The organism is Legionella rowbothamii, assembly GCF_900639985.1.
In the GTDB taxonomy this organism is placed as follows: Bacteria; Pseudomonadota; Gammaproteobacteria; order Legionellales; family Legionellaceae; genus Legionella; species Legionella rowbothamii.
In genome coordinates this window covers 230,686-288,356 of sequence record NZ_CAAAIM010000003.1, presented here as the reverse complement: position 1 = coordinate 288,356, position 57,671 = coordinate 230,686, and the positions used below count along the sequence as shown (strand labels likewise).

Sequence of the window (57,671 nt, the reverse complement as noted above, 5' to 3'; positions counted from 1 at the left end):
TTTTGTTTGGCTGGCTAGTGCCAGAGTATGACTTACTGTCTGATGTACGTATTCAAGCATCGGCTTAGGATACACCCCCATAGCAACAACCATCAGAGCTAATAACACGTATGCACTTAACTCATATATTGATAGGTCTTTTAATGCCGCAACTTTATCATTAGCGACTTTGCCAAAAATAACGCGCTTATACATCCAAAGATTATATGCTGCAGCAGTCATTAACGTGGTTGCTGCCCAGAAAGTGATCCAGAATCCCGCTTTCATCGAGCCAACAATTACCATAAACTCACCAACAAATCCTGAAGTTCCCGGTAAACCTGCATTAGCCATGCAAAACAGCATAAAGAATGAAGCAAATATTGGCATAGTATTCACGATACCGCCAAAGTCGGTTAGGCGACGAGTATGCATGCGATCATAAATAAAGCCTACCCCGGCAAACATTCCGCTAGAAACAAAGGCATGTGAAATCATTACCACAATCGCGCCTTCTAAAATAAGCCCAGCATTACTTAAACCAGTTTGTTTCGCAATGCTAAAAATTGCAAAGCAACCTAAAGTAACAAAACCCATATGTGAAATTGAGGAATATGCAATTAAACGCTTCATATCCTTTTGCACAATTGCAACCAATGCGATGTACACCACTGCAATCAATGATAAGGCCACCATCACACCCGAATATTGATTACAGGCATCGGGAACAATTGGCAATGAAAAACGAATAAATCCATACGCTCCGAGTTTCAGTAGGATTGCTGCTAAAACAATAGACCCCCCCGCTGGTGCTTCCGTATGTGCATCAGGTAACCAAGTGTGAACTGGAAACATGGGAATTTTAATAGCAAAACCGAGGAAAAATGCAATGAAAATCAATGTTTGTGCAGTCATGCTCAGCTTAATTGCATAGAAAGCCTCAATATTGAAGGTACCAGCAATATAGCCCATGTATAAAAAGCTACCGAGCATCAACACTGAACCAAAAAAGGTATACAGGAAGAATTTAATTGCAGCATATACCCGGTTATCTGAGCCCCAAATACCTATGATTAAGTACATCGGAATCAAAGTTGCTTCCCAGAATATATAGAATAGAATTGAATCCAGCGCAGAGAATACCCCAACTAATAAGCCTTGCATGATCAAAAATGCAGCCAAATATTGAGATACTCTACTGGTAATACTTTCCCATGTAGCAAGAATCACCACTAAATTAGTGAAGATACTTAACACTATTAGTAATAATGATAAACCATCAATACCAAGACTGTAGCTAATGCCAAGTGAAGGCATCCAGGGAAACTCTTCTAAGTATTGCATCCCTAAAGCTTTTGTATCAAAACCACCAACTAAAGGCACACAAAGCAGTAGACAGAGCACTACTGTGAATAAAGCCAAATAGCGTGCATTGTTAGGGTTACGATCATCTCCTGCGAGAAGAACAAAAACACCGCCTAATATTGGCAACCAAACTAGCAAATTGAGCAAATAATGCATACCCTCACCTTATATTCAGCCTAGTATCAACCAGCACAAGAATCCGAGTAATCCAAGAACCATAACTGTTGCATAGTGATTTAGATAACCACTTTGTATGGTTCGACCTTTACTGGAAAACCATCTAATCAGTCGACTACTACCATTAACTACCATTCCATCAATTAACCCTTGATCACCAACACTATAAAAAGTATTGCCTAGACCTTTGATACCTTTTACAAAAACCAGATTATTAAAGGCATCAAATCCATACTTATTCATAAGAAGCTTATAAATAAGTTTCAAATGACGAGCCAAATAACCAGGAATAGATGGAACAGCAATATAGCAAATCCAGGCAATAGCAATACCTGTTAATGTAATCCAGAAAGTAAGTGATGAAACTGCATGAATCATACTTTCGAAAGGAGATGTAACTTCATGTGCCAGCTCTGCCATTACATTGTGATCAGGAAGCACAAACAACGATGAACCTAATAAAGTTGGCTTATCAAATAACATGGGCATATACAGCATATAGCCTAAAACTACTGATGGAACCGCCAAAATTACTAAAGGTAACCACACAACCCAGGGTGATTCATGCACGTGATCAAAGGTATGTTGATCCATACGTGGTTTGCCATGGAAGGTCATAAAGAGTGACCTAAAGCTGTAAATTGCTGTAACCATTGCGCCGACAACAACACAGAAATATGCATAACTACTGCCAGGTATCTGTGAAAGTTGTGCCGCTTCAATAATAGTATCTTTAGAATAGAAACCAGCAAACGGAGGTACAGCACAAAGTGCTAAAGTTCCAATTATGAAAGTAATATATGTGATGGGCATTTTATTCCACAAGCCCCCCATTTTACGCATGTCTTGCTCATGATGCATTCCGATAATTACAGAGCCGGCTCCCAGGAACAATAATGCTTTAAAGCAAGCATGTGTAATTAGATGGAACATTCCTGCACTGTATGCAGAAGCACCAATACCTACCATCATATATCCCAACTGGGATAAAGTAGAGTAAGCCACTACGCGCTTAATATCATTCATTACTAAAGCAAGAATACCAGTAAAGAGTGCACCTGTAGCACCAATCACCAACACAACAGATAAAGCAGTGGTTGATAATTCAAGCAATGGTGAAATCCGTGCCAACATAAATACCCCAGCGGTAACCATTGTAGCAGCATGAATTAATGCAGAAATGGGAGTAGGACCTTCCATTGACTCGGGTAACCACACATGCAAAGGTACCTGGGCTGATTTACCCATAGCACCTACATATAAAGCCAAACAAGTAACTGTCATTACTGACCAAGAATGGCCACCGAATAATTCAATATTTTGACTCGCTAAGTAATTTGCACTTTGGAATACTGTTGCGTAATCCAGGCTGCCTGTGTAAGCAAAAACCAAGGAAATGCCGATAAGAAAGCCAAAATCCCCAACTCTGTTAACCAGGAAAGCTTTAAGACTTCCTTCAATTGCCGACTCCTTTTGATACCAGAAGCCGATAAGTAAATAAGAAACCAGGCCTACACCTTCCCAACCGAAGAATAACTGTAAAAAGTTATTTGACGTAACTAGCATCAACATCATGAAAGTAAAGAGCGAAATATAGCTAAAGAAACGTTGATAACCGTCATCATCTGACATATAGCCGATACTATATATATGAACGAGTAGGGATACAAAATTTACCGTTACCAGCATAATTGCCGTTAGAGGATCAATTAAGAATCCTAAATTAAACTCATAAGGAATTAATGCGCCTCCACTCGCCCAATTATAGAGGACGGTATTATCAGAAGGCATCGCTCCCGAAAAAATCTGACAAGCAATGTACAGTGACGCAATCAAAGACACGCTAACACCCAGAATTGTAACTGAGTGCGCTCCAACGCGCCCTATTTGGTTTCGAAAGAAACCAGCGATGAGCGAGCCTGCAAGAGGAGCTAAAACAATTATCAAACAAAGTTGTTGTATACTCACAATGTTAACCTTTTAAATGATTCATCTTATCTACGTCGATGTTGCCTCGATTTCTATACAGCAACATTACTATGGCCAAACCAATCGCCGCTTCAGCAGCAGCAACGGTCAAAATAAAAAAGACAAAAACCTGTCCTCCAATCTCATTAAAATAATGAGAAAACGCAATAAAATTCGTGTTTACTGCAAGTAACATCAGTTCAACACAGATAAGGAGTAAAATGATATTTTTGCGATTTATCATCATTCCAACAAGGCCTAAGCCAAACAAAATCGCACCTAATATCAGGTAATTATTGACCGGTATCATATGGTATTCCCCAATACTTATTTTTCTGCCTTCATAGTAACTAATTCAACTCGATCACTTCTACGAGTCATAATCTGCTGCTTAACATCTTGTCTCTTGGAGTATCTCGCACCACGATGCACTAAGGTAATTGCAGAAACAATCGCAACTAATAAGAGTACCGCTGCAAGCTCAAAAGCCAGGAAATAATCAGTATAAAGAACCATACCTAATGCTTCAGTGTTTGAAGCCCCAACTAAAATTGGCTCAGGCTTTTGCTGAGAGGCTTCACCTGACTGAAGCGTCGAAGACGCAACCACTGGCTTAGTCTCAACATTACTCTTCAGTGAACCTTCTGGAATGGCTTTCATTAAAAGTGCAATAAATAATGCAACGATAATTAAACCAAAAGGAAGATAGCGTTTTAATTGACCTTTTACCGATTCAATATCAATGTTAAGCATCATGACCACAAATAAGAATAAGGTCATTACTGCACCGACATAAACCAGGACTAGAATTAAGGCCAAAAACTCAGCTTCTGCCAATATCCACAGGACTGAACTCGTAAAGAAAGTAAATACGAGAAACAGAACACAACGAACGGGGTTACTTTGTGTAACCGCCAGTAATGCAGAACCAACGGTTAAGGCTGCAAAAACATAAAAAATAGCTTGAATTAATAAGTCATGCATACATTACCCCATTATCGGTACTTTTCATCAGCAGCTCGGTCTGCTGCAAGTTTTGGTTCCATTAAATCACCCAGAGCCAAAAGTTTTTCTTTGGTCATGATATTCTGGCCACGCTCGCTTACATGATAGTGCTGTATTGGGGTAACCACGATGGAATCAACTGGACAAGATTCTTCACACAGACCACAGTTAATACACTTAAATACATCAATGTCATAGCGAGTAGTACGACGTGAACCATCGTCGCGCGGTTCGGACTCAATGGTGATTGCCAATGCAGGACATACCGCTTCACATAATTTACATGCGATGCAACGTTCTTCCCCATTAGGATAGCGACGAAGCGCTAATAAACCCCTAAAGCGAGGAGATGTTGGCGTTTGTTCCTCAGGGAACTGCACGGTTATTTTTTTCTTGAAGAAATACCTTCCAGTCAGCTTTAAACCTGCCAAAAGCTCTACTAAAAGAAAACTTCGTAGGTAATACTTAATATTTTGATATACTTTTTTCATCGGCTTCTCTTTATAACCATCAAAACCAAGGTTTAACCTGAGCAACCACCATTACGGCCGTTACTATAATCCAAACAATGGTAACCGGGATGAGCACTTTCCAACCTAAACGCATAAGTTGGTCATAACGATACCGTGGAAATGTCGCTCTTACCCACAGATAAACAAAGAGGAAAAAGCTGATTTTCGCGAGCAACCATACAAAGCCAGGTACAACGAAGAATATATCTTCTAAAACGGGGATCCCTTCAAACGGAGACATCCACCCACCTAAGAACATAATACTCAACATGACCGAAATCAGGATCATGCTCGCGTATTCTGATAAGAAGAATAATGCGAACCCTATTCCTGAATACTCAACATGGAATCCCGCCACAATTTCTGACTCACCCTCAGCAAGGTCAAAAGGTGCTCTATTCGTTTCGGCAATACCGGCAATCCAAAATACTAAAAATAATGGAAACAAAGGTACAAACCACCAATGGAGAATTCCACCTTTTTGTGAGTTAACAATGTCAGTAAGGTTCATGCTGTTAGCAGCTAATAAGACACCGACTAAAGCAAATCCCATGGCAATTTCGTACGACACTGTCTGTGCGGTACTTCTCAATGCGCCGAACATTGCGTATTTCGAGTTAGACGCCCAACCGGCAATAAGAACCCCATATACTCCAAGTGAGCTCATTGCAAAAACATACAACACTCCTGCATTAATGTTTGCAAGAACCATTCCTTCCTGAAAAGGAACCACTGCCCAACCAGCCAAAGCAGGGACTAAAGCAAAAAGTGGTGCAATAATGAAAAGATACTTATTCGATCTCGTTGGAATAATAATTTCTTTCGTGATCAATTTAATCAAGTCAGCTATAGGCTGCAGTAAGCCTTTTACCCCAACTCGGTTAGGACCAATACGCGACTGAATGTAGCCAATAACCTTGCGCTCAGCATAAATTAAATATGCAACGCATAATAGTAATGGAACTACAATCACGAGTATCTTAAGAACAACCCAAATTAATATGCTAATATCATGCAGCATTTTCTTACCTGCCTAGCGCTTAATAGTTATTGCAGCAAATGAATGACCCAAATCAACTGTCTCAGGCATCGCGTTTGCTACCCACACAACATCTGCCGCAATTCGCTCATCACGTTTCAGCGGCAATGTTATCTCAATATCTCCCTGAGATACAGTAGCAATTTCATCTAATTGCAATCGATCTGCTGTTGTTGGATTCATACGTATACATGCAGTATCAGCAGCGGCGCACAATTGCAGCTCTTTAGCATTTCTTACAATTGAATCAACACGATACAGAGGCCACTCACCAACACGAATCAAAGACTCATTTATTAGTGGTAAACTCTCAGGATAGTAAGGTGTATAGTCTTGCTCTACAGTGATTGCAGCAACTGCTTTAATCTCAGATAAAACATCTTCCGTTGAGGTATATTCAAAATCTTTGCACTGGAACAAATTACCTAAAACGCGCAACACTTTCCACGCGGGTCGAGATTGATCGTGTGGAGGCAATGCTCCTTTAACGCTTTGCCATGTATTATCAATATTAATGTAGGTACCTGAGGTTTCAGCATAAGGTGCAATCGGTAAAATTACATCTGCATAATCATGCATTGACTCATGATTATAAGCAGACATTAAAACTACAAACTCGGCCGCAAGCATTGACTGACGGGCGCCATAAGGATTTGCAAAATCAAAACCTGGCTCAACCCCCATTAATACGTAGGCCTTTAATTTAGCATTCAATGCCGCTTGCACATCCAAACCGACTTTTGAATCAGTCTTACCAGCAACGGTTCTATGAGGAACCATACCCGCCATCCATGCACCAGCTGTATTAGCACCGTGAGTTAATCGAACTACTTTGGCCCCACTTAACTTCTCAATCAAATGAACCATAGTGCGTATCAACGCTGCTTCAGGATGATTTTCACAAAGAGCACCGGTAATTAAACATGACTTTTCTTCTTTCAGTGACTGAGCCACACCTTGTACTGCTGCGTCTGTGTTCAAACCGATTAATAGTTTTTGCACTTCTTCGGGCAATGCTTTGGCGTCATCGGCAAGTGCTTTAACTAGTTTAGCCAGCTGCATTGGCATTTCTAATGGAGAAACAATAAAACGCTCTTGAACGTCAAAATGATAATCATAATCAACGGAATTAATGGCATAAACTTTGGCGCCATTACGGAATGCCTTACGCACACGCACTCCAGCTAGTGGAACTTCACGTTCAATGTTAGAACCGACTAACACGATTGTTTGTTGATTTTCAATCTCAGCATAAGCTAAGGAACTTATGGGAGTCGTTGCTTGGTTTTCTTGATCTTTAAAATCAACTTGCTGTAAACGATGATCTAGATTATGCACATCAAGTTCACGCATTAATTTTTGTAATAAATAGAGCTCTTCTAATGAAGAAGAACTGGATGCGAATGCAGCAACTTGTTCGCCACCATTCTGTTTAATTACTCGACTTAAACCATCAGCAGTAAATTTTAAGGCAGTTTCCCAATCAACCTCTTCCCATTGGCCATTACGCTTGATTTGGGGTTTGCTTGCCCTCTGTTCGCTTTTCAATCCTAAATAACTAAATCGATCGCGGTCAGAAAGCCACGTTTCGTTAATTGATTCGTTTTCTTTAGGAACAACACGCATCAATTCATTTCTGCGGGTATGGATAAATACATTAGAACCTAAACAATCGTGAGGGGCTAAGCTATCGTACTGGGACATTTCCCAAGCTCTTGCAGTAAAACGATAAGGTTTTGACGTTAACGCACCAACAGGGCATAAATCAATAATATTACCGGAAACCTCGGACTTCATGCTGTGTTGCACGTAAGTTCCGATTTGCATCTTTTCACCGCGGCCAGTAGCACCGAGTTCTCGAACACCTGCAATTTCATCACCAAAGCGAACACAACGTGTACAATGAATGCAACGAGTCATTTCTGTTGCAATCAGCGCACCTAAATCATCATCATTAACTGAACGCTTTGTTTCAGTGTAAGTAGATTCATCTGCACCAAATCCCATCGATACATCTTGCAATTCACATTCGCCGCCTTGGTCACATATTGGGCAATCCAAAGGGTGGTTAATCAGTAAAAACTCCATTACCGCTTTTTGGGAATAAAGAGCTTGTTCTGATTTGGTAAATACTTTCATGCCATTGGTAATTGGCGTAGCACAAGCAGGAACTGGCTTTCGGCCATTTTCCACTTCAACTAAGCACATACGGCAGTTTGCGGCAACAGAAAGCTTTTTGTGATAGCAAAAACGGGGAATATGAATACCGGCTTCATCAGCAACTTCGATGATCATTTTACCGTTTTCTGCTTCAAATGTTTTACCGTCGATTTCAATAGTAGTTGTCATGGTTAAAACCTTCTAATTATGCTGCGACGATCGAGCGTTTATGCTTAATGAAGTAATCAAATTCATGATAAAAGTGCTTAACGAAACTTTGCACAGGCCAAGCAGCTGCTTCCCCTAATGCACAAATGGTTCGTCCTTCGATGTTGTCCGCAACATTGACTAATTTCTCTATATCACCTGGCTCTCCATGGCCATCTTTGATTCGATGTAATAAACGTACCAACCAACCAGTACCTTCACGGCAAGGAGTACACTGACCACAAGACTCATCCATATAAAATTCTGAAATTCGATATAAAGCATCTACCATACAGGTTGTTTCATCCATAATAATCACCGCACCTGAACCTAGCCCAGAGCCTGCTTTTTGGATGCTGTCATAATCCATATCAAGCCCCAACATCACATCACCAGGTAAAACGGGCATGGATGTACCACCAGGAATCACTGCTTTGATTTTGCGGTCATGAAGCACCCCTCCAGCTAACTCCAATAGGGTTTTAAATGGAGTGCCTAATGGGATTTCAAAGTTACCAGGTTTATTTACATGGCCACTGACGCTAAAGCACTTAGCACCACCATTATTTGGTTTGCCAAGTTTTAAGAACCATTCCCCTCCCTTTTCCAGAATTACTGGAACAGAAGCAAAGGTTTCTGTATTGTTAATGGTTGTAGGTTTGCCATATAAACCATAATTCGCTGGGAACGGTGGTTTAAAGCGTGGTTGTCCTTTCTTACCTTCTAATGAATTAAGTAAGGCCGTTTCTTCACCACAAATGTATGCCCCAGCACCTAAATGATTGTATAAATCAAAATCAATACCGGAACCTAAAATATTTTTCCCTAATAAGCCAGCAGCATAAGCTTCTTTTAATGCAGCTTCAGTGTGCTCATAAGGTAACCAGAACTCACCGCGAATGTAGTTATAACCAACTGTCGCCCCCATAACATATCCGGCAATAGCCATCCCTTCAATCAGCTGGTGAGGATTTAAAGTTAATATCTCACGATCTTTGCAGGTACCTGGCTCACCCTCATCCGAATTACATACAACATATTTTTGTACGGGAGAATTACGGTTCATAAAACTCCATTTTAATCCGGTAGGGAAACCAGCACCACCACGGCCTCGCAAGGCAGAGGTTTTTAATTCATCAATAATTAATTGGGGAGAAGTTTGCTCTTTTAATATCTTTCTCCAGGCACTGTATCCACCAACACTTTCATAAGCAGATAGAGTCCAAGGCTCTGGTAAATGAACTGTTCGGTAACAAACTTGATTTAATTCGACCACGGCAACCACCTCTATCTTTTATTCGTATTGGCCCAACACTTTATCTATCGATTCAGGAGTTAGATTCTCGTGATAATCTTTGTCTACCTGCATCATTGGCGCATTAACACAAGCACCTAAGCACTCAACAGATCGTAAAGTAAAACGTCCATCATCTGTGGTTTCACCTAACTTAATCCCTAATTTTTTCTCTAGGTGGTCAACTACACCAGCAGAACCACGTAACAAACAAGAGATGTTGGTGCACACATTCAACAAGTGCTTTCCAACAGGCTTATGTTCGTACATGGTATAGAAACTTGCTACTTCATATACAGCAATAGCGGGCATTTCAAGATAATTTGCTACAGCGTCCATCAATTCTGGAGTTAAATGATTATGCTCTTCTTGAACAATTCTTAAAGCACTCATCACTGCAGACTGCCTTTGATCTTGAGGATACTTTGCAATCCACTGATCAATATCTTGCATGCGCTCTTTCGATATCAATTGATTTAATATTTTTGCTGAATTATCAGACATATCTAAACCTTTATCTCACGTGTACAAACAATAAATCCTGGTCGCCGTTCTCTTGCGCCCAGGTTATGTTTAATACATTACACTAGTGTAAATTCGATATAATGTTTTTTATATCGAACTGAATTTATGTTGATCTAACGATCGATTTCACCAAACACAATATCCTGACTTGCCAAAATAGCCACACCATCTGCAAGCATATGCCCTCTTGCCATTTCATCAAAACTTGATAAATGTGCAAATCCGGGAGCACGAATTTTCAATCGGTACGGTTTATTAGCACCATCTGATACCATATAAATACCAAACTCGCCTTTGGGCGCTTCAACAGCACTATATACTTCGCCACGTGGTAAACAAAAGCCTTCAGTGAACAATTTAAAATGATGAATTAAGGCTTCCATGTCGTGCTTCATTTCAACACGTCGTGGTGGTGTAATTTTGTGATCATCTAGACGAACCGGTCCTGGATTTTTTCTTAGCCATTCGACACATTGTCTAATAATTCGATTGGATTGTCTTAACTCTTCAACACGAACCAAATAGCGGTCATAACAGTCTCCAGTTTTACCCACTGGGACATCAAAATCTACTTTATCATAAACAGCATAGCTTTGCTTTTTACGCAGATCCCAGGCAATACCGGAACCCCGAAGCATTGGGCCGGTAAAGCCCCATTGTAATGCTTGCTCTGGAGAAACAACGCCGATATCTACCGTACGTTGTTTCCAAATTCTATTGTCGGTTAATAAAGTTTCATATTCATCAACGCAACGTGGAAAGCGTTCAGTGAAAGCCCAGATGAAATCAAGTAAAGTACCGCTACGATCTTGATTCATTTTTTCTACTTCACGGTCACTGTGCCATCTTGAAGCTTTATATTGGGGCATGGTATCCGGTAAGTCACGAGCAACACCACCGGGTCTATAATAGGTAGCATGCATACGTGCTCCCGACACAGCTTCGTAGCAGTCAAATAAATCTTCACGCTCTCTGAAGCAATACAGGAATACGGTCATTGCTCCAATATCTAGAGCAATCGCACCTAACCATAAAAGGTGATTTAACACGCGGGTAATTTCATCAAACATGGTACGTATGTATTGCGCTCGCAAAGGGGCTTCAATATCTAGAAGCTTTTCTATGGCACGAACGTAGGCATGTTCATTGCACATCATGGATACGTAATCTAAGCGATCCATATATCCGATGTTTTGTATGTATGGTTTTGTTTCTGCCAATTTTTCAGTTGCACGGTGCAATAAGCCAATGTGTGGATCTGCACGAACAATAGTCTCACCCTCTAGCTCAAGAACCAAACGCAAAACCCCATGGGCTGCGGGATGTTGTGGACCAAAATTTAACGTGTAATTCTTTAATTCAATCATTATTCGCCGCCCTTCTCATTAACAATATAACGGTTATCATTACGAATAACCTTAGGCACCAATACTCTGGGCACTATATCGACAGGTGCGTAAATAACTTTTTGTAATTTTGCATCGTAGCGCATTTCAACCTCTCCACTGAGAGGGAAATCTTTACGGAATGGATGTCCAATAAAACCATAATCGGTCAAAATACGTCTTAAATCCGGATGCCCATCAAATAAAACACCATACAAATCGTAGGCTTCACGCTCAAACCAATTAGCACCTTTCCATAAATGATGCACTGAAGGAATAATTAGATGTTTTTCATCAAGGAACACTTTAACGCGTAGACGATGATTTTTTTGTGTTGAAAGCAAGTGATAAACTACGGCAAAACGTGGCTTATTCAGTGCATATGCTTTGGCGTCTTGGCGTTCTACGCCGCGAGAAAAACCTTTTTCTGTCGCAGAATCAGTTTCCCAATCATATTCGCCATAAAGCAGATAATCTACTGCACAAAGATCTATAAGTTGATCAAATGAAAAAGCAGGGACTTCACGCAACTCCATCATTAATGTTTTTACATTTGCCACATCACATTCAACGGTGACTTCGTCAAAAGTAACACTCACATCGTTGATGTGACTCGCTAACTCAGTCTTTAGTCTTTCAACCAAATAATCATTTTTTGTCATCTAATTTGCACCTTTGATGAGCTTAATCTTCTAATATGTTTTTACGTCTGATTTTATTCTGTAATTGAATAATACCGTAAAGCAGTGCTTCGGCAGTGGGCGGACATCCTGGAACATAAACATCAACAGGGACAATCCGATCACATCCACGAACGACTGAATAAGAATAGTGATAATAACCACCACCATTGGCACATGAACCCATGGAAATAACCCAACGTGGTTCAGGCATTTGATCATAAACTTTGCGTAAAGCAGGAGCCATCTTATTGCATAAGGTACCTGCAACAATCATGACGTCTGATTGACGTGGACTTGGACGGAAAATGATACCAAAGCGGTCCAAATCATAACGCGCAGCACCAACATGCATCATCTCGACTGCACAACATGCCAAACCAAAGGTCATAGGCCACATAGAACCACTACGTGCCCATCCAACAAGTTTGTCGACCGAAGTCGTTACAAAGCCACTTTTTTGCAATTCTGCAACCGCCATAGCTAGCCTCTAAGCAGTTAAATATTAATAAAAAACATTCGTAACGTCTCTAGAGTCTTTTGACTTAATAAGTAATCTCAAAAATTAAAACAACTGTTTATGAAACACTTACTTTACTCAAAACAACAAAAGAGACGTTACGATTCGTTAAACTATTTGTCACGCTTCTAAGGTTATTCCCACTCTAACGCGCCACGCTTCCATTCATAAATAAAGCCAATGACTAATAAACCGAGAAATAACATCATTCCGAAAAAACCAAACCATCCAATTTTGCGTAAGGCTAAAGCCCAAGGAAAGAAAAATGCGGTTTCTAAATCAAAAATGATAAATAGTATTGCTACCAGATAAAAACGCACATCAAAAGGCAAATGAGAGTTTTCAAAGGCGCCAAACCCACACTCATATGGTGCATTTTTAGCGGCATCAGGACTATGTTTTGAAAGCAGGGCACCAGCTCCCAACATCACCAGGCCGAGAACCAATCCGATGATTATGAATACAAGAACGGGTAAGTATTGAGATAGCATTATATCACCTTGCTCGATTAAATGGTGCCGAAGGCCGGACTCGAACCGGCACGGCTTACGCCACCGCCCCCTCAAGACGGCGTGTCTACCAATTCCACCACTTCGGCAATTCTTATTATTAGGTTTTGTCTGCCATCCAACTTAATGGATAGTAAACACCCCAAGTGTTTTATTCTTTTTTATCACCTTTACTGTTATCAACAGGTACTGGAATTGAATTCGTAGGTACACTCTGTTGAGGAGCAGCAAGCTGATCTACTTTGTGGTATTGTACAGATACCATATAAGACAGCAATAGACTAGTGACAAAAAATGTTAGCGCTAAACCACCAGTTAATTTAAATAAAAAGCTACCAGTTCCTTGACTACCAAATAAAGTATTTGATGCACCAGAACCAAAAGCTGCGCCAATATCAGCACCTTTACCATGTTGAATGAGGACTAAGCCGATTAAGACTATAGCCACTAATACATGAATAACTAATATCAATTGATACATTTCACAATTTCCACAAACTGTTTCGCATTTAACGACGCTCCACCTACTAAGCCACCATCAATATCTGGCATAGCAAACAAAGCCGCGGCATTATTTTCGTTTACACTACCTCCGTAGAGAATAGATAAACGGTCAGCATCATCACGATTAGTTTCACCAACCAGTTTCCTGATAAACTGGTGCACTTCTTGTGCTTCATCAGGTGATGCAGTTTTTCCTGTGCCTATAGCCCAAACAGGTTCATAAGCTATAACACAGTTCTGAAAGCAATTATTATTATTTTCAATTACAGCCAGGATTTGCCTGGCAATTACTTGCTCTGTGTGTCCATTTTCACGCTCTTCAAGCGTTTCACCGACGCAAAGAACAGGTATCATATCATGTTCTTTAACATGGTGGAATTTTTGTGCCACAAATTTTTCATCTTCTTGAAAAATATGCCTTCTTTCAGAATGTCCGACTAAAACATAATGGCAATTAAACTCTTTTAACATTGGGCCAGACAGCTCGCCAGTGAATGCACCTGAGTCTTTCGGATATACATTCTGAGCGCCAAGTTCAATGCTGCTCATCGCAAGTAATTGGTTGACTTGCGGTATATAAATTGCGGGAGGCATAATTGCTACATGAAGCTTGTCGCGAATGCTCAACATTTCCTTGAGCTGATTCGTTAATTGAATCACTTGCTGCAATTGACCATTCATTTTCCAATTACCAGCAACTATTTTTTTCCTCATGTGCTGCCCTCTCGCGTTCAACTCCGCGACTATACCCAAACTCGCCTAAGATGTGTAGTCCTATTGTTGTTTTTTTTATGAAAAAAGCAGCTTTAAGGGTTATTGGGTGATGGATGTGCACTATATTGAAGAATATTTTACCATCCCTATATTCACTAAGAACATTCATCTCCGGGCTCTTGTAAGCTTTGATGCGTGCTGAACGCTTTTTGCCATTTTAAGAAAAACCTGGTTGCGAGCAACCAGGCTAGATTATTTTAATGGTGGAGACTTTTTTCGATTTGGCTGATGTCATCACATAGCTTTCGTGCTTGTTGCACTACTAAAGACGGATCTTGACCTTCAACCATAACTCGCAATAAAGGCTCAGTGCCTGAAGGGCGTAATAAGACTCGCCCTTCACCTTGCAAGCTAGTTTCTAAGCTTTTTACTACACGAATTACTTCCGAATTACTTGCGAGTAACGAGGCATGGGTAGTTTTTAAATTCACCAAGCTTTGTGGTAGCAAAGAAATGCCGCCAGTTAATTCCTGTAAACTCTTTCCTTGTTTCACCATAATAGATAGGACTTGTAATGCAGCGACAATGCCATCACCGGTTGTGGTCTTATCAAGGCAAACGATATGACCTGATGTTTCTCCACCAATCTTCCAATTATTTTCTCGTAAAGCCTCTAGGACGTAACGGTCCCCTACATTGGAGCGAATAAAAGGAATGCCCAATTCGGTAATAGCCATTTCAAGACCATAATTACTCATGATGGTACCAACAACACCGCCATGTAAGACGCCACGTTCATGGCGATCTTTAGCAATGATATAGAGAATTTGATCACCATCAATCAAATTACCTTTTGCATCGACTAATAATACGCGGTCACCATCGCCATCCAAACCAATACCAATATCAGCGCCCGTGCTAAGCACCTTCTGAATCAGATGTGCAGGTGAAGTTGAACCGCAATCCTGATTGATATTAAAACCATCAGGCTTATTTCCAATAGCAGTAACATTAGCACCTAATTCAGCAAAAACGTTAGGGGCAATGTGATAGGTAGCACCATTAGCACAATCAACCACAATTTTGAGACCGGATAAGCGAGTCATGGAAGGTATGGTTGATTTACAGAACTCAATGTAACGCCCGGTTGCGTCATTAATACGCGTGGCCTTACCTAATTGTTCTGATGGAACCGTTTCCATCTTTTTATCTAGCTCTGCTTCGATAGCAAGCTCTACACTATCAGGAATCTTACCTCCTTCAGCGGAGAAAAATTTGATGCCATTATCCTCAAATAAATTATGTGAGGCACTAATCACGATCCCGGCATTAGCTCGGAGTGTTTGCGTTAAATAAGCAATTGCCGGAGTCGGCATTGGACCCAGCAAGGCCACATCAACACCTGCCGCAGATAAACCTGCTTCTAATGCAGACTCCAGCATATAACCAGACACTCGAGTGTCTTTACCTATAACGACCTTTTTCCGATGGCCATTTGCCAACACACGCCCTACGGCCCAACCTAATTTTAAAACAAATTCAGGATTAATATTTGATAATCCTACATGTCCACGTATACCATCGGTACCAAAATACTTACGTTGACTCATCCTTTCCTACCTTATTATTAGACTATTGCGCTCGTTCCACTAAATCGATCATTTTTAACGCCTGATGTGTTTCATCAACATCATGCGTTCTTATTATTCCTATGCCCTTTAATGCTGCATACACAGCCAGGGTAATACTTCCTATTAAACGACCATCCACCTCTTTGTTGAGCACAGCTCCAATTGAACTCTTGCGTGAAACACCTAACAGAAATGGCATTTCAAATTCAACAAAATGATCCAGCATCTTTATTAAATATAAGTTATCTTGCGTTTGTTTGCCAAAACCAAAACCAAAATCTAAAATTAAATGTTGTTTTTCAATGCCTGCATTCAAACACGCATTAATCCGTTCAATAAAAAACTGCCTCACTGTTTCATAAACCCCATCAGGATAATGAGGGTTTTGTTGCATTGTGCGGGGTTCACCCTGCATGTGCATCAAGCATACTGGCACCGCTAACTGTGCGGCCATTTCCAGTGCACCTTCCGTACGTAATGCATTAATATCATTAATTAAATTAGCCCCAGCCTTAACTGCTGCGGCCATTACTTCCGGTTTAGTTGTATCAATTGAAATACAAACATCGGAATGAGCACGAATTTGTTCGATAACGGGTATCACTCTATTCAGCTCGTCCTCAACTGATACTGGCTCAGCCCCAGGCTTAGTTGACTCACCGCCTATATCAATTAAATCAGCTCCTAAGCCAATTAAGTGAAAGGCATGCTCACAGGCCATATCCAGGGATAAAAACTTACCACCATCAGAAAAAGAATTGGGAGTTACGTTTAAAATTCCCATTATTAATGGTTTTTCAGAATAACACCCCGTGGGAAGCTGGCTGCGACAAGTAAGCCAGCTTAAAAATTGCTCAGAATTCACCTACTGATCTCACTCAAAACTACTAGTGTTCTTCAGCAGGATTAACGCTTACCTCAGTATCACCTGATTTTGCAGGAGCATCATTGACTGCATCAGCTTTGTCCAGAGGCTGGGAGGTTGTTCCCCAATCTTGCGGTGGAGTAGGCTCTTTGCCTGACATAATTTCCTGAATTTGTTTCGTATCAATGGTTTCATACTTAATCAGGCTTTGTGCCATAAGATGTAATTTATCCATATTGGCAACCAGAATTTCTTTTGCTCGTTGATAGTTTCTATCAATAATGGCTCGAACTTCATCATCAATTTGCTGAGCAGTTCTATCAGACATCTCTTTATGCTTATTCATAGAACGTCCTAGGAATACTTCTTCCTCTTCTTCGCCAAAAGTCAGCGGGCCAAGAGAAGATAAACCCCAAGAAGTAACCATTTTACGTGCAATTTCTGTTGAACGCATAATGTCATTCGATGCACCCGTAGTAACACTTTCTAATCCAAAAATCAGCTCTTCCGCTATTCGACCACCAAACAAACTAGATAGTTGACTTTCCAAACGACGTTTACTATGGCTGTAACGATCTTGCTCGGGTAAGAACATCGTAACCCCTAATGCACGTCCGCGTGGAATAATAGACACCTTGTATACTGGATCATGCTCAGGAACAGATAAACCAACAATAGCATGTCCGGCTTCATGATATGCCGTTAGTTTCTTCTCATTATCATCCATCACCATGGAGCGGCGCTCAGCACCCATCATAATCTTGTCTTTAGCTTTCTCTAATTCTACCATGCTGACTTTGCGCTTATTTGAGCGTGCGGCAAACAAGGCCGCTTCATTCACTAGATTTGATAAATCAGCTCCAGAAAAGCCTGGGGTGCCACGTGCAATATCCATTACTTCAATACCACTATCTACAGGTACTTTTTGTAAGTGTACTCTTAAGATTTGCTCACGACCACGAATATCAGGCAACGGTACAACAACCTGGCGGTCAAAGCGGCCAGGACGTAATAATGCAGGGTCTAAAACGTCAGGACGGTTAGTTGCTGCAACAACAATCACCCCTTCGCTTCCTTCAAAACCATCCATTTCTACCAGTAATTGGTTCAATGTTTGTTCACGCTCATCATGACCGCCACCAAGACCAGCTCCGCGGTGTCTGCCCACAGCATCGATTTCATCAATAAAAATAATGCATGGAGCGTGTTTCTTCGCTTGCTCAAACATATCGCGTACACGAGATGCGCCTACACCAACAAACATTTCAACGAAATCAGAGCCAGAAATCGTGAAAAAAGGTACTTTTGCTTCACCAGCAACCGCTCTAGCCAATAAGGTTTTACCAGTTCCAGGAGAACCAACAAGTAAAACGCCGCGAGGAATACGGCCACCGAGATTTTGGAATTTGGTTGGGTCACGTAAGAAGTCAACTAACTCCTTCACTTCATCTTTAGCTTCATCAACCCCGGCCACATCAGCAAAAGTTACTTTAACTTGATCTTCGCCTAATAGACGGGCACGTGAACGACCAAAAGACATAGCTCCACGACCGCCCCCACCTTGCATTTGGCGCATAAAGAATACCCAAACACCAATCAATAAGAGCATAGGGAACCAATTTACAAACAAGTGTAATAAAAAGCTCTCTTGCTGCTTTTCTTGTCCGCTAACATCTACCTTGCTTTTTAATAGCTCACCAAGCAATGCATTATCTTGCATCGGCATATAGGTAACAAAGCGTTTGTTATTTTTAGTTATCCCTTTGATGATTTTATCGTCTTCAATGGTTACCGTATTGACCATACCCTGATCGACTTCTTTCAGAAATTGGCTGTAGGAAATTTTCTCGGCAGCAGAGTTTCGAGGCCCGAAATTACTGAAAACAGAGACCAGTACGATCGCTATGATCAGCCATAAAAACAAATTCTTAACCATGTCGTTCAAAGTATTAACCTCGTTAGTGCGTAAAGCTTTATATTTTTAAGAGGACAAAATTCTTAATATATAAAGTTACTATAAATTGTATCCCTTTGCCAGCAAATAGGTTTCTTTTGAACGCGCTCGTGAAGCAGCCGGTTTACGAATGACCACTTTATCAAAAGAAGCTTTGGCCTGTTTTACTAAATCATCAAAACCTGAACCATGAAATATCTTAACTAGCATAGAGCCGCCAGGCTTTAACATTTTATCTGCGAAATCAAAAGCTAACTCCACTAAATACATCGCTCGTGGAATATCAATTGCAGTCGTACCACTCATATTTGGGGCCATATCCGATAAAACCAAGTCCACGCTGCGCTCAGGGATTAAATCCATGAGTTGTTGCAAAACCTCATCTTCACGAAAATCGCCAAGAATAATATCTACATCCGGCAAAGAATCCATGGGCAAAATATCTAAGGCCACAATCCGCCCCCGTCCTTGTAGACGTTCAGAAACATATTGAGTCCAGCCTCCTGGAGCGGCCCCTAAATCAACCACCGTCATGCCTGGCTTTAGCAAAGACTCTTTTTCATCGACTTCTTTAAGTTTATATATTGCACGGCTGCGGTATCCTTCAGCCTGGGCTTTTTTCACATAAACATCATCAAAATGCTCTTGCAACCAGCGTTTACTGCTTTTGGTACGACTCATAATTAGTACTATACTGTTTATAATTTTATATCAATTTAACTTATGATACTGAATTTCACTACCTATTCCCAGCAAAACGTGCAATAATTTGCCATTTTATTATTAGTTTTAAGGAATCCTTTGCAGTGGACACATCATTTAGACGCTCACTTAAAGCCCAAGCCCATCATTTAAAACCTGTAGTTCTTATTGGCGCAAAAGGTTTAACTGAAGCGGTAGCGGCAGAAACTGATGTTGCATTGCTTGCTCATGAGTTAATTAAAGTTAAAATTAATGGCGCAGAGCGAGAAGACCGCATACTCATTGCTAATGAGCTATGCCAACAGTTAAGTGCGGAGTTAGTACAGCTAATCGGAAATACGGCTATTATTTATCGTAAGAATAAAGATAAGTAATCAAAGTATGATTAAAAACTCCCCAGTGTTCATTTTTCAATGCCATTAAACCGGTATAGCCTTTTTGCTTGCAACTAGGGCTATACCATAAAAAGACAGGATAATGCACGGGGAGTCCATTTATTTACCAAGGCGATACACAATATTAACATCTTCGACTTTCGTCAACTTGCAGCAGCTGATTGTTCAGGTGTATCATTTACTACAACGTATTTTCCTTGACAACTAATCTAGGGTCTGTAAACAGCCCTAAAGTAAAGGGTACTAATTTATTGTCTGGCCTATGATACTAAAACACTTACCTAATGTATTAACCTTATTTCGATTAGGACTGATCGTTCCTTTTCTAATGTTTTTGTATCGTCATGAATACGTTAATTCCTTTTATACGTTTATTCTTGCGGGACTTACTGATGGCTTGGATGGGCTCCTAGCCAGGCGTTTTAATTGGCAAAGTTTTTTTGGTTCTTTTGTTGACCCCTTAGCCGATAAACTATTAATTGCGTCAAGCTTTATTGCTTTAGCGGTAATAGATGTGCTCCCCTGGTGGCTGGTAGCGTTGGTTTTCCTGCGTGACATAACAATTTCTATGGGTGTTCTTGCTTGGTATCATTTCATTCGCCGTAAATTGGATTTTAAACCCACCCTGTTAAGTAAAATTAATACAGCACTCCAATTAACGTTAGTCACATCGTGTTTATTTGAATTAGCCTATTTTCAATTCCCTAGTTACATTTTAAATACTCTCATCGGCTTAACCACGTTCACCACAGCCACAACTTATGTTGATTACATTTGGACCTGGAGCAGAAAAGCCTGGCCTAAAAAAGAATTGTCTCAATGAATAAGCAGTTAGCCTTAGCTATCAAATTAAATGATGAAGCAACCCTGTCTGACTTTAACTGGGGTGAGAATAAGCTATTGCAACAACAATTACAGCGCATGTTCACACTCAAAGAAGATCGTTTGCTGTATCTCTGGGGCTGCAATGGCAGTGGCAAATCTCATTTATTACAAGCGTCTTGCCAAGCAGTTAACTCCACTGAATCTGCAATTTATCTTCCCTTGAATTTGCTTAAAGAATGGGGACCTCAAGCACTCGAAGGCTTAGAAGAGCAAGCCTTAATTTGTATTGATGATATTGATGCGATTGCGGAAGATTCAGCCTGGGAAGAAGCAATATTTCATTTGTACAATAAAATCAAAGATATGGAAAAAAGTCTTTTAATTATTTCGGGCAATCAATCGCCAACTACTTCGCCGATTAAATTGCCGGACTTGCGCTCTCGACTAAGTTGGGGCTTAGTGATTCACCTGATGGAACTGAGTGACGAGGATAAAATTAATACATTAAAATTGCATGCGGCACGGCGTGGTTTTGATTTACCTGAAAGCGTGGGACAGTTCCTGATTAGTCGCTGCTCACGTAATATGCATGACCTGCATCAATTGCTTAATCGTCTAGATGATGCTTCTCTGGCGGCCCAACGTAAAATTACCATTCCCTTTGTTAAAAATATTTTGGGTATTTAGTTTCAGTCCGTACTATTAGATTTTAGTTAGCCCCAACAATTCATCGAGTCACACCCAAACTTTACGGGGGCAACCTACAAGTCCTGGCAAAAAAGCATTAGCTTACATGTGCTAAAAAGAAAATACAGATGTTTGCCCTATTACCATTCCCATTGAAGAACTAGCCGTATCCCGTTCAATGTGCTGACTATTCCTCATGAATGAATAACGATTAGTACTTGCGTTTACTGTTATCGAAGTAATTTGCTCGTCTTCTGTTCTTGCATTTTTCTTTAGCGTAGCCAATTGCTGTTTTGTATCAAAGACGTCGTGGATGTGTTTTTTTAAATTTCTTAATTTTTCTTGTTCACTCGTCAAGGAGTCACGATTACATAAAGCAGCAATTCGGGTCTCATCAAGCCCCAGCCAGCTACTCACCAAAAACTCTAAACCAGGAAACTCAACAAACCAGAATAAGCTCATAGCAGCCAAACCAACCAAAGTGCTACATAATAATACGGGCAAGGATGCTGGTGAGACCGTGGTCATAATAAGTCCGAAAAGGCTTAAAGAAACGGTTTGCGCGGCGCAAAAACTACCACCAAACCGTAATGCCGCGAAAATTGTTGATAAAGCTAATTTAACTGAATGGAGATGCCCACTATAACGAGCCTCCTCGAATTGATGGCTTACCGCACTAAGTTGGGTAAAACATTGCTCCAGCAAAGTAGTAATCTGTTCCAATTGCGGCAATTCATCTTCAGGAAGTCCTAATAAAGAATATTTTGCTATTTTCTTTCTGATGTTCTTTATTTCATTATACTGTTGTAAATAAACATCAAGGAGCTTGTAAGCATCCGTGAGTTTAACCCCTAAACTATCAGATAACTTAGCCAGCTCAAAACCACAAAAAGCAATAATTGATAAAGTGGAGAAAATAAAGCCACTCGCCAGAATAAACGCAGCAGGCAAAGCAAAAATGCTCATAATCGTGACCACACAATCAAAACCATCACAGGCAACAACTAACATCCCTGCCGTCGTGAGTAATCCCAGTTTTACAGTATCATACAATGACAAATCATTTTTAGCTTTGTTAGCAATATTCACATCGCCATTCATTGCCAAACATAAATCATGTAGCAGTTCGGTACGTAATGAAAGGAGAAGAAAATCAATTTCTTGTTGCGAATGTGTTGGCGAAGCAAGCACAGGCGGTTGCTCATGAAACCATGATAAAAATAAAGTCAGCTCAAGGGAGCTTGGTATTGGTTTTTGTTGTTCAAAGCCGCAAGCAAATTGAAATTTACTGAGTAATTCCTGAGAATGCGAACTGAGATCTACATAAATATTAACCAATGTCTAATCCCCATTAATTTGTTAACGAGCCAATTATACAATAACAAACCATAAATTGTACATAGTTTGAACAAACTTTGTTGACTACTTAGCTTCTTCCCAATAAATTTCCATTTATTCAAAGAAACAATGATTAATCAAAAAATTACATTAAAGCCATTAGGGCCTTATCCTTAGATTAATATCATAGAATGGCTTAACTTTGTATCCAAGCCGTATTACGCTGGGCTAATAAGGATAATGTCACTATTCTCAGCGATAACACTTTTAGATTATTCAGCGCCCTCTTTGCTCAAATAAAAATCATGATATATAATTAAAAGACGAACATTGATCAAGGACGGCGAACATGAGGAAAACAATTATCGCATTATTAGTGTTTGTGCCCACTCTATTCTTAAGTGGCTGTTATGTCACCACAACCACCACTCCCAATAATTACTCCTATTCAGGCTATACAGGGTATTACCCTGGCTGGAATAATACCTACTATGGTGGCTGGGGCGGTTATCGCAATGCCTGGTACAGAAATAGTGCCTGGAGAGGCGGATGGGGGCATCATGGTGGCTGGGGTTATCATGGTGGTTGGCATCGCGGCGGCGGTTGGCATGGTGGCGGTTTTCATCGCGGCGGCGGTTTCCGACATCGATAAGCGAGTTCTAAAGCTAGATTACAAAATGGTACTGGAATTCAAGCAGAGGTTCCAGTGCCATTTTTATTAGATTACCGAATATTCTGCATTATCCATTTCTGCCTTAACCGTTACCTTTTTTATTACAATAAAACGGCTTAAATAAGGTGCGATGATCCACATTAAAAAAGCTATCGCCAAAGTAACCAAACCGATACAAGCAAAAACATCCGTATAAAGCATGAGTGACTGCACCCCTGGCTTAACATGCTCGGGCAAAGCGGTATACGATGCGACACTGGCGCCGATGAAACCAGAAATGGAGGAAGCTAAAAACCAGATCCCCATGACAAAGCCGGTCATGCGCAGAGGTACTAACTCTGCGACCATGGCTACCCCTAAGGCAGAAACCAAAAGTTCGCCAACGCTTTGAAATAAATAACTAATTATGAGCCACCATGAAGATACCATGCCATTCTCAGTGTAAAAATAGCGCGCAAAATATAATACTAAAAAGCTTAAAGCACACATAGTCATGCCTAAGGCAAATTTATAGGGCGTAAAAAATGGGACCCCTTTTTGGTTAAGTCGGGAATATAAAGAAGCTAAAACAGGACTCATCAAAATAATCCAAATTGGATTTAAAGCTTGAAAGCTTTGGGCATCGATGGTGATTCCAAAAAAATGTGGAACCACGTTATTCACGGCAAATAAATTAAGTGACGTAGGCATTTGTTGGTATAAAATAAAGAAAATAAGCGCTTCGATCATCAGTACCAACGCCACGATCATCCGAAGCATCGCAGCTCTGTTTTCTTTGCAAGCTAAATACCCATAATACAACATCACCACACAAGTAATAGCCCAGAATAAATTTTTTGCTAAAGAAACATGTTGTAATAAATACGCGGAAAACTCGGTAAGCAGATAAACACCAATAAAAATTACAAGCCATTGCACTAAGGAGATCCGCCGTTGATCGGCAAGGGTATTAATATGAGCAACATGCTTGCGCTGCCACCAATAATTACCTAATCCCAATATGAGTCCTATCGAGCTCATTAAATAGGCATAAGAATAACCGTAGCGACTGGCAATCACCGGACCGACAACTAAAGCAATCATACTGCCTAGATTGATAGCCATGTAATACAAAGTAAACCCACCATGTAATCGCGAGTCTTGAGGCTTATAACACTTAGCCAATAGGTTAGATGGATTTGCTTTGAATAAGCCATTACCGACGCAAACCAATCCTAGAGCAAGAAATACATGTTCTTTATCAGTGATTGCCAAGGCAAAATATCCAGCCGATAAAACCACTAAACCCAGCACAATGGTTCGTTTAGTGCCTAAGATGGAATCGCCTAAATAGCCGCCTATCACAATCAAACCATAAACTAAGGCGGAAAAAGCGCCAAACGTATAATAGGACTCTACGTCGCTATAACCTAAATAACGGATGAAATAGAGTGTTAAAATCCCTTGAACTGTGTAAAACCCAAACCGCTCCCATAACTCTAACAAAAAAATCATGTGAAATGCACGTGGCTGTTCACGAAGTAGGTTCAGCATGAGTCTTCCTTCCCTAGAAGATAATATTTAAACTTAAAATAATTTTTTACTTTTTGCAATGCGTCTTATGGCAAGAAGGTTGGTAACCTGTTCCTAAAAAGAGGCAAATCGGTTTTCTTCTTCACCATTTGATGCATTCCTTCCTTCAGAATCACCATCACGATTAGAGTCTCCTTCTCGCTCAGTATCCTCTGAGTCTTCCTCAGGCTCACCAACATGAGTGTTATGAGCTATAACCTGTTCATCAATAGCAATATCCTCTTCAGCATTCAATAAATCATCAGCCAGAGCAGTTGTTTGCTCATGGCTCAGGCTGGCAATAACTGCTTCTCGCGTCCCTAGAAGATGCTCTAACATAGCACCAGTTGAATTTAATTCTGCATTTGGGGTTTCACCAAGAGACTCGCTCTCCTGCGCCATATTCACATTTGTAGGTTCCAATGTATTTTCTAAACCCCGTGCATCTTTTTTTTCTGCTTCACTATTTCCCAAGACATTGCGTAACTTATCCATAACCCAGTTTCCGGCATCACGAAGTATAGGACCAACGATGCGAGCGGCAATATAAGCAGCACTCGCCACTCCAACTCCTGCCAATATTGGAAAACCAACTGCGGGAAAAAATAAAGACAAAACTAAACCTACCATCGCTAGGGAGGCAAAACCAACACCAAGCCCTTTATCCAAAATATGGATGAATTCCAATTTTTTGATTTTTTCATTAACGACTACTTCTCGTTCCTTTAACCCTGTTATTTTATTTTTTTGCTCATCATATTGCTTTTTCAAGACATCAATCTGTGCACAAAGCGCTTTTTGTTCTTCCGTAGCTGTGGCCTGAGCAAGAGATTCCTGCAATAGATTCGCCTGCTCTTGAAGTAGAGACATTTCCCCTTCAGCCTTGACGATTTCGGTAGCCAACGCTCTTCTTTCTTTTCCTAAATGATAGCGTTCGTAAATGGCTTTACCCAATAAAAAGGAGCTTAAGCCCATGCTTACCCCACCAAGAACAAGACCAATTGGTGTTGCTGCTGCAGGCACTAAAATAGAGGTAAGGGTAAGACCAAGCAATACGCCTGAATACATCCAACGCGCATTATTATTTAAGGTAAAGGGAACTTTCTCGCCATAAATATAGGATGACAAATAAATCATGGGAATAAGAAGAAAATCCAGCGCGGCTAAAGCAGCTCCGCCCCAATGAAATCCATGGTTAAGATGACTAGGTGCCTTCAGACCGGGTATTTCAGTGAATGAATTTCCCACATGTATTGCCTGCTCCCCTAATTCACTAGCATTTTTAACAAATTGCGAGACAAAAGGAATCCTTTTCAAAAGAGGCACAGAAACTGTAGGCTTTTTTATATCGTAAAGTACTGGTGCTTGCATTTGGATTAACAAATCGTTTGCTTGTTCGACCGAAATAGCAGCCCTACTCTCCTCCGCTCCCATAGCTCACCTAAAAATAACTTTATTCATTTTTAATATAGCAATAAAAACTTAAGAAAATCTGATGATGCTTGCTAATCGACTGCGATCTCAACTATATTTTCTCTTAGAAATCATTAACAGTAGCAAAAATAATATGACGGCTAAAAAAGCCCTTTATCTAGCAGGTGGTGGTGCCCGTGGTGCATATCAGGCGGGTGTTCTTAAAGCGATTGGCCATATTTTACAAGTTAAACAACTGCCATTTAGTCTGATCAGTGGTGTTAGCGTGGGCAGTATTAATGCGGTTGTTCTTGCGGAGAATGCGGACGACTTCCCCAGAGCATTAGACAAATTAGAAATGCTTTGGAGTGAAATCCATTGTCAGCAAATCTATAAAGCGAGCAATTACGAGCTGGGTAAATCGGTGATGCGTAATGTCAGCACTTTAATTATAAAACAGCGGGAAACCGGGCATTTACTGGATACCACGCCATTAAAAGAACTTATTGAAGAAACAATGGATTTTTCTCGCATTGCAAAAAACATCAGTGAGGGACATCTTAATACCTTGGAAATCATTAGCAACTGCTATCAAACCAACCAGACCATTTCTTTTTATGCACACAATAGTCCAGATTTTACTGATTGGCATTATCCACGACACAGCAGTCAACGGACCGAAATCAAAGCGGAACATATTTTAGCCTCCAGTGCCTTACCCTTATTCTTTCCAACAATACCTTTGGATGGATTTCATTATGGCGATGGGAGCGTTGGCTTAGTATCACCCCTGCGTGGGGCAATTCGTTTTGAAGTGGATAAGATTATGATTTTAGGTACTCGGGCATTGCCGACTTTTGCAGATATCGATGAGCCCGCTAAACATAGTGACATTCCTTTTGCACATATTCTTGGTAGTATGCTGAATGGTTTGTTTTTGGATAACCTTGATCGTGATATTGAAATGGTTAATCGCATGAATGAAATCGCCATGCTCTTATCCATGTGGAAGAAGCGCTACTCTCCGTGGAGACCAATAAATACGGTGCATTTACGTCCGAGTAAAGATGTGGCTTCGATTGCGCAGGCCCATTTTACTTCATTGCCTGTATTACTGCGGTATTTGCTGAATGTTTTAGGGGCTAAAAACCATTCAGGAGATCTCTTAAGCTTCCTGTTATTTGAACGTGAATTTACACGGGAACTGCTTGAATTAGGTTTTCAAGATACAATTAATAATGCGAAGACGGTTGTTAATTTTTTTGAATAGCATGTGGCATCACACCTGGTTGGAAGCAACCAGGTGACATTGTTTTTATGTTCTTAATTGTTTTAGCACTGTTTGGGTGTCTGGTTTAAACCCATGCCAAATAAGAAATGCCTCTGCGGCTTGTTCGACTAGCATTCCTAAGCCATCAACAGCTTCACACCCAGCCTCTTTTGCATAATGCACAAAAGCGGTACCTTCTTGTTTTTTATAGGATAAGTCATAGCAAAATGGTTTTTCTATAAGGCATTCTTGTGGCAAAGAGGGCAACTCCCCCGCTAGACTTGCAGAGGTTGCATTGATGATTAAATCAAAAGCCCCGCTTAGCTGATTAATGCTCTGCACTTGGATTTCTGGGAATAATCGTTGCAGCTCCATGCCTTTGGCTGGCGTGCGATTTACAATAACTAATTCAGCGAGCTTGTTTTGTAATAAAGGATGAATTATTCCTCGAGCCGCCCCCCCTGCACCTAATATGGCTACACGCTTGTCTGGCAAATTAATATAATGGTGTAAATCACGAATTAAACCCACCCCATCCGTATTATCCGCGTGCAATTGATTGTCATTCATCCATAAAGTATTGGCCGCCCCTGCTTGCTTACAACGTTCTGTAACCTGCTGAGCCACCAGGAAAGCGCGCTGCTTAAATGGTAAAGTAACGTTAACACCCCGCCCTTGCTGGTGAAAAAAATCCGTTAGCTGCTGTTCAAAGGACTGTTCATCTGCTTTAATTTTTGCATAGGTAAGTTGAATACCTGCTTGCTTTGCGAAATACTGATGAATTATTGGAGATAAACTATGATGTATCGGATTACCCATCACTGCAAAACGCTGAAACACTACACCCTCCTCTTAATCTGTTCTGTTATTGCTAGTACATCCATCGCAGGCAGTCAATCAATTAATGTTTATCTTAAATTGAAACCAGACAATGATGTGGCAACACTGATTAAAGACTTTAACCAATTTTTAACCCAGGAACAGGTTTTTGATACGTATCAAATCACGCCCCATATTGAAAAAAGCCCTTTGCATCTCACCTTATACATGGCTAATTATAATGAGGCCCAAATTCCTAATATTATTAAACGTACAGCAAATTTAGCAAAACAAGCAAAGCAAATACCTCTTCTTACCTCACGCCTGCTACCGTCTCCTAATGGCTATGTTATGCTTTCAGTAACCAATGTTCCACAAATACAAGGGTTAAGCAACAAAGCTTTAGAAGCATTATCGCACTTACGTGATAAGGAAGCCCGCATTCCTGTATGGGCAACTCGCGATGTAGAGCGACAAATTCTATTTAATCAATATGGTAGCCCTACAGTTTTAAATTATTATAAGCCTCATTTTTCCGTGTTTACTGCGGATCATTTGAATAAATATGAAAGTGTGCAATTGTATAATCAATTACAAAAATTAATCCCTCAATTTGCTAAAAATCATCAACTTCATGTCCGTGCTACGGCATTTGCCATTGGAGTGGGGATTGCTGATTCACAAGGGCAGATTGTAAAAGAGTTAAAATCGTTTAATTTAGAATAGGAAACAGGTATCAGATTCCGTATTACACTCCGCTAATTCGGCCACAGTTTCTAATTTATACTAATGATTGCCCCATCGGCAAGCCTACTTAATGGTAGACTGGGCTTTTCAGTCCAGTCTACCCTTTTCGTTGCCAGCTACGTTATTTTATTTCTGCCACTAAGCTTTTAGATACTACTTCTGCCAAATCACGAGATAAAGACTGTTTGGCTAAGTGCTCGAGCTGTTGGCGCATTAGCATTTGGCGTGGCTTATCATAGCGCTGCCAGCGTGTGAATGGGCTGGCCATCCGAGCAGCAATTTGCGGGTTAAGATTATCCAAAGTCAGCAGCATCTCTGCTAAAAACTGATAGCCGCTGCCATCAGGGGCATGGAAATTACGTGGATTAGCCATACAAAATGCCCCAATTACTGAGCGTGCTTTATTAGGATTTTTTATACTAAAATCTGGGTGCGTTAACAATTTTCGCACCTGCTCTAAAGCATTTGGAAGTTCACTGGCGGCCTGGATAGCAAACCATTTATCCAAGACGAGCTCGTCCTTAGACCATTGCTGATAAAAATCATTAACCGCCTGTTCGCGCATTTTGTGGTTGGAGCAACTAACCAATTGTGCAAAGCTCGCGATTTGATCTGTCATGGTTTTGGCATGAAGAAATTGTTGCTGGCAGGCATCAATCGCAGCCATCTCATTCGCCTTCATCATTAGCCACAAGCATACGTTACGTAACTTCCTACGACCATAGGCTGGGCCATCCATGCGATGATCTTCCGCCTGCCACAATTGTTGATAGAGCGATTGGATTTCAACATATAAATGCGTTCCCAATTGCGTACGGAAATAATCCCGAACGGCTTCTACCTTAGTTACATCTACAGCCTCTAATAGTGCCGCCACCTCTTCAAAACCAGGAGGCATGAGCAATTCAGCTCTCAAATCGGCATCTAAAGAGTCATCGAGTAACACATATCTTAATGCAGCAATTAAAGCCTCGGATACCTGCCACTTATCTTCGGATGAATTTAAGCACTCACTCATACAATTTAACACTAAGCGTTGTGCAGCATCCCATTTTGCATAACCATCAGTTTCATAGCGCACTAAGAAAATCAGCTCATCGCAACTGAGTTCATGTTTCAACTTAATGGGAGCAGAAAATTCACGTAATAAAGAAATTACTGGCTTTTCAGGCAATCCGCTAAAGCTAAAGCTTTGCTCTGTCTCTTTTAACTCGAGAAGTTCATGCTCAATTGGCATTAATTGCCCGGCAGCATCAAATAAAGCCATACGAATAGGGATATGGAATGGCTTTTTATCCTTGCATTCTGGAGTTGCAGGACAAGTTTGTATCATTTTAAGGGTCAACTGCCCTTCCTCATAATGACTACTTACCTTAACCTCTGGCGTCCCAGCTTGGCTATACCAGCGTTTGAATTGCGTTAAATCAACACCATTAGCATCTTCCATTGCAGCAACAAAATCATCAATTGTTACCGCCTGGCCATCATGCCTTTCAAAATATAAATCCATGCCTTTGCGATAGCGCTCTTTACCTAATAAAGTATGCTGCATGCGGATAACTTCCGCCCCCTTATTATAAACTGTCGCGGTATAAAAATTATTGATTTCTTGATAAGACTCTGGTCTTACCGGATGAGCCATGGAGCTGGCATCCTCTGGAAATTGGCTGCTACGTAAGACCTTCACATCGGTAATTCGGTTCACATCACGTGAATTCATATCACGGGAAAACTCTTGATCGCGAAAAACCGTCAATCCTTCTTTCAAACTTAATTGGAACCAGTCACGGCAAGTAACACGATTCCCGGTCCAGTTATGAAAATACTCGTGCGCGACAACCCCTTCAACATCGGCAAAATCTTGATCAGTTGCCGTATCAGGACGAGCTAAAATGTATTTAGAATTAAATATATTTAAGCCCTTATTCTCCATTGCCCCCATATTAAAGTCGCTTACCGCCACGATCATGAAAATATCCAAATCGTATTCGCGACCATAAACTTCCTCATCCCAACGCATGGATTTTTTTAAAGACTCCATTGCATGTCCACATTTATCTTCATTACCAGGCTCAACATAGATGTGTAAATCAATGGTTCTTCCAGAACAGGTAACAAATTGATCGCTAATCTGTGCTAAATTGCCAGCAACCAATGCAAACAGATAAGAGGGCTTCTTAAAAGGATCCTGCCATACCACCCAATGCCGCCCATTCCCCTCATCCCCGGAATCAATTAAATTTCCATTGGATAATAGTGTTGGATACTGCTGTTTATCAGCAGAAATACGTGTGGTATAAGTGGCTAATACATCAGGACGGTCGAGGAAATAGGTAATCCGGCGAAAACCTTCTGCCTCACATTGAGTACAAAATAAATGGTTAGAACGATAAAGCCCGGATAATTGCGTATTATTTTGTGGGTAAATACGGGTAACAATCTTTAGCATCACTTCATCAGGGCAATGTTCAATGATTAACCCATCCTCAGTTAACTGATACCCAGATGCTTCTAATTGCTGACCATTCAGGTGTAAGCTCACTAATTCAAGCTCTTCACCATATAAATGCAAGGCACCTGCGTGTTGGCGCGTTAATTTAAGCTCACTGCTCACTAAAGCATGATCATCATATAAATCGAAATTTAAATCTACAGTATCGACTGCAAACAAAGGTGCCTGATAGTTTTTTAAATAAATGGTACTGTCTGAAGTGGTCATCATTTTCCCTTAAAACGCGAATTGTGGATAAGAATTACCTAAAGTTTTCTATAAATCAATGAGTACATCGCAAAAAAGCGTTGAACAACAACAGAAATATTTGTCAATTATAGGCCAGAGAATGCAAAAATCGATTGCTGTATTAATGCAGTTAGCATTCCAAACATAAAAAAACATTTAAGTTTATTGAGTTATCTGGAAAACTACTTAAATTAGTGCCTATACTTGATGTAAGAAGTTTCTTTGCAAAATAAATAAAAAGAAGCAGAGATACCGGAAATCACGTTATATCCTGCTGAGGGATAAGTTAAGGGGATGGCTCATGAACACTCAAGATTTTTTGGCCGGCTATACCAAGCGCTTTGTTGACAACAAAGAAGAAGAGATGGGCTTGGATGAGTATCTAGAATTGTGCAAAAACGATCCGTCAGCATATGCTAATCCAGCGGAACGCTTATTGATGGCCATAGGCGAACCAGAAATGGTTGATACACGACACGACCCGGTCTTATCACGTATTTTTTCCAATAAAATTATCCCACGATATACCGTATTTAAAGATTTCTATGGCATGGAGGAACCAATCGAACAAATCGTTGGCTTCTTAAAACATGCAGCCCAAGGCCTAGAGGAAACCAAACAAGTACTTTATCTACTGGGCCCTGTAGGCGGTGGTAAATCATCTATTGCAGAAAAGCTAAAAGATTTAATGGAAAATATTCCTTTTTATGCAATTAAAGGCTCCCCCGTATTTGAATCCCCCTTATCCTTATTTAATCCAGTTGAAGACGCCGAACTGCTGCAAGAACGCTTTGGTATTCCTGCTCGCCATTTACGCTACCTAATGTCCCCTTGGGCCGTAAAACGCTTGCATGAATTCAATGGCGACATTAGCAAATTCAGAGTGGTTAAAGTCAAACCTTCTCGTTTAAAGCAAATTGCAGTGGCCAAAACCGAGCCTGGCGATGAGAACAACCAAGATATTTCATCGCTCGTGGGAAAAGTAGATATTCGTAAATTAGAAGAGTTTTCACAAGATGACCCGGATGCATACAGCTTCTCTGGAGGCTTATGCCGTGCCAACCGCGGCCTTTTAGAGTTTGTGGAAATGTTTAAAGCACCGATTAAAGTGCTGCATCCTTTGCTTACAGCAACTCAGGAAGGTAACTATAATGCCACTGAGGGCTTATCCTCCATACCCTTTGAAGGAATTATTTTAGCCCACTCGAATGAATCCGAATGGCAAACTTTTAGAAACAATAAAAATAATGAAGCCTTTATTGACCGTATCAATATTGTGAAAGTACCTTATTGTTTACGGGTAACTGAAGAAACGCGGATTTATCAAAAACTTATCGATAACAGCTCATTAACTCAAGCTCATTGCGCTCCAGGCACATTGGACATGTTAGCTCAATTTTCAGTATTAACCCGTTTGAAAGAACCACAAAACTCCAGTATTTATTCAAAAATGCGTGTCTATAATGGTGAAAGCTTGAAAGACACCGATCCGAAAGCAAAATCCTATCAAGAATATCGTGATTTTGCCGGTGTTGATGAAGGGATGAGTGGGGTTTCCACACGGTTTGCCTTCAAAATACTGTCCAAAGTATTCAACTTTGATCACAGTGAAGTTGCAGCGAACCCCGTACATTTAATGTACGTGTTGGAACGCCAAATCGAACAAGAGCAATTTCCTCAAGAAGTTCAAGAAAGCTATTTAGGCTTTATTAAAGAATATTTAGCTGCGAAGTATGTTGAGTTTATCGGTAAAGAAATTCAAACTGCATACTTAGAGTCTTATTCTGAGTATGGACAAAACATTTTCGATCGCTACATTACTTATGCCGATTTCTGGATACAGGACCAAGATTATCGCGATCCAGACACTGGAGAAATTTTTGACCGCAGCTTACTCAATTTAGAGCTAGAAAAAATAGAAAAACCTGCAGGCATATCCAATCCTAAAGACTTCCGTAATGAAGTAGTGAACTTTGTTTTACGTGCACGGGCAAATAACCGCGGTAAAAATCCAGTGTGGAATAGTTATGAAAAATTAAGATCCGTCATTGAAAAGAAAATGTTTACCAACACAGAGGATTTACTGCCAGTCATCTCCTTCAATGCCAAAGCATCTGAAGATGACAAGAAAAAACATGAGGAGTTTATTTCTCGGATGATAGAGAAAGGCTATACACGCAAGCAGGTACGACTGCTTTGTGAATGGTATTTACGAGTACGTAAATCACAATAATAAACGACTCAATAAACCTCTTCTCTATCCCCCGCAGTAAAATGCGGGGCTCAGTGACAATGGCCAATGCCTGCGCAATATAAAGCAGAACATTGAAGCAGAGGAGAGAACAATTTGGCACCTAGGTCGCGGAGTTTAAATCATGTCGCAATTGATTGATAGACGACAAAATGCGGGGAAGAAAAGCACGGTAAATCGCCAACGCTTTCTTCGTCGTTATAAGAACCAAATAAAAAGAGCCGTCTCCGATGCCGTAGGCAAACGTAGCATTACGGAAATTGATCAAGGCGAACAGATTTCTATTCCGGCTAAAGACATTTCCGAGCCCAGGTTTCATCAAGGAAGAGGTGGGCACGTAGAACGTGTTTTACCAGGAAACGATAATTTTATTAGTGGTGACCGCATTAAAAGGCCAAGTGGGAGCGGTAGCGGGGATGGCGGCGGGGATGGCGATGCCAGTAACAGTGGTGAAGGCGAAGATGATTTTGTTTTTGAATTATCACGTGAAGAATTTCTCGATTTGTATTTTGAAGATCTGGAATTACCCGATTTAGTAAAAAAGGAATTAGCTCGTATTAGCACCTTTAAAACGGTTCGAGCGGGGGTAACTACTAGCGGAATTCCTAATAATATCAATGTATTGCGTTCCATGAAGCAGGCTACCAGCCGAAGAATCGCCTTAGCTTCTCCTTATAAACGCCAATTAAAAGCAGCTGAAACGCGATTAGAGTTGTTACTCGATGAGCCAGTTCCCGATACAATGGCTATTAAAGAATTAAAACTTGAGATTGAACATTTAAAAAAGAAAATCCAGGCTGTGCCGTTTATTGACACGATTGATCTCCGCTACAACTACCGGCATCGGATTCCCTCTCCTTCCACGCAAGCCGTTATGTTCTGCGTTATGGACGTATCAGGATCTATGGATGAGGCAAAAAAAGATATAGCTAAACGCTTTTTCATTTTGTTGTATATGTTTCTCACCAAAAATTATGAAAAAATCGAATTGGTCTTTATCCGCCATCATACCTCCGCAAAAGAAGTCAATGAGGAAGAGTTTTTTTATTCCCGGGAAACAGGGGGCACGGTGGTTTCGAGCGCGCTGGAATTACTGAATCACATTATTGACGTACGCTACCCCCCCGAGGCCTGGAACATTTATGTGGCCCAAGCCTCTGATGGTGATAACTGGAATGCTGATTCACCTTATTGTCAAGAATTGCTCCAAGATAAAATCATGCCTTTATTACAGTATTTTGCGTACATCGAAATTATGCCACGTCATCATCAAAGTTTATGGGAAGTTTATCAGTTGGTTAAGGAACAATATCCTAATTTTGCGATGGAAAACATAGATACTGTTGCAGATATTTATCCCGTGTTTCACGAATTATTTAAAAGGAAAACGGCATGAGAAATAAAAAGCCTATATCCACCGGAGCTGAGTGGACCTTTGAATTAATCCAGGATTATGATCGTGAAATTGCACGTATCGCTAAAGATTTTGGCCTGGATACTTATCCTAATCAAATTGAGGTTATTACTGCAGAACAAATGATGGATGCCTACTCCTCAGTGGGTATGCCTATAGGATACAACCATTGGTCTTTTGGTAAACACTTCGTGGGTGTAGAAAAAAGCTATAAGCGTGGACAAATGGGCTTGGCCTATGAAATGGTTATTAATTCAAATCCCTGTATTTCTTATTTAATGGAAGAAAATACGATTGCTATGCAAGCCTTGGTTATTGCGCATGCCTGCTATGGTCACAATTCTTTTTTTAAAAATAATTATCTTTTTAAAATGTGGACCTCTGCTGATGCCATTATTGATTATTTAGTCTTTGCGAAAAAATACATCGCTGATTGTGAGGAACGTTATGGTATTGATGAGGTTGAATCGATATTGGATGCTTGCCATGCGGTAATGAATTACGGTGTCGACCGCTACAAACATCCGGCACCATTATCCATCCAAGAAGAAAAAATTCGCCAACAAAACCGCGAAATTTACATGCAATCGCAAGTCAATGAATTATGGAGAACCATTCCGCAGAGTAAACAAGCAGTGGAAAAGAGCAAAAAAAGACGCTTCCCCAGTGAGCCACAGGAAAATATTTTATACTTCTTCGAAAAAAATGCACCACTTCTTGAACCCTGGCAACGCGAAATCGTGCGTATTGTTCGTAAGATGGCGCAATATTTTTATCCTCAAGGACAAACTAAAGTAATGAATGAAGGCTGGGCTTGCTTTTGGCATTATACCCTGCTGCACGCTCTGTATGATGAAGGCTTAGTCACGGATGAATTTATGCTGGAAGTATTACAAAGCCATACGAATGTCATCATGCAACCCTCTTATAACAGTCCGTATTACAGCGGGATTAACCCCTATACCTTGGGATATCATATGATGCAGGACATCAAACGTATTTGCGAAAATCCTACCGATGAAGATAAAGCATGGTTCCCCTACCTGGCAAATACTGACTGGTTAAAAAGCCTGGATACAGCCATGCGAAACTACAAAGATGAAAGTTTTATTGCGCAATATTTATCACCAAAATTAATTCGCGATTTAAAATTGTTCCATATCGTTGATGATGACCGTAGCCCCGAGCTCTATGTTAATGCCATCCATGATGATGCCGGCTATCAAAAAATTAGAGAAGCATTATCCAGGCAATATAACCTAGGTACTTTTGAGCCTGATATTCAAGTGTATTCGGTAGATTTACAAGGAGATCGCTCCCTGACCTTAAGATACACCCAACAAAATCGCGTTCCCTTAGGAGAAACAACACCGGCAGTATTAAAACATCTTCACACATTGTGGCAGTTCCCGGTAATTCTACAAGCGGTTGATAATGATGATAAAATTTCTGCAGAATATCATTGCCCGCCAATAAATCAGTCTAAACCTGAAGCCTATGAAAAATAAATTATTCACGTAGGTTGGTGTGCATACTGCCACAACACCCAACCTACAGCTTACAAACAAATACCTAGATAATAGTGCCCATTTAATGATCAGTTAAGGTTTTGATGGTATAGTTAGACCATTAGCCAATAAAAAAGTGGTGCGATTATGCCTAAAGTTAGAAAATTAGTGGGAAATTACATAGATATGCTGGAAGCAATCTACCCTATAATGAAGACGCTGTATGCCACTGAAGAGGTATTTATTAATGAATATACTACTCTGAGTTCTGATTTTACGTCACAAGTACTCAAAGACTTGAATCGCGATCAATTTTGCCCTACTAATGATAGAACCTTTGAAGAGTATGTATCTCAATGGATGGACCCATCTACATCGCTTGCCTATAACCAAGGTAACGCAACCGGAGCATTTTTCTCCTTAGCGCTACAAATGTATATTTTGCAAGACCCTCGCTTTGAACAAAACCAAGCAGCTGGTCTTCTTGATCGTAAAGAGAATCGCCTGGCATACTTTCATAAAGACAATAAGCAAAATATTAGCTTAGCATATTATGATGATGACGGTATTACCTGCGGAATATCCCTTGATTACTCTACAATCGATCCTAATCTATGGTCTATAGCTCTTATTCGCAATACCTCCGCCGCTCCTGAAGACCGAGAAATGTTATTAATTTCATCGGAGGAACTGCTTGATATGGGTGAGACCGGATTGTCCAACGCTAAAGATGCCCTAGAATACCTATTGTTTTTTTTGAAATCTAAGGCTCTAGGCCAGCAAATAAAGGATTGCGGTTTATTCACTAAAAATGGATCACTCAATCTTGCGAACCTAAAAGAACTTTATGATCGATACCAACCTCCATATCCTTATAACAACGAAATAGTTAAGAGGTTAGATGCACAGGAAGCGAAGGTAAAGGATTGGCAGCTAACTGAATCTCAATTCACTATCGTTAAAGAAGCCTTAGAAAACAAACGCCAGCAGAATATCGCAAAACTGGATTCATGGTATTCTACATGGTTATACAACCCTGCATTAGATGCCGCGGATAAACAATCGTTCCTCCGCAGAAATAGAGGTAGTATTTTTACAACAGTTGCAGCACTAGTTACCTTAATCGGGTTTGCTTTAGTGCTATCTGGTGTGCTTGCGCCATTTGGAATTGCCTTTATGGGCGCCACAGAATTGATTTTAGGTGCCGTTGGCGCTGGATTGGCGTTCACCGCCACTTTAGGAAGTGCGATAACAGTAGGACTTAATGAGAAACGTCTGGCAACTTATCAGTCTGAAATAACAAACATGGCGCCAACACGGGAAAAAATATATGAGAAGAGATTAACTAGCTTAACGACCACCACAGCGATTGAGCAGTTACCAGAAGACGAAGTGATGCAAAGTGCAAATTTCAAAGAGCAGCTGGTACGAGCAGTTCTTCATGCGAATTTCAGTAAAGAAGAATTCGAAGAACTTACTAAAAAAATAGCACCAACTCTCTCTTCTCTCGTGGAACAAGATGAGGTGGTTCAAGTGGAGCAAAACGCTCTTGTTGATGCATCATTTAATGAACAAATCCAGTTAGTCGCAGAAATAGGGAAGGATTCCCTTAGTAGAGTTGTTGAGCGAGTAATTCAGCAAGAAGAACATGCACAAAAGATTGTAACTCGTGAAGAGGAGCAATCTGAGATTGTACAAACTGATGTACCACAAACAGTGGAACAAGCTGATTCCTCTACTCACAATAACTTTATCACTGTACACTAAAAATTGGGGAGCTAGAAATGACTATTTTTTTTGATGACAAAAAAAATACTTCTACCTCCCGAAAGTTAATACAACACAATGAGCATGTTACACGCAGGAAGCGTGTAACTCATGCTAAAGAAACTCTCCAAAAATTAAAAGAAGATATTGATACCCGAGTTGCCAAACTCCAGGGAGTTACTACTTTTTTAAGCGAACAACACGCTCTTGATGAGCAACTCACTCAAGAATATGAAATCCGCCCGTCTCCTGACCTAGCTCAACGATTAGAAAAACTAAAACAGGGAATCAGCCAATTAGAGGCGCAATTACAGAAGCATCAACCGGAAAAAATAATTGCAGAGCTAACTGCCAAGTATGAGAAGTTGAAGGGATTGTTGGAGCAGACTTCGAAATAAAACATTGTATCTGCACTTGCTTGTATGTGGGGCCATGGGTCCAATCGACAATTTAAAATAACATTTTATTCCTCAACTATAGGCGCAGTCGTAGAAAATATTTGTACTGCCGTGTCGTCAAAGGGATGCAAATTAAACAGCTCGCTAAAGACTTTTGCCGCGACCTCATTCGTGTTGGAATACCAATCACTCATATCATCAGAATAATACTGAATGACAACAGGCTGAAAAATAGCATACGCTACCAGTTGAGCCATTGGACCAGTCCCCACTCCTGTTTTTATAAAATATTTATTCCCCACCAAAGCCCGTCCTAACAGTTTTGCAGTAGCCCCAAGATCCTCTGGAAGGGTTGCATTTACAGGTAGCAAATTCGGTGCATAAACATTTACCGTGACAGCCAAGTAATCCCCAAACTCATGGCGCTTATTCAGAAAAGCGGCAAGTGCTAATGCTTTCTTCTCATCGCAAACCGTCACGCTAATTTCCATATCCCGTCCTTCGCCGGTTAAAGGCTTTACGTGCACGCAAGGATCGGCCTCTAAAGCGGCACTCAATTGGCTTTGTAACAATTCCCAAGGCGGAGTCAACCGAAGAGTCGCAGCGAATAAATTAGTACTTCCCCCAACACTGAAAAGCATGGCTAAAAATAATCCCGCCTTAATTGCTAACTTGCTCATTATCTACTCCAAAGCTTATTAAAAAAACGAAGAAAAGATAGAAACTCAGAGTTTCAATTAAGATGCCTCTTTGGCTTAACCAAAGAGGCGAGAAGGAAATTACTCAGATGCTAATTCAATAGCAAAAGCTACCGCTAATTTACTGAAATTGGTCATATGTTCGAGGCTCAAAAGTGCCATAGTATCTGAAGAGCTATGAATATACGGGTTGTGATCATCGAAGTTTGATTCACATGGGAATGCTGAAGGAACACCGATTTCAGTCCACGATGCATGATCACTACAACCATAGCCACAGCGTGAATAATCAACGGGGACCTTCACGTAAGTATCAATTAACTTCGCCACAAAGTTGCTTAAACCTTTATCGGTGTAATCAGTAAATACCCACATGGTCGGGTCCTTAGGATCAACACGATAACCAGTCATATCAAATTGAATCGCCGCTTTAACTGGAATCGCATGCTCTTGGAAATGCTCAACCACATGCTGAGAACCAACCAAACCACGCTCTTCAGCAGCGTACCAAATGATATAAATAGGACGTTTAAAAGTAGTGTTAGATGATAGCAGAACGCGAGCCATCTCCATGATACTTGAAGAACCACTGCCATCATCACCAGCACCTGGCATACGGCCATCTAAAGTATCCATATGAGCGCCAATAACAATACCTGGGGCCTTAATGTTTTTACCAATAACGGTCACTAAAGAAGGTTGTTTATAGTATCCTGTAGAAACAAAATAGGTTGCTACATCGGTACGCCCGTATTCAGTTGCCATTGCTTCAAATTTAGCTTTTAACCATTTCGCCGCATCAACACCAGTATCTTTGGTCGCAGAACGATTATGGTATGACGTTAAATGAGTCAAAGTTTGCCAAATATTATCTGCCTCCACATTTTGCAAAGCAGCGTTTACTTCATCTTGATGCTTAATTTCATACGTGGTTTTCTCTTTTATGGGTGCATGCAACGCATTCTTTTCTAAAACGCTTTTAGCGGCCAGCTGTTTTGCAGCCAATGAATTACCTGCTATGCGCTGACTCACATTCACAAAACGACCACAATGTTCCTTATCGGCCAAATGGCTGAGTGACTCAACATCAGCACTGGGAACATCGATAATTCGAAATTGTTTGTTTTCTGCCAAAACATCATATGCAGTAGTTATTTTTGCAGCAAGACATTGAGAAACTTGCAATTGCTCATGTACAGGAACACTAGCAGCAGAAATTTGGGTGCCTGCCAACATTGAACCAGCAACAATAAAGCCCATCCATTGATTAAAACGCATATCCTCTCCTAATTAATGTTGAGTTTCAAAAACAAAAGAAACTACATGAGGTAAATCATGCCATTTCACTTTACCTAAATTCATCTATTGAATCTACAACTACACACACAAAAACCTTTACGTAGCCTGGTTCTTCGAGCAATTACACACTACTATGCCCTTTTTTTAATCTTTGCGCTATTGATAATCATTCTCATTTGCGATAAAGTCTTATCCACGATCGCCAACAGGTTAAATGGTTAACAATGAACACAAAAAAAATCCCCTATAATCTTGCTCTTATCCTGCTCACCACGGGCGCGAGTTTAATTCTTGGTCTGTTAAGTTTTAGCGGAATGTTCGCACTTGTTCCGGTTTTACCTTTTGCGATCGCAACATTCGTGCTCTCCGTAGCCTATGAGGCAGAAATTTATTTACAAAATATCAAGGGAGCCCTGAGCAAACTATTTAAATACAATTACTTACAAAATCAATTCGCGACGGAACTTCTCCTCGAGAACTTCCCTAAAGATATCAACCATCCAAATTGCCCATCATTTTTTGTAAATTATGCTGCTTTACAGTTAAAACTAAAAAAGGCTACCAATAAAACACAGAAAAAGCAGATTAAAAAATTACTCAAAGAGATGGAGCAACAATTTGCCTTACAATTATTTTCCGACGCAGAAAACATACCTATTACTGGTGATACGAATCCATTACGAATTTGGTTAAGCCAAAATAATCAAGCAGCTTGGCAAGCAGATTTTCACAAGCAACGTCGAAACTTCCAAATCGTTGCTGCATTTAGCTCGCTTTCTGCCCTGTTTATGGGATTAGGAAGTACCTATCTTATCATGGAAGCTTTTAGCGCCATTCCCTGGATTGCCGTTATTCCCTTTGCCTACTGGCCGTTTATGATTGTTCCCATGGCAGTGATTGCGGGAGCAGCTTATGGTTTGCTGACCTATAATACCATTACGGATCTTATTAATAATGACACGATAACAAAATGGTTTACGAGAGTTCACACTCATTTTAAGGAAGAACGCTTTTCTTTGCGTAACCTGTTTATGATTTCAATGTCGGCCCTGTTAGTGGGGTTAGCAATTGCCCTTACGGTTTGTACGGCAGGAACCTGGTGGACTATAGCAACGAATGCACGCCCATTATTCGACTGGATGGGTAAAATGCCCAAATTTGTCATGGGGGGGTTAAACCCATTGATCACTGGGCTTTCGGCACTAGGTTTTAATATTCAAAATACTGCCGAGTCAATTGAAGAGTTAGATAAATCCATTTATACAGAAAAAGCAGATTCAGCAACTAGTCTCTATGATTCAATAAAAGACACATGGAATGGCCTATGGAAAAATAAAAACTGGCTCCAGGTATTTAATCCATTCAGTATTATCAAAGCGTTGACCATTACCCCATTGCGCATCATGTTGTTCCTCGGACATTTGGTCAGTATTGCATTAACCGCCGATCGGATGCCGGGACTTCCACAAATTTGGGCTGCATTAATTGCCTTTATTAGCGAAGGCTTTGAAGATGCCCACTATTTCATTGGGCATGGGCACGCAGGAAAGAACACGGAATCACAAGACGCCGAAGACATTAATACCTTTACGCGAAAAATGCTAAAAAAACGACTTGGTAAACATGGTGGACACAGTCATGATCTCGACATTCCTGCAAAAATATTGTTTGCACTGGCAACTCCTTTAGATCTTTTAGCCTCAGGATGGGATTCTATGGCTACTTGGTTAGTTCCTGTAAGCAAGGTAGAGCCTCAGCCAGTTGAACCTGTAGCAGAAATTTCGCGGCCTAAATTTAATCTCGCTTTATCTGAAAATTGGCAAGCAGAACATACGGTTGCCTTGATTGAAAAACACATACAAAAGCATTTAAATGGCGTATGGTTTGGAGCAGAAACTGCTGAGAAGAAAAAAATAGAGCTGAGAGCTTTGCAACAGCAAATACGTCGTGCTGATGTTAACGAGCTCGGCGAGATACTTACTTCGGCGAAAACCAATTCGACATATAATGCACATCGATTATTTGCACATAAGGGTGAGAAAACGGCTACTCAAGCCTTTATTGAGGAGTTACCGCAACGAGTAACATTGGCTGGTTAAATATTACTTACTCATGGATACCGCGGTCAAGCCGCGGTAGTGCGATATAGGCTAAGTACAAACTTATATGTAATTAAATTAAAATCAATGTCTTAGCCTTTACAACAAATCCTCTTACGCTATGAAACCCCAGATTTCGTCTCACGAATGCAGACAATCCACTCTAAAAAAATCGCAAGAACTATTAAGAATATGATAAAGTACCTCGCAAAATTAAGCGATGTTAGGGCTATTCATATAGCAATAGCCCTTAGTGGAAGTTCAGGCGTCAAGAGAGACATAGATGAAGAAAAGTTTGATTAGGAATTCAAGGGCCTGGTTCGTCATGGGACATGATTTAGCCATGGCACTATTTAGTTGGTTTATTGTTCATTCATTGATTTCAGGACAGCTTGATACATTTTCGCTGACCCAGTGGCTAAGTATTACCGTAGCTTTTGCTATTTCAATTAAATATTTTCGTGCTTATGCAGTGATTTGGAAAAATGCATCCACTAAAGATGTAAAAAGAAACATTTATACCGTATTGTCTGGCTCGATTTTATTCTTTTTTCTGGAATTCCTCTTTAATAGGCTGGCGCTCATTTCCCGCTCAGAAATTATTTTCTATCCAGAATTAACCTTAATTCTTATCCTCTCGAGTCGTTATTTTTATCGCCAATATTTACAATCCTCCCCCAAAACACGGGCAGCAGGAACAGGTTTGATTATAATTGGTGCAGGAGCTGGTACGAATTTATTCTTGCGAGAAAATGATACCCGATTTAAGCCCTACAAAATTGTCGCCATACTGGATGATAATCCCTTCTTACATGGAACCTTAATGCAAAACTACCCCATTATCGGTTCCACTGATTTATTATTATCACCCAAGTTTATACAGAGCTATCCAGCAGATGAACTATTAATCGCGATTCCGTCGTTACCCAAGGAACATTTACAAGATATTTATAAAAAATGTAGCGCAACCGCTTACCCGGTAAAAATATTACCGTCACTAATGAAAATCCTTGAAGGCTCAAGCCCTACGGCGCTGGAACAGATTAAATTGGAAGACTTATTAGGGCGTGAGCAAATTGAGTTGGCATGGGGTGAAATTTCTACGACTGTTTATGGAAAAAGAGTAGTAGTAACCGGCGGCGGGGGCTCCATTGGCTCCGAGTTATGCCGGCAAATTGCGAAACTTAATCCAGAGAAATTAATCATTATTGATAACTCCGAGTTCAATCTCTATCAAATTGAACATGAGTTACGTCATAACTTTAAAAATCTCCCCTTGCATATCAGTCTTACTTCGGTTCTTGACAAACACGCAATTAATCAACTTTTTGAAAAATTTAAACCACAAATTGTATTTCATGCAGCAGCATATAAACATGTTCCCATGCTGGAAGAGCAAATACGAATCGCGGTGATGAATAACGTGCTAGGCACACAAGCCATTGCAGAAGCCAGTGTGGATTTTAATGTGAATAAATTTATTCTGATTTCTACTGATAAAGCGGTTAATCCGACTAATATAATGGGCACAACCAAGCGCGTAGCAGAAATTTATTGTCAAAATCTGAATGGTCATTTTACAACTCAATTTATTACCGTGCGCTTTGGGAATGTACTGGGCTCCGCTGGAAGCGTAGTACCACTGTTCAAAAAGCAGTTAAAAGAAGGTGGGCCATTAACGGTTACCCATCCTGATATTACGCGTTATTTCATGACGATTCCGGAAGCTTGTCAGCTCATTTTGCAAGCGATGGTTAACGGTCATGGCGGGGAAGTATTTGTACTGGATATGGGGGAGCCCGTTAAAATTAACTATCTGGCAGAGCAAATTATAAGACTTGCGGGCAAAGAACCACATCGAGATATTCAAATCAAATATACTGGCCTGCGCCCCGGCGAAAAACTTTATGAAGAGCTTTTTCATGAAACGGAACAATTACGCCCAACCATGCATGAAAAAATTCTGCAAGCAAAACATCGCGTTATGGATTGGCAGCAATTAATCCATACTTTCGATGCAATTGAGCAAGCATGTCACACGATGAATGAACGTGAGTTACGCAAATTATTGGTACAGCTAGTGCCAGAGTATTGCGAGAAAGCGGAAACATTGTCTTCCTCTTAAGGGGCCGGACTACATTCTGTACAAATTCTTGCCAATTGCCAGTGGATGCCGAGACTGTAATTAGGTGCGATTTTGATGGTAAAAATAGAGGATTAGTAATGGAAACCTTACTAGACAACCTTAAAACCCCAGTGTACTCTACGCAACACTTGCAATAATGGCATGGTATGAGCTCGAACATACATTGAGCATTCTTATTTTTATTTTTACATTAGAACTATTATATGAACGATTATCGGTACTGTAGACTCAACGAATCAAATTTTGCAGATTTAGTATATTTGGTAAAGGTAATTTATGATACTGATGTAAACGTTGAACAGCTTAAAAAGAAATATACTACTGACTGCTTTGGTGCTTCTTATATTGGCTACATCGCGTATCATAATAAAACCAATGAAGTTGCTGCGTATTACGGCATTTTTCCGCTTCGCGTGAAACTCAATGAAACGATTATTATGGCTGCACAGTCGGGTGACACCATGACCCATCCAGCGCATCGGAACAAGGGATTATTTGTTGAACTAGCCAAGCAGACTTATGAGCTAGGAAAAAGTTTAGGTGTCCAATTCGTATATGGTTTCCCCAATCAGTTCTCTTATCCTGGCTTAGTTAGAAAACTGGGGTGGACGCATGCATATGACATGTTATCTCTCAATTTATTAGTGCCTACGCTGCCCTATGCGCAGTTTTTGATGAAAAAACCTAATTTATCAACTTGGCATAGTAAAACGCTATTGAACTTATTAAAAAAGTTTTTTATTTTTCATGAAACTTTGCCCGAAAAACTTCTTTCTGCTCAAAAGCAGAAAGAGGGAGTGATGCATGATCAAGACTTCTTTGACTATAAACTTGGTTATAATTGTATTCTTCTCCAGCATCAAGATGTTTACATGGTTTTGAAGGTGGAAAATAATAATATTGGAATAGGTGCATTGTATAATTATGGAGAGTTTTCTGGTATAAATAAGGCATTGCGTAGGTTAAAATTAATTTGTGCTTTAATGGGTGTTATGCGGATCAGAACTTATTGTTCACCAAATAACTTAGCGAACATTAACTTAGGAAAGCTCGCGTTCTCTAAAAAAAGCCTTGCTTATTGTTATCTTAATCTCGGTATGGATTTTGATTTAGGGAAGCTTAACTTTACATATTTAGATTATGATACCTTTTAGACCACTTCTTCGACACAGCTATCTATCTCTCATGGGAAACTTCAAAAAGATTTCCCCTTGTGTTCATATTTTAAATGGCCATATTATTGGCGATAAGAGAGAACAGGGTAAAAATAGATTTAGTCAATTATTGCAACGCCTATCGGCTCATGTTGATTTTTTAAATATAGAACAAGCATGCAAGCTGATCATAGAAAAAACTCCATTAAGCCGCCCTGCTGTAGCATTTACGTTCGATGATGGTTTTGATGACTGTTATCATGAAATAGCCCCTACATTGGAAAAGTACAATGTCAATGCGGCTTTTTTTATTAACCCTAATTTTACTTATGGTGATGACGAATATATTTGTAAATTTCTTCAGGAAAAGGCACCCCATCTTTCCTTTAGAAAGCCAATGAATGAGGCGATGGTACAAGAACTCCATAATCGTGGCTTTGTTATTGGGGCTCATGGATTAGATCATGAGCGCTTAGTAAGCAATAACTCAGAGTTCTTGGAACAACAAATTAAGGACTGTAAGAAAAAAATAGAAGATATGTTGCAAAGTGAGTGTGCTTTTTTTGCTTGGCCCTATGGTAAGTATTCTGATATTTCTGATGAGGCCATGTTGATGATCCAGAGATTATTCCAATATAACTTCAGCTCCGATCAATATACTTCTTATATGTCAGCTAAGGTATTTAATCGAAGACATTTTGAATGCGATTGGCCAGTAAATCATTTACGCTATTTTCTTGCATGCCAGCGGTATGCATCAGATTTAAGCCTTTAGTTAATTTTTTTATCTATGAATTGTTTACAAAATAGATCACCTGTATTATTCGACAGATTATGAGGGCATACAGCCTAAATGTTTCATATTCTGCATAAAGATATATAAAAGGAAGATGATGTCAAATGACTTACACCCCCTAGTATCTATTGTGATCCCTGCATACAATAGTATGCCCTATTTGGAGGAGGCAATAGAAAGTGTCTTGTCTCAAGATTATCCAAATATTGAATTAATTGTTTTAAACGATGGATCAACGGATAATACCCACGACTTTTTACAAAAATATAAAGGGAAGTTTTATTACGACTCACATCCCAATATGGGACAAGCCGCGACGCTTAATAAAGGATGGACTCTAAGTCGAGGGGATATAATTGGATATTTAAGCGCGGATGATATTTTAACAAAAGACGCAGTGAGCGTTTCTGTAAAAGCGTTTCAAGAAGACGCCGATGTAATATTAACTTATCCTGATAATTTGGTTATTAACAGTCAATCTGAGTTTATTCGTAAATATACGGCACCCGAATATGAATATTATGATTTTGTTTTTCATGCAAAATGCAGAATTGGGGTGGGAGCATTTTTTTTAAAAACTGCATTCGATAAAATCGGGGGCTGGGACAGCAAATATCGTTTAATGGCTGATTATGCATACCAGCTAGATTTAGCAAAATTGGGTAAATTTAAATACATCCCCCAAGTATTGGGACATTCACGGGTACACTCTCAAGCTATATCAGCCAATAAAGTAAGTATTGAAACCGCTGACGAGTTTATAACCATAATGAAAAAAGAACTTATGGCCAGTACCGATCCGAAGTTACTTAATTTAAAAGGTAAGATATTAAGTCGCTCCTATTTATTTTCTGCCCGAACTCATTTAGAGTCAGGGCGTTATAAAACAGCATTGCAGTACTTAGCGACCACGATTAAGCTTGATCCGAGCCAGATTTTTAAAAAAAACATTTATCGGACTATATTAAATTTCTTTACGAAAAAGATTTACATAAAAATTTACCAGAGGCAATAAATGGAAATAAAAATACTAAATCTTAAGTTTGGGATTGCTTTAGTTTTATTTTTATTTATTTTATCACTAGTAGGCTTGAGTTCTTATCAGGGCTCTTCTTTTTATTACTTTATTTTTGATACCACGTGGTTAGCTGTGCTGCTCAGCGCATTTTGTTTTTCACAAAGTTACGTTATTTTTTATGCCCAGATCATGTTGTTTTTAGGATTTTGGACGAAGTTAATGGCTCATCTTATTCTGGGGGCCTATTTCGTTGAACCTACAGGGTATTGGACACATAAATTTGTTAGCCCTGAAGCGTGGGATCAAGTTTTGCTGATATCAAGTCTAGCCGCAGGTGGAATTTTAGTCGCTAACCTTTTATTTTCTCTCTGCACAAAAAGAGTGGGGCGACAACATAGTCAATTGGACGTGCCTCAATGGTATATTAAACATAGCGATTTCGCTTGGTATGTTCTTCTTTTCGTTGGAATAACAGCAAATGCAATCAATATCTTTTATCATATTTCAACTACAGGGTTGCGCCCTCAGATAATATTACCTTTTCATCTAAATGCAGCGCTAATTTGGCTAATGGTTATTGCTATCCCTTTGTCTATGGCCACATTTCTAGGATGGGAGCGAGACCCAAAGAAGAAAAAGCAACGGGGTTACTATATTTGTTTCATGGCATTTATTACCTCTTTATCTATCTTAAGCCGAGCGATTTATCTTTTTTGGACACTTCCCTATTTGTTGATCCTCTTTTCCAATTTTAACTTTTCTTTTAAAAAGTTCGCTTTATGGCAAAATAAAAATGTGATTATTATTTATTTAGCGTTTATCGCCTTATCTATTGTTCTCGTGAATGTTATCCGAATAAACCAGTTCTCTAATCTCGCTTTAGAAGAGCACTCTGGTAAACAATCGTTGGCAAACAAGTCTCAACAGAACTCATCGGGAAATGAAGAAAAATTTACCCAGTTGTCTAAACTTTTTGTCGGAAGATGGGTAGGATTAGAGGCGGTGATGGCCACTACAGCGTTCCCCCAAACAGGTTGGAGCTTTTTTAAAGAGAGCCTCGTAAAAAAACCATCCGCAGGTGATGTAGGTATTTATACGCATAAAGTTTTAAAACTCAATAAATATCGAAATACTAAGGAAACTATGTTTTCATCATTGCCTGGACTGGTCGCCATATTAAATTATTCTAATTCCCATGCCTTGGTCTTTTTGGGGATGTTTGGTATTTGCTTTTTATTATGCTATATCGAGCGAATGGTTTTTTTAATGATGAGAAATAAATTCTTGTTATCACAACAAGGCTTGATATTAGGCTACTGGTGTGTTGCAGGTTTAAACATTCCTTATTTAGGATTTATTAATTTACTTGAATGTCTTTTTGTTTCTTTATCCTTATGTTTAATTAGTCCTTGTTATGATTGGATTATGAAATATTCTATAAAAAAATCATCATCTTATCCGATATGATAACTATCTTAAGCATGACTTATGAAAAGAAATGACCCATTTAAAGAAGCCACGGTAGTGAATGCTACCGCTCTTAATTCTGGCGGTGCTTTATCAATTCTGCATCAGTTTCTAAGCCATGTCCGAGAGGAAGAGATTTATTATATTTTTATTCACCCTTCTTTAAATGTCACTATAGAAAAAAAGAATGTTTATTTTATTAAGAAAGAAGTCAGTTCCATTGCAAAGAGGATTTTTTGGGATAGCTGGGGATTAAAACTGTGGTTGAAAAAACACAACATAAAAGCTAAAGCTTTAGTCTCTTTACAAAATACTTCTATTGCATGTTCTAAAACCATACCTAAAGTTATTTACTTGCACCAAGGTTTATCTTTACATACGCAAAAATGGTCTTTTTTTAAGCGTGGCGAACGACGTCTGGCGTTCTATAAATACGTTTATCCTTTATTTATTTTTTTACATGTTGACAAAAAAACAAAGTTTGTTGTGCAAACTCAATGGATGAAAAAAGCGCTCTGTACTTACTTCAAACAAAAGAATGAAAATGTCTATGTGATAAAGCCTGACATCCTGAGAAGAGATATTAACCATATTGCAACACAAGAGCTTCCATATCCATATACTTTGTTTTATCCCGCGACTAGCGCCCATTTTAAAAATCATGAAGAACTCATTTATGCATTACATGAGCTCAAGAAAAAAGATGCGTCGCGGTTAATCGGCTTATATTTAACTATTAATCCACAGGAAAATAGAAATTTATATGAGCTAGTTGGGAAATTAGGCTTACAAAACAATGTCCACTTTTTAGGCCCATTAAGCTACGAGCAAGTGCTCATGTATTATAAATCATGTACTACGGTAGTTTTCCCTAGTTATATTGAGAGCTTTGGCTTACCCTTGGTAGAAGCGGCTATGTTTGGAAAGCCGTTAGTGGCTCTTGATGCGGACTATGCAAGAGAGGTGATTTCCAGCTATCCGGGTGCTCTTTTTGCTCCACGAAACGCACCGGAAGAATGGATGAATGCCATAGAAAAGTCTTTTTCTTATACGAGTATCGAGCCTTATACCCCAAATTATGAGACCAACTGGAATGACTTTTTTGCATTATTACATGAACAATAATTTTCGGGTGCGTTCAGGTAATGATGCCAACGTAATAGGGACGCGTCATCCCCAACATCGTCAATGATCTCCTGAATGAGGCATAAGTGTGATACCTAAGGATTATCCTGCATTCAAGCCCCCTGGTGTTTCCTCATCAGCAGATGAGGTTAACCCCTGTTACGCCCCCTTAAATAGATGGATCAATTGCTGAGTTGTTAGGCGCCATATCCTTTTTATATCTAAGCAAAAATCGCTCTCCCCACGCCATTCCTGGCCTTTCAATATATTTCCAGGAAAAATGCGCCAGGGTAATAATCATAATTAAAATAGCGAGCACCAACGCATTATTTCCCCATACTGAATGAGTTGTAATGTATCGAATAAGTTCGCCAGTCTGTGGTTCGTTCAACATAGGAGCGAAATCATAATGACTTAATTTTGAAAAAACTATCGCGAAGCTTATAACCAGAAAGATCATTGCGAAATGAATCATATAAATTGAATAAGATAGTTTTCCTAATCTTATAAAAAACGCGCGTTTTAATAAGGAGGAGAAAAAACCACCCTCCTTAGAAAAAATTATAATGACAATGCAAAACCAAATACTGGCAATTACACCTTGATGTTTTATGTTCCAATTTAAAATCATGAAAATCATGAATAGACTTAAACCTTCAAGTACTGTCATGACCTGTTTTGACAAAGAAACAGTTAATGTTTTTTGGTAAATAGAATAAGCCAGTATGCCTGCAAAAAAGCAAGAAAAAACTCGCAGGATGTTGTGATTAAGAACATCCAAACCCATGGCTAATGAAAAAAATGCACATCCAGAAATAATGGCGAAAAGATATAAACTCAACTTACGATTCAAAATTAATATCGCCGCAAAAAACATATAAACGTACAGCTCCGCACTAATGCTCCATGAAGGGCCATTAAATGATAATGGGTCAGCGGAATTAAACCACGATTGTAACAATAAAAGATTGGGAACAATTTCTTTTAATGCATTTCTACCAGAAAAAGCACTACCATTAAAATTAAGTCCTTTCATTTCTGCGAACCACTTACCACATTCAAAGAGAATAAAGATGGCCAGCATAAAAAAGTGCAGGGGGTAAAGACGAAAGATTCGTTTGAAAATAAATGGATTAAAATCATGGTAATTGGCGAGAGTGTTTCTATAGGTATGAAATAAAACAAATCCACTTAAAACGAAGAAAAACTCGACAAATAAATGGGAGTTTCTAAAGAAATTAAACTCCGTGGCGCTATAGGGAACGTGTAAATGAAAAAGCACTACAGACAAGGCGCATAAACCTCTGAAGCTATCAAGCACAACGAAACGATTTGCCTTTAACATTAAAAGTTAACCTTCAAACTTATGAGGGCTTAATTTAATGGATCATTCATTATGCCCAATGAGTATTGCCATGAGTTTATAACAACTAGTGATATTTGAAAATCAAGAAATAAACAATTTATACGACTAAACAGTTAATTGAAAAATTTCTATTTCTAACCATCTAATTTCAAATCGACTAAGCACTCGAGTGCACATAAAATGAACAGCCGAATGTTTTAAGTTGTGATCGACAGCAAAATCCTTTACCATCATCGCAAATGAACAAGTTTTTTTCATCAGAGAATACGGAAGTGTTTAGATGACAAAAATTTAACCACATCAAAGAAATAAGTGAAAATTTTAGTTGTCTCACAATATTTTTGGCCAGAAACATTCATTATTAATGATTTAGTGCAATGTCTTGCAGCTCAAGGGCATGAAATAGAGGTTGTTACTGGTAAACCTAATTATCCTGAAGGTACTATTTTTGAGGGATACTCCGCTGCGGGCTGCAGCACAGAATTATTTTCCGGAATTCCAGTTCACCGTGCCCCACTTTTACCCCGCGGTAAAGGAGGCAAGAAACTATTATTAAATTATCTTTCTTTTATAGTGAGTGGCCTTTTTTATTTTCCTCGCTTTGTAAGGAAAAAGAAATTTGATGCTATTTTTGTATTTGTACCCTCTCCCATCACCTCTGTGATTCCTGCCATTTATTTAAAATGGCGTTTACGAGCACATCTTGCAGTGTGGGTACAAGATCTTTGGCCTGAAAGTGTACAAGCAACAGGATTTATTCAAAATAAGCATTTATTGAGGTTGATCGGATATCTTGTAAAAAAAATTTATGCAGCTTCCGATACGTTATTAGTTCAATCACAAAAATTCCCAGCAGTGATGGAGAAATACACCTCATTGGAAAAAGTTCTCTATTATCCTAATTTATTTTTAGAGCCCTCAGAAACAGTATCTGTGTCTGATAAAGATATACCTGCTGATTTACTATCAGACTTAGAATCCAACAAATGCTTTGTTTTTGCAGGTAATTTAGGCACCGCTCAGGCATTAGAAACCCTACTTAATGCCGCAGAGAAAATAGCACATTTACCTCAATGTAAAATTATTTTGATTGGCAGTGGGAGCATGAATGATTGGTTACATCAACAAATACGACAACGAGAGATTAAAAATATATCTCTTCCAGGCCGCTTTCAAGCATCTCTTATGCCAGTTATTTATTCTCGAGCAACAGCTCTCTTGGTGACTCTAAAAAAAGATGAAATCTTTTCTTATACAATTCCCAGTAAAGTCCAAGCTTATTTAGCTGCTGGCCGCCCTATTTTAGCGGCATTAAACGGTGAGGGAGCACGCGTCATCGAAAATGCACGCGCAGGGTTGGTATCTTCTGCAGAGGATGCCTCTTCGCTAGCTAAGAACATAGAAAAATTATATTATATGCCACCTGCAGAGCGTGAAAAATTAGGGACGGCAGGGAGAGCTTACTTTCTTGAACATTTTGAAATGACCAAACAAAGCCACCGGCTCATTGAAATTCTTAATAACAAAATTAATGTAGAGGTAAACTAAGTTGAAGATTCTGGTTTTAGGTGTAACAGGTATGCTGGGAAGTGCAGTGTTTCATACTTTTAACCAGCAACAAAGTAATTTTACAGTTTGGGGCACTTTAAGAAACAGGGAAAATCTTAAGTATTTCCCAAGTTCTTGCCACGCTAATTTAATCTCTAATATTGATGTACTTGATTTCGATGTTTTGTGTAAAGTGTTTGAACAAGTTCGACCTGATGTTGTTATCAATTGTATTGGATTGATTAAGCAGTTATCAAATGCTAAGGACCCTTTATCTGCATTACCCATCAATGCCATGTTTCCGCACCGGCTCGCTCGCTTGTGCGGCCTATCTGGGGCTCGCTTGATTCACGTGAGCACAGATTGTGTTTTTTCAGGGGACAAAGGTTTTTATACTGAAAACGATAAATCGGATGCTGAAGACTTATATGGTAAATCAAAATTTATTGGGGAACTCACCGAGTTTTCTCATGCTATTACCATCCGTACCTCAATAATCGGTCATGAGCTCAATAGTAAAACTGCATTGGTTGAATGGTTTCTTTCCCAGCGCAATACAACAAAAGGATATGTAAACGCCATTTTCTCAGGACTACCTACGTTTGAATTGGCACGAGTGATGCGTGATTATGTTATTCCTAAGCCTGAATTGTGTGGTCTTTATCATGTTGTTGCAAATCCTATTAATAAATATGATTTGCTTTCATTAATTGCTGAGATCTACAAGAAAGAGATAAATATTGTCGTAGATGAAGAAGTTAAGATTGATCGTTCTCTAAATGGAGAACGATTTAAACAGGCAACCGGTTATGTTGCTCCGGTTTGGCCCGAATTGATTACTTTAATGTATGAATCAAAGAATTTGATATGGAGTTAATTTAGAATGTTCAATGATAAGACCCTTCTGATTACTGGTGGAACCGGCTCTTTCGGGCATGCGGTTTTAAAACGTTTTTTAAAATCGAATATCCGCGAGATACGCATTTTTAGCCGCGATGAAAAAAAGCAAGAAGATATGCGTAATGAGCTAAAAAATGACAAAGTGAAGTTTTATATTGGCGATGTGCGTGATTATTCAGCAATCGCTGAGGCGATGACTGGTGTTGATTATGTTTTTCATGCTGCCGCGTTAAAGCAAGTACCATCCTGTGAGTTTTATCCTATGGAGGCCGTGCGTACTAACGTTCTGGGAACAGATAATGTTTTGTCTGCAGGAATTGCCGCAGCAGTACAAAAAATAGTGGTACTCAGTACAGACAAAGCGGTTTACCCAATTAATGCTATGGGTATTTCCAAAGCGATGGCGGAAAAAATTGTTGTCGCTAAATCACGCGTTGTTACAAATAATGGCCCCATTATTTGTGCTACCCGTTATGGAAATGTTATGGCTTCAAGGGGTTCGGTTATTCCTCTTTTTGTAGACCAAATAAAAGCAAAAAAAGCATTAACTATAACCGATCCTAAAATGACTCGTTTTTTAATGTCGTTAGAGGATTCTGTTGATTTGGTATTACATGCTTTTGATCATGCAAATCAAGGGGATATTTTTGTTCAAAAGGCTCCTGCCTCAACCATTGCTGACTTAACACAAGCATTAATTGAACTCTTTAAAAGTGATAGTGAAGTTAAAGTTATTGGAACTCGTCACGGAGAGAAACTGTATGAATCTTTAATTTCTCGGGAAGAAATGGCTAAAGCAGAAGATATGGGAAGATATTATCGTATTCAAGCGGATAACAGGGACTTAAATTATAATAAATACTTTGTGGAAGGTGAGGAGCATATTTCTGATTTTGAAGACTATACGTCACATAACACTCAGCAACTTAGCATACCTGAGATAAAAGATATGCTTCTAAAATTAGATTTTATTCAAAATGCCCTCGATAATGCCCCCACAGAGCTGTACTAATTTTCAGTTAACACATTTATAATATTGTACGTTGGGCCCATGGCCCAACCTAGTTTCTCTTTGAGATAATTCACTTTAAGCTGGCATTTAATTAATCGTTGCTAATTTATAGTTTTTCCTTTCCTGCTTAAAATAAAAAGCTGTAACAATGGTCATGAGTAGCCAATATATAAAGTAGGTTAAGGCAAAAGCATAAGTTACCCCTATTAACCCATAGCTCCTGGAAAATGAATAACTCAAACAAACAAAAACTGCGCTTAAAATAATTTCCGTTACAACATATGTTTTTGTCCAGGCTTTTGCTAGAAGTAAATAGGTAAATAACCAACTTGCAACTCGAAAAAAATCACCAAGAAGTTGGTAAGAAAACAACTCTGTTGCTGGAGTAAAACTTTTGCTGTAAAGAAGATTAATAATAATACCTCGAAATAGGTAAATGCCTATAAGCATTAAGCCAATAAGCGGCATAAGAGTTCTAAAAGTACTAGTGATCTCTTGTTTTAATGCAATAGGGGTCTGCAATTCGGATAATCGCGGTAAGTAATATGTGGTTAATGCCGCAGTTACAAACAATAAATAAGCATCGGATAAACGTATAACAGCTTGCCAATAACCTACACTATCCCATCCAAATAATGTATTTAAGTCATTGCGCACTAGGATTTGCGCAAGGGGTACTGTTAAGGTACTTACAGTGCTCATAAATGAATAACGCAATAAATTCAATAGATATTTTTTTTGAATTTTAAAAGAAAATAAGAAGCGAAACCAATGCTTAGCATAAACAAAGAGCAATGAAATAAAAATAGCCAACGCTTGCGCTACTACAAACGCAAGTAAAATACTTTTTAAAGAATATAAAAGCGCAACACCACAAACAATTATAAAGCTAAGAATACTACTTATAATTGTAACCGTTATAAGTAATCGTATCTGGCCAAAGCCATTTAAAATAGAGCAAAGCAGTAAATGCATGGCAATAAACAATTGCGCGATAGCCATCCAACGCATTAAATAAGCAAATTCAGTTGAGCCTAAAATCCATTCAGCCAATTTTTGACTGAAAACTAGACCGAGCAGCATCGTTGTAAGTGAGAAAAACAATGTGTAGAGCGTTGCCGTTGGTAAAAAGTGTTGAAGTTCTTGTGTCTTGGTATATTCTGCAACGTACTTAATAACACCTAAAGCAATTCCCCCGCCTGCGATGGTAGCAAAGATATTGGCTAATGCCATAAATTGCCCTAATATAGCCACTCCCTCGGGGCCGGTGTGCATGGCTATTATTTTTAGGCTCAATAGACCGGTTAGAATTTTAACAAGTGTTGATAACCCGGAAAAGAATGATGTCTTTAATAATTTATTATGAATTTTCATTGAACGTGTAATGTTCCATGCGTTGGATTTTCAACAACCTGCCATTTGAGACCGTATTTCATTTGTTACTTTTCAAAGGCAGATTTAATTTTAGGCTATTATAAGAGGCTACCACGATTCTTGCTACCGTATTTTTTATAAAATGTTAGTTGATTAACGAACCATCTATTTCTTTTCT

General features: G+C 39.5%; 50 protein-coding genes and 1 tRNA gene (2 of these 51 only partly in view). 21 read left to right on the top strand and 30 right to left on the bottom strand.

Going from position 1 to position 57,671, the window contains the following annotated elements; genetic code table 11:
• The 20 genes from E1P08_RS07995 to rlmE all read right to left on the bottom strand — a co-directional run.
• Window positions 1-1,500 carry the 5' portion of a complex I subunit 4 family protein gene (locus tag E1P08_RS07995; RefSeq protein ID WP_133136504.1) on the bottom strand. 6 nt of this gene lie to the left of the window's left edge, so 1,500 of the gene's 1,506 nt are visible here — the first part of the coding sequence; it begins with the start codon at window positions 1,498-1,500; its stop codon lies beyond the left edge, outside the window.
• A gap of 15 nt (window positions 1,501-1,515) precedes the next feature.
• A complete protein-coding gene (gene nuoL, locus E1P08_RS07990; protein ID WP_133136503.1) occupies window positions 1,516-3,489 on the bottom strand; it encodes an NADH-quinone oxidoreductase subunit L in 1,974 nt (657 codons plus the stop codon).
• A gap of 4 nt (window positions 3,490-3,493) precedes the next feature.
• On the bottom strand, window positions 3,494-3,799 hold the full coding sequence (gene nuoK, locus E1P08_RS07985; protein ID WP_133136502.1) for an NADH-quinone oxidoreductase subunit NuoK: 306 nt from the start codon (window positions 3,797-3,799) through the stop codon (window positions 3,494-3,496).
• 17 nt (window positions 3,800-3,816) lie between these two features.
• Window positions 3,817-4,473, bottom strand: coding sequence for an NADH-quinone oxidoreductase subunit J (locus tag E1P08_RS07980; protein WP_133136501.1), 657 nt, complete (start codon window positions 4,471-4,473; stop codon window positions 3,817-3,819).
• A gap of 11 nt (window positions 4,474-4,484) precedes the next feature.
• Window positions 4,485-4,985 (bottom strand): NADH-quinone oxidoreductase subunit NuoI, encoded by a 501-nt coding sequence (gene nuoI, locus E1P08_RS07975; RefSeq protein ID WP_133136500.1) that lies wholly within the window; start codon window positions 4,983-4,985, stop codon window positions 4,485-4,487.
• Window positions 4,986-5,004: 19 nt separating this feature from the next.
• Window positions 5,005-6,027: an NADH-quinone oxidoreductase subunit NuoH gene (gene nuoH / locus E1P08_RS07970; protein WP_133136499.1), complete on the bottom strand. Its 1,023-nt coding sequence runs from the start codon at window positions 6,025-6,027 to the stop codon at window positions 5,005-5,007.
• A 12-nt stretch (window positions 6,028-6,039) separates the two neighbouring features.
• The gene (gene nuoG / locus E1P08_RS07965; protein WP_133136498.1) at window positions 6,040-8,394 is read right to left on the bottom strand and encodes an NADH-quinone oxidoreductase subunit NuoG; all 2,355 of its coding nucleotides are present in this window, start codon (window positions 8,392-8,394) and stop codon (window positions 6,040-6,042) included.
• 16 nt (window positions 8,395-8,410) lie between these two features.
• Window positions 8,411-9,688 (bottom strand): NADH-quinone oxidoreductase subunit NuoF, encoded by a 1,278-nt coding sequence (gene nuoF / locus E1P08_RS07960; protein WP_165485126.1) that lies wholly within the window; start codon window positions 9,686-9,688, stop codon window positions 8,411-8,413.
• Between the two features lie 18 nt (window positions 9,689-9,706).
• Window positions 9,707-10,210 carry an NADH-quinone oxidoreductase subunit NuoE gene (gene nuoE / locus E1P08_RS07955; protein WP_133136496.1) on the bottom strand — a complete coding sequence of 168 codons (504 nt, stop codon included), beginning with the start codon at window positions 10,208-10,210 and terminating at the stop codon, window positions 9,707-9,709.
• A gap of 134 nt (window positions 10,211-10,344) precedes the next feature.
• Entirely contained in the window at window positions 10,345-11,598 is a 1,254-nt protein-coding gene (locus E1P08_RS07950; protein WP_133136495.1) for an NADH-quinone oxidoreductase subunit D, read from the bottom strand.
• Window positions 11,598-12,278 carry an NADH-quinone oxidoreductase subunit C gene (locus E1P08_RS07945; RefSeq protein ID WP_133136494.1) on the bottom strand — a complete coding sequence of 227 codons (681 nt, stop codon included), beginning with the start codon at window positions 12,276-12,278 and terminating at the stop codon, window positions 11,598-11,600. The genes E1P08_RS07950 and E1P08_RS07945 overlap by 1 nt, the downstream gene beginning before the upstream one ends.
• A gap of 22 nt (window positions 12,279-12,300) precedes the next feature.
• Window positions 12,301-12,777 carry a NuoB/complex I 20 kDa subunit family protein gene (locus E1P08_RS07940; RefSeq protein ID WP_133136493.1) on the bottom strand — a complete coding sequence of 159 codons (477 nt, stop codon included), beginning with the start codon at window positions 12,775-12,777 and terminating at the stop codon, window positions 12,301-12,303.
• 173 nt (window positions 12,778-12,950) lie between these two features.
• Window positions 12,951-13,307, bottom strand: a complete 357-nt coding sequence (locus E1P08_RS07935) for an NADH-quinone oxidoreductase subunit A (protein ID WP_133136492.1) — start codon at window positions 13,305-13,307, stop codon at window positions 12,951-12,953.
• Window positions 13,308-13,329: 22 nt separating this feature from the next.
• A tRNA-Leu gene (locus E1P08_RS07930) sits at window positions 13,330-13,414 on the bottom strand.
• A 62-nt stretch (window positions 13,415-13,476) separates the two neighbouring features.
• Complete coding sequence (secG, locus tag E1P08_RS07925; RefSeq protein ID WP_133136491.1) at window positions 13,477-13,806, bottom strand: preprotein translocase subunit SecG; 330 nt, start codon at window positions 13,804-13,806, stop codon at window positions 13,477-13,479.
• Window positions 13,794-14,543, bottom strand: a complete 750-nt coding sequence (gene tpiA, locus E1P08_RS07920; RefSeq protein ID WP_133136490.1) for a triose-phosphate isomerase — start codon at window positions 14,541-14,543, stop codon at window positions 13,794-13,796. The genes secG and tpiA overlap by 13 nt, the downstream gene beginning before the upstream one ends.
• A 257-nt stretch (window positions 14,544-14,800) precedes the next feature.
• On the bottom strand, window positions 14,801-16,153 hold the full coding sequence (gene glmM, locus E1P08_RS07915) for a phosphoglucosamine mutase (protein WP_133136489.1): 1,353 nt from the start codon (window positions 16,151-16,153) through the stop codon (window positions 14,801-14,803).
• A gap of 22 nt (window positions 16,154-16,175) precedes the next feature.
• Window positions 16,176-17,039 carry a dihydropteroate synthase gene (gene folP, locus E1P08_RS07910; protein ID WP_242602407.1) on the bottom strand — a complete coding sequence of 288 codons (864 nt, stop codon included), beginning with the start codon at window positions 17,037-17,039 and terminating at the stop codon, window positions 16,176-16,178.
• Window positions 17,040-17,061: 22 nt separating this feature from the next.
• Window positions 17,062-18,975: an ATP-dependent zinc metalloprotease FtsH gene (gene ftsH, locus E1P08_RS07905; RefSeq protein WP_165485129.1), complete on the bottom strand. Its 1,914-nt coding sequence runs from the start codon at window positions 18,973-18,975 to the stop codon at window positions 17,062-17,064.
• Between the two features lie 78 nt (window positions 18,976-19,053).
• Window positions 19,054-19,674 (bottom strand): 23S rRNA (uridine(2552)-2'-O)-methyltransferase RlmE, encoded by a 621-nt coding sequence (gene rlmE / locus E1P08_RS07900; RefSeq protein WP_133136487.1) that lies wholly within the window; start codon window positions 19,672-19,674, stop codon window positions 19,054-19,056.
• Between the two features lie 125 nt (window positions 19,675-19,799).
• On the opposite strand from rlmE, the gene yhbY reads away from it, so the two are divergent.
• The 3 genes from yhbY (at window position 19,800) to hda (ending at window position 21,602) form a co-directional block, all read left to right on the top strand.
• Window positions 19,800-20,069, top strand: coding sequence for a ribosome assembly RNA-binding protein YhbY (yhbY, locus tag E1P08_RS07895; RefSeq protein ID WP_133136486.1), 270 nt, complete (start codon window positions 19,800-19,802; stop codon window positions 20,067-20,069).
• Between the two features lie 283 nt (window positions 20,070-20,352).
• On the top strand, window positions 20,353-20,913 hold the full coding sequence (locus tag E1P08_RS07890) for a CDP-alcohol phosphatidyltransferase family protein (protein WP_133136485.1): 561 nt from the start codon (window positions 20,353-20,355) through the stop codon (window positions 20,911-20,913).
• Window positions 20,910-21,602, top strand: coding sequence for a DnaA regulatory inactivator Hda (gene hda / locus E1P08_RS07885; protein WP_133136484.1), 693 nt, complete (start codon window positions 20,910-20,912; stop codon window positions 21,600-21,602). Before E1P08_RS07890 ends, hda begins: the two co-directional genes overlap by 4 nt.
• Before the next feature lie 111 nt (window positions 21,603-21,713).
• On the opposite strand, the gene E1P08_RS07880 is transcribed toward hda, so the two are convergent.
• Window positions 21,714-22,940, bottom strand: a complete 1,227-nt coding sequence (locus tag E1P08_RS07880) for a hypothetical protein (RefSeq protein WP_133136483.1) — start codon at window positions 22,938-22,940, stop codon at window positions 21,714-21,716.
• A 349-nt stretch (window positions 22,941-23,289) separates the two neighbouring features.
• On the opposite strand from E1P08_RS07880, the gene E1P08_RS07875 reads away from it, so the two are divergent.
• Entirely contained in the window at window positions 23,290-23,592 is a 303-nt protein-coding gene (locus tag E1P08_RS07875; protein ID WP_133136482.1) for a hypothetical protein, read from the top strand.
• A 66-nt stretch (window positions 23,593-23,658) separates the two neighbouring features.
• Here the strand turns inward: E1P08_RS07875 and E1P08_RS07870 are convergent, their stop codons facing one another.
• Together E1P08_RS07870 and E1P08_RS07865 are read right to left on the bottom strand one after the other, a co-directional pair.
• The gene (locus tag E1P08_RS07870) at window positions 23,659-25,146 is read right to left on the bottom strand and encodes an oligopeptide:H+ symporter (RefSeq protein ID WP_133136481.1); all 1,488 of its coding nucleotides are present in this window, start codon (window positions 25,144-25,146) and stop codon (window positions 23,659-23,661) included.
• A 93-nt stretch (window positions 25,147-25,239) separates the two neighbouring features.
• Window positions 25,240-26,598: a PspA/IM30 family protein gene (locus tag E1P08_RS07865; RefSeq protein ID WP_133136480.1), complete on the bottom strand. Its 1,359-nt coding sequence runs from the start codon at window positions 26,596-26,598 to the stop codon at window positions 25,240-25,242.
• Between the two features lie 133 nt (window positions 26,599-26,731).
• Between E1P08_RS07865 and E1P08_RS07860 the strand changes: the two genes are divergently transcribed.
• Window positions 26,732-27,847: a patatin-like phospholipase family protein gene (locus E1P08_RS07860; RefSeq protein WP_133136479.1), complete on the top strand. Its 1,116-nt coding sequence runs from the start codon at window positions 26,732-26,734 to the stop codon at window positions 27,845-27,847.
• Between the two features lie 45 nt (window positions 27,848-27,892).
• On the opposite strand, the gene aroE is transcribed toward E1P08_RS07860, so the two are convergent.
• Complete coding sequence (gene aroE, locus E1P08_RS07855; protein ID WP_133136478.1) at window positions 27,893-28,687, bottom strand: shikimate dehydrogenase; 795 nt, start codon at window positions 28,685-28,687, stop codon at window positions 27,893-27,895.
• Here aroE and E1P08_RS07850 point away from each other — a divergent pair.
• Window positions 28,646-29,392, top strand: coding sequence for a hypothetical protein (locus E1P08_RS07850; protein ID WP_242602406.1), 747 nt, complete (start codon window positions 28,646-28,648; stop codon window positions 29,390-29,392). The two genes, aroE and E1P08_RS07850, sit on opposite strands and share 42 nt — an antisense overlap.
• A gap of 142 nt (window positions 29,393-29,534) precedes the next feature.
• Here E1P08_RS07850 and pepN read toward each other — a convergent pair whose 3' ends face one another.
• Window positions 29,535-32,132 (bottom strand): aminopeptidase N, encoded by a 2,598-nt coding sequence (gene pepN, locus E1P08_RS07845; protein ID WP_133136528.1) that lies wholly within the window; start codon window positions 32,130-32,132, stop codon window positions 29,535-29,537.
• 322 nt (window positions 32,133-32,454) lie between these two features.
• On the opposite strand from pepN, the gene E1P08_RS07840 reads away from it, so the two are divergent.
• From E1P08_RS07840 to E1P08_RS07820, 5 genes are all read left to right on the top strand, one after another.
• The gene (locus tag E1P08_RS07840; protein WP_133136477.1) at window positions 32,455-34,386 is read left to right on the top strand and encodes a PrkA family serine protein kinase; all 1,932 of its coding nucleotides are present in this window, start codon (window positions 32,455-32,457) and stop codon (window positions 34,384-34,386) included.
• Window positions 34,387-34,528: 142 nt separating this feature from the next.
• The gene (locus E1P08_RS07835; protein WP_133136476.1) at window positions 34,529-35,800 is read left to right on the top strand and encodes a YeaH/YhbH family protein; all 1,272 of its coding nucleotides are present in this window, start codon (window positions 34,529-34,531) and stop codon (window positions 35,798-35,800) included.
• The gene (locus tag E1P08_RS07830; RefSeq protein WP_133136475.1) at window positions 35,797-37,326 is read left to right on the top strand and encodes a SpoVR family protein; all 1,530 of its coding nucleotides are present in this window, start codon (window positions 35,797-35,799) and stop codon (window positions 37,324-37,326) included. Before E1P08_RS07835 ends, E1P08_RS07830 begins: the two co-directional genes overlap by 4 nt.
• A gap of 147 nt (window positions 37,327-37,473) precedes the next feature.
• The gene (locus E1P08_RS07825; protein ID WP_133136474.1) at window positions 37,474-39,093 is read left to right on the top strand and encodes a hypothetical protein; all 1,620 of its coding nucleotides are present in this window, start codon (window positions 37,474-37,476) and stop codon (window positions 39,091-39,093) included.
• Between the two features lie 17 nt (window positions 39,094-39,110).
• A complete protein-coding gene (locus E1P08_RS07820) occupies window positions 39,111-39,491 on the top strand; it encodes a hypothetical protein (RefSeq protein ID WP_133136473.1) in 381 nt (126 codons plus the stop codon).
• 65 nt (window positions 39,492-39,556) lie between these two features.
• Here the strand turns inward: E1P08_RS07820 and E1P08_RS07815 are convergent, their stop codons facing one another.
• The gene (locus E1P08_RS07815; RefSeq protein WP_133136472.1) at window positions 39,557-40,171 is read right to left on the bottom strand and encodes a group-specific protein; all 615 of its coding nucleotides are present in this window, start codon (window positions 40,169-40,171) and stop codon (window positions 39,557-39,559) included.
• Between the two features lie 99 nt (window positions 40,172-40,270).
• The gene (lapA, locus tag E1P08_RS07810; protein WP_133136471.1) at window positions 40,271-41,467 is read right to left on the bottom strand and encodes an aminopeptidase LapA; all 1,197 of its coding nucleotides are present in this window, start codon (window positions 41,465-41,467) and stop codon (window positions 40,271-40,273) included.
• Window positions 41,468-41,712: 245 nt separating this feature from the next.
• On the opposite strand from lapA, the gene E1P08_RS07805 reads away from it, so the two are divergent.
• From E1P08_RS07805 to E1P08_RS07775, 7 genes are all read left to right on the top strand, one after another.
• A complete protein-coding gene (locus E1P08_RS07805; protein WP_133136470.1) occupies window positions 41,713-43,587 on the top strand; it encodes a hypothetical protein in 1,875 nt (624 codons plus the stop codon).
• A gap of 283 nt (window positions 43,588-43,870) precedes the next feature.
• Window positions 43,871-45,712, top strand: coding sequence for a polysaccharide biosynthesis protein (locus tag E1P08_RS07800; protein WP_133136469.1), 1,842 nt, complete (start codon window positions 43,871-43,873; stop codon window positions 45,710-45,712).
• Between the two features lie 224 nt (window positions 45,713-45,936).
• The gene (locus E1P08_RS07795) at window positions 45,937-46,887 is read left to right on the top strand and encodes a GNAT family N-acetyltransferase (protein ID WP_133136468.1); all 951 of its coding nucleotides are present in this window, start codon (window positions 45,937-45,939) and stop codon (window positions 46,885-46,887) included.
• A gap of 31 nt (window positions 46,888-46,918) precedes the next feature.
• Window positions 46,919-47,662: a polysaccharide deacetylase family protein gene (locus E1P08_RS07790; protein WP_242602405.1), complete on the top strand. Its 744-nt coding sequence runs from the start codon at window positions 46,919-46,921 to the stop codon at window positions 47,660-47,662.
• Between the two features lie 115 nt (window positions 47,663-47,777).
• Window positions 47,778-48,698, top strand: a complete 921-nt coding sequence (locus tag E1P08_RS07785) for a glycosyltransferase (RefSeq protein ID WP_242602404.1) — start codon at window positions 47,778-47,780, stop codon at window positions 48,696-48,698.
• Complete coding sequence (locus E1P08_RS07780; protein ID WP_133136466.1) at window positions 48,699-50,168, top strand: hypothetical protein; 1,470 nt, start codon at window positions 48,699-48,701, stop codon at window positions 50,166-50,168.
• A 21-nt stretch (window positions 50,169-50,189) separates the two neighbouring features.
• Complete coding sequence (locus E1P08_RS07775; RefSeq protein ID WP_133136465.1) at window positions 50,190-51,293, top strand: glycosyltransferase; 1,104 nt, start codon at window positions 50,190-50,192, stop codon at window positions 51,291-51,293.
• A gap of 169 nt (window positions 51,294-51,462) precedes the next feature.
• On the opposite strand, the gene E1P08_RS07770 is transcribed toward E1P08_RS07775, so the two are convergent.
• Entirely contained in the window at window positions 51,463-52,638 is a 1,176-nt protein-coding gene (locus E1P08_RS07770; protein ID WP_133136464.1) for an acyltransferase family protein, read from the bottom strand.
• A 333-nt stretch (window positions 52,639-52,971) separates the two neighbouring features.
• On the opposite strand from E1P08_RS07770, the gene E1P08_RS07765 reads away from it, so the two are divergent.
• Genes E1P08_RS07765 through E1P08_RS07755 form a run of 3 tightly spaced genes read left to right on the top strand, consistent with a single transcriptional unit; the run spans window position 52,972 to window position 56,119 of the window.
• A complete protein-coding gene (locus E1P08_RS07765; RefSeq protein WP_133136463.1) occupies window positions 52,972-54,207 on the top strand; it encodes a glycosyltransferase family 4 protein in 1,236 nt (411 codons plus the stop codon).
• 1 nt (window position 54,208) lies between these two features.
• A complete protein-coding gene (locus E1P08_RS07760) occupies window positions 54,209-55,084 on the top strand; it encodes a dTDP-4-dehydrorhamnose reductase family protein (RefSeq protein WP_133136462.1) in 876 nt (291 codons plus the stop codon).
• 6 nt (window positions 55,085-55,090) lie between these two features.
• On the top strand, window positions 55,091-56,119 hold the full coding sequence (locus E1P08_RS07755) for an SDR family NAD(P)-dependent oxidoreductase (protein ID WP_133136461.1): 1,029 nt from the start codon (window positions 55,091-55,093) through the stop codon (window positions 56,117-56,119).
• An 87-nt stretch (window positions 56,120-56,206) separates the two neighbouring features.
• Here the strand turns inward: E1P08_RS07755 and E1P08_RS07750 are convergent, their stop codons facing one another.
• Together E1P08_RS07750 and E1P08_RS07745 are read right to left on the bottom strand one after the other, a co-directional pair.
• Window positions 56,207-57,493, bottom strand: a complete 1,287-nt coding sequence (locus E1P08_RS07750) for an O-antigen translocase (RefSeq protein ID WP_133136460.1) — start codon at window positions 57,491-57,493, stop codon at window positions 56,207-56,209.
• Window positions 57,494-57,638: 145 nt separating this feature from the next.
• Window positions 57,639-57,671: the 3' end of a sulfatase-like hydrolase/transferase gene (locus tag E1P08_RS07745; RefSeq protein ID WP_133136459.1), read on the bottom strand. It continues 1,539 nt past the right edge of the window; only the last 33 of its 1,572 coding nucleotides appear in the window; its start codon lies off the right edge, out of view; it ends in the stop codon at window positions 57,639-57,641.

What these genes read in the sequence shown, in the direction of transcription:
- nuoG (WP_133136498.1), bottom strand. Translation starts at nt 8,394, where the DNA reads ATGACAACTACTATTGAAATCGACGGTAAAACATTTGAAGCAGAAAAC.
- E1P08_RS07825 (WP_133136474.1), top strand. Translation starts at nt 37,474, where the DNA reads ATGCCTAAAGTTAGAAAATTAGTGGGAAATTACATAGATATGCTGGAA.
- E1P08_RS07950 (WP_133136495.1), bottom strand. Translation starts at nt 11,598, where the DNA reads ATGATTGAATTAAAGAATTACACGTTAAATTTTGGTCCACAACATCCC.
- E1P08_RS07820 (WP_133136473.1), top strand. Translation starts at nt 39,111, where the DNA reads ATGACTATTTTTTTTGATGACAAAAAAAATACTTCTACCTCCCGAAAG.
- E1P08_RS07875 (WP_133136482.1), top strand. Translation starts at nt 23,290, where the DNA reads ATGAGGAAAACAATTATCGCATTATTAGTGTTTGTGCCCACTCTATTC.
- E1P08_RS07795 (WP_133136468.1), top strand. Translation starts at nt 45,937, where the DNA reads ATGAACGATTATCGGTACTGTAGACTCAACGAATCAAATTTTGCAGAT.
- pepN (WP_133136528.1), bottom strand. Translation starts at nt 32,132, where the DNA reads ATGACCACTTCAGACAGTACCATTTATTTAAAAAACTATCAGGCACCT.
- E1P08_RS07870 (WP_133136481.1), bottom strand. Translation starts at nt 25,146, where the DNA reads ATGCTGAACCTACTTCGTGAACAGCCACGTGCATTTCACATGATTTTT.
- E1P08_RS07840 (WP_133136477.1), top strand. Translation starts at nt 32,455, where the DNA reads ATGAACACTCAAGATTTTTTGGCCGGCTATACCAAGCGCTTTGTTGAC.
- E1P08_RS07775 (WP_133136465.1), top strand. Translation starts at nt 50,190, where the DNA reads ATGAAAAGAAATGACCCATTTAAAGAAGCCACGGTAGTGAATGCTACC.
- E1P08_RS07785 (WP_242602404.1), top strand. Translation starts at nt 47,778, where the DNA reads ATGATGTCAAATGACTTACACCCCCTAGTATCTATTGTGATCCCTGCA.
- E1P08_RS07830 (WP_133136475.1), top strand. Translation starts at nt 35,797, where the DNA reads ATGAGAAATAAAAAGCCTATATCCACCGGAGCTGAGTGGACCTTTGAA.
- ftsH (WP_165485129.1), bottom strand. Translation starts at nt 18,975, where the DNA reads ATGGTTAAGAATTTGTTTTTATGGCTGATCATAGCGATCGTACTGGTC.
- E1P08_RS07805 (WP_133136470.1), top strand. Translation starts at nt 41,713, where the DNA reads ATGAACACAAAAAAAATCCCCTATAATCTTGCTCTTATCCTGCTCACC.
- E1P08_RS07750 (WP_133136460.1), bottom strand. Translation starts at nt 57,493, where the DNA reads ATGAAAATTCATAATAAATTATTAAAGACATCATTCTTTTCCGGGTTA.
- tpiA (WP_133136490.1), bottom strand. Translation starts at nt 14,543, where the DNA reads ATGAGGAAAAAAATAGTTGCTGGTAATTGGAAAATGAATGGTCAATTG.
- E1P08_RS07835 (WP_133136476.1), top strand. Translation starts at nt 34,529, where the DNA reads ATGTCGCAATTGATTGATAGACGACAAAATGCGGGGAAGAAAAGCACG.
- E1P08_RS07865 (WP_133136480.1), bottom strand. Translation starts at nt 26,598, where the DNA reads ATGGGAGCGGAGGAGAGTAGGGCTGCTATTTCGGTCGAACAAGCAAAC.
- lapA (WP_133136471.1), bottom strand. Translation starts at nt 41,467, where the DNA reads ATGCGTTTTAATCAATGGATGGGCTTTATTGTTGCTGGTTCAATGTTG.
- E1P08_RS07815 (WP_133136472.1), bottom strand. Translation starts at nt 40,171, where the DNA reads ATGAGCAAGTTAGCAATTAAGGCGGGATTATTTTTAGCCATGCTTTTC.
- E1P08_RS07755 (WP_133136461.1), top strand. Translation starts at nt 55,091, where the DNA reads ATGTTCAATGATAAGACCCTTCTGATTACTGGTGGAACCGGCTCTTTC.
- E1P08_RS07850 (WP_242602406.1), top strand. Translation starts at nt 28,646, where the DNA reads ATGATGTATCGGATTACCCATCACTGCAAAACGCTGAAACACTACACC.
- glmM (WP_133136489.1), bottom strand. Translation starts at nt 16,153, where the DNA reads ATGAGTCAACGTAAGTATTTTGGTACCGATGGTATACGTGGACATGTA.
- nuoE (WP_133136496.1), bottom strand. Translation starts at nt 10,210, where the DNA reads ATGTCTGATAATTCAGCAAAAATATTAAATCAATTGATATCGAAAGAG.
- E1P08_RS07780 (WP_133136466.1), top strand. Translation starts at nt 48,699, where the DNA reads ATGGAAATAAAAATACTAAATCTTAAGTTTGGGATTGCTTTAGTTTTA.
- E1P08_RS07940 (WP_133136493.1), bottom strand. Translation starts at nt 12,777, where the DNA reads ATGGCGGTTGCAGAATTGCAAAAAAGTGGCTTTGTAACGACTTCGGTC.
- E1P08_RS07980 (WP_133136501.1), bottom strand. Translation starts at nt 4,473, where the DNA reads ATGCATGACTTATTAATTCAAGCTATTTTTTATGTTTTTGCAGCCTTA.
- E1P08_RS07770 (WP_133136464.1), bottom strand. Translation starts at nt 52,638, where the DNA reads ATGTTAAAGGCAAATCGTTTCGTTGTGCTTGATAGCTTCAGAGGTTTA.
- hda (WP_133136484.1), top strand. Translation starts at nt 20,910, where the DNA reads ATGAATAAGCAGTTAGCCTTAGCTATCAAATTAAATGATGAAGCAACC.
- E1P08_RS07890 (WP_133136485.1), top strand. Translation starts at nt 20,353, where the DNA reads ATGATACTAAAACACTTACCTAATGTATTAACCTTATTTCGATTAGGA.
- nuoH (WP_133136499.1), bottom strand. Translation starts at nt 6,027, where the DNA reads ATGCTGCATGATATTAGCATATTAATTTGGGTTGTTCTTAAGATACTC.
- nuoI (WP_133136500.1), bottom strand. Translation starts at nt 4,985, where the DNA reads ATGAAAAAAGTATATCAAAATATTAAGTATTACCTACGAAGTTTTCTT.
- rlmE (WP_133136487.1), bottom strand. Translation starts at nt 19,674, where the DNA reads ATGAGTCGTACCAAAAGCAGTAAACGCTGGTTGCAAGAGCATTTTGAT.
- nuoK (WP_133136502.1), bottom strand. Translation starts at nt 3,799, where the DNA reads ATGATACCGGTCAATAATTACCTGATATTAGGTGCGATTTTGTTTGGC.
- E1P08_RS07945 (WP_133136494.1), bottom strand. Translation starts at nt 12,278, where the DNA reads ATGACAAAAAATGATTATTTGGTTGAAAGACTAAAGACTGAGTTAGCG.
- E1P08_RS07800 (WP_133136469.1), top strand. Translation starts at nt 43,871, where the DNA reads ATGAAGAAAAGTTTGATTAGGAATTCAAGGGCCTGGTTCGTCATGGGA.
- E1P08_RS07790 (WP_242602405.1), top strand. Translation starts at nt 46,919, where the DNA reads ATGGGAAACTTCAAAAAGATTTCCCCTTGTGTTCATATTTTAAATGGC.
- E1P08_RS07860 (WP_133136479.1), top strand. Translation starts at nt 26,732, where the DNA reads ATGACGGCTAAAAAAGCCCTTTATCTAGCAGGTGGTGGTGCCCGTGGT.
- E1P08_RS07935 (WP_133136492.1), bottom strand. Translation starts at nt 13,307, where the DNA reads ATGCTATCTCAATACTTACCCGTTCTTGTATTCATAATCATCGGATTG.
- secG (WP_133136491.1), bottom strand. Translation starts at nt 13,806, where the DNA reads ATGTATCAATTGATATTAGTTATTCATGTATTAGTGGCTATAGTCTTA.